We start from the raw sequence: 57,671 nt of genomic DNA on the forward strand, positions 1-57,671 counted from the left end.
TGATTCTAAATAATATTTAAATAAATGATAAAAGTCTGTTAAAGATATTTTGGCGGATGGATAATTTGTTTTATTGAAATGTGAAATATTATTTTTTGTTAAAATTTATTCATATTAGTAATTTATAAATCGTAATTGAATATAAATGCTTTAATTATCACTTGGTTAAAAACTTGTAAGTGTTAATATTTATTAACATATTTGCTCCCTTAAATATATTAAAATTTGTTAATATGAATGTGAAATTACGTGTATTAACAGCTGGTGTTTTGTTTTTTACAGGACAAGCTGTGATTGCTCAGACAACCAAAAAGGATACTGCAACAAAAGAACAAGAGATTGAAGAAGTTGTTATGGTAGGGTTTGGGCAGAAGAAGACAGTGAAGGAATTAACTGGAGCGGTAGGGACTATGAAGGGAGATGCAATAAAGGATGTTCCGGTTGCGTCGGTTGATAAAATGCTTCAAGGTAGAGTTTCCGGGGTTCAAACTGGTAATGCTTCAGGACAGCCTGGAGGTTTTGCATCAGTTCGTGTAAGAGGGATAGCTTCAGTTAATGGTGGGGTAAACCCAATTTATGTGGTTGACGGAGTTAGAGTGCAAAGTGGTGACCTTACCACGGGTGCTACTACGGCTAACATTTTGGCTAACTTGAACAGCGATGATATTGAAAGTGTAACGGTTCTTAAAGATGCTGCTTCAACAGCAGTATATGGTGCTGATGCTGGAGCTGGGGTTATCGTTATTACTACAAAATCTGGTAAAAAAGGAAGACCAAAAATTTCATTAAATTTTGAATCTGGAACCAACTCTCGTGCTATCGAGGGGATGAGAGGATTAAATACAGAGCAATACAGATACTTATTATCTCACGCATTTTCAAACTCTGATGGTGTATCACCTGAGCAGGTTATTAGTGATATGCAGGCAGGGTTATATGGAGCAGTTGGGAAAAACATATTTACAACTCCAAATAATACAAACTGGAGAGATGTAACTAGTAGAAGTGGTTATCAAAATGCAGTAAATGCATCTATTAGCGGTGGAAATGATAAAATAACTTATTATAATTCCGCAAACTATTTCCTTCAGGAAAGCGAGTTGAAAGGATCTGATTTCAAACGTATGGGCTTTACTTCAAAAGTGGATATTAAAGCTACGGAAAAATTTAAAATAGGAACTGATATTCAACTTTCATATAGTAGGATTAACACTTTACCAAATGGTGGTGGATTTGCGAATCCAATATTATTTGAATTATTTGCAAGACCTACTGATCCGGGTTATAACCCTGATGGTTCTTATTATCTTGGAACTAATGGTAGATTAAGTAATAACTTATTTAATTCTGGTTACACACAGGAAAATAATTACTTCAGAGCTTCTACAGCAAGAATTTTTGGAAATGTTAATGGAGAATATCAAATCTTGAAAAATTTAACATATAAAATAGTTCTTGGAGCTGAATTGAATAATGTAGAAAATGATATCTATAGAAATCCAATTCATGGTGATGGATACCAGGTAAATGGTAGAAAAGCAGAATCTACAACGAGATATTTTAACTGGAACTTACAGAATATTGTGAATTATAACTTTACAATAGGAGAGAAAAACAGATTCAACATCTCTGCTATTCAGGAAGCTTATCAAAGAAATATGAGATATGTTGCTGGAGAAGGAGTGAATGTAGGTTCTCCATTTCTGGAAACATTGAGTAACTTTATCAAACCAACATATGCTAGAGGAGATAGATCTATTAGTTCTAGAAATGGTTATGCGGCAGTATTCAATTATGATTATGATAAATTAATTTTAGTTGATGGGTCAGTTAGAAGAGATGCACTATCAAACTTTACCCCTGGTCAAAAATGGGGAACTTTTTATTCAGTAGGAGTTGGAGTTGACTTAGCTAGATTACAATTTGTTAAAGAGCTAGATGTTATTTCTCAATTTAAATTAAGAGGATCATATGGTAAAGTAGGTAATACAATTAGCAGTACTCCGTATTCTCTATATGATTACACTAGTAATTATAATGATGTACCTGCTGCATCAATGAAATATGTTTATAACCCGAACTTACAATGGGAAACTGTAAAACCTTTAAGTTTAGGTCTTGATATGGGATTCTTTAAGAATAGACTTACAGTTACTGCGGAATATTATAACAAGAAAACTGAAGATTTAGTATTTAGTGTTCCTTTGCAAATGTCTCAAGGGTTACCAATTCCTTCTGAAAGTACTTTAACATATCCATTTATGGACGTTAACGTTGGATCATTAGTAAACAAAGGTTTTGAATTTACAGTTAACTATGATGTTATTAGAAAAGAAGATTTCAGTTTAAGCATTGGTGGTAACTTAAGTACTTTAGAGAATAAAATTACTTCATTATATGGAGGACAGGATGTTATTACTGGTTCAACAATTCTTAGAGAAGGAGAGGGGATTGGAACTTTCTATCTTAGAAAATGGGCTGGTGTAGACCCGAAGAATGGAGATCCTCTATGGTATAAAAATGGTCAAGATGGAGAGACTACCAATAAATATGCTGAAGCTGCTCTTGCGGTACAAGGTAGATCATATTCAAATGTATTTGGTGGTGTAAATCTTAATGTAAACTACAAAAACTTTACATTATCTGCGTTGGGGACGTTTGGATTTGGAGGTAAAGTTTTAAATGACTGGGCCTCTTATTCGCAGTCTGATGGTCAGTATACTTACTCATACCCTGGATCTACAGATGCATTGGATTTTTGGACTCCTACAAATACTAATGCAGCTAATCCAAAACCGATATATGGTAATGCAACAAACTCCAATAGATCTTCAACCAGATTTTTGTCTAAAACAGATTATTTGAGATTAAGTAATATTCGAGTTGGTTACAAATTCGATGCTAAAATGTTAAGAGGTACAGGTCTTCAAGGGTTTGAAGTATATGTTCAAGGAAACAATATCTGGACATATAGATATGATAAGAGTTTACGATTCGATCCGGAAAACAACTTAAATTCAACTAATAACCTTAATTTACCAGTTCAAAAAACATATTCATTAGGGTTCAATATTCAATTTTAATTAGTAAGAAATGAAAAAGTATATTTTAAAATATGGAATGCTAACAGTTTTATCGACTGCAGCATTAACTTCATGTAGTGATGATTTCATCGAGACTGAGTTCTATCAGCAGGTTCAGCAAGGACCTTTAAACACTATCGAAGAATTAGATTCTTTTGTTAAGGGACAGTATGTTTCAATGAGAAATGCTTCTTATTATGGATGTGACTTCTTGATGATTGGAGAAGCTAGAAGTGATAATATGTATTCTGATTTTGCTAACGGAGCTGGTTATTATCAGACGGTAGCATCGTACTCAATGACTGCAGGTGATTCTTATTCTTCTGGAGCTTATCAGAATATGTATCAGGTTATATCAAAAGCAAATATTGTTATTAATAATGTGCCTTCAGGACAATTAACATGGAAATCATCTCAGGATCCGGTGGTAATTCAGGCCAGAGCTAATTATTTAAAGGGTCAGTCTTATGCTGCTAGAGCTTTAGCTTTATTTGATCTGTTGAGATTGTTTGGTCAGGAATATGCAGGAGGAACTACTGGTGTTGTTATTCCTACAGTTTATGATCCTACAGCTAAGCAAGCACGTTCTACAGTTGCAGAAACAAGAGCTCAAATTGAGGCAGACTTTGATAAAGCACTTTCTTTGATGGGAGCACCAACTTCATCTGTACATACAATCAGAACGGAGATTAACCAATATACAGTAAAGGCTTTAATGTCTAAATATTATTTATATAAAGGTGATTTTGCAAAGGTTAGAACTTTGGTAGCTGATATTGTTGCTGCAAACAAATATTCTGTTGTCCCTGCTGCAGATTTCTCTGGTAGTTTTTCAAAAGCAAACTCTGCTCCAAATTCAATTTTTGAAATTGCTGTAGGTTCAACTAATGACTTAGGAACGACATCTGTTGCTAATAAATTAAACCTTGCTCCTGCTGGTTATGGAAACATGAAAGTTTTACCAGCATTAAGAACTTCATATCTTCCAACTGATATTAGAGGGTCTGTTGTTACAACAGCAAATGTTCTTAATGGTAAGTATGTAAATAGTTTTGATAATATTCATGTTATTAGATATGAGGAGATATTATTAAACGGGGCTGAAGCTGAACTTAATGGAGGGTCTTCTACTGTTGCATTAACTTATTTTAATGCAATTCAGTCTAAGCGTGGTACAGCTGCTGTAGGTGGATCTTTACCAGATGCTACTACACTTACATTAAATGATGTATATACGGAAAGAAAGAAAGAGCTTGTTGGAGAAGGATTTGGATATTGGGATCTACTTAGAAGAAACCAACCTATTACTCAGAGAAGTGCAAGTGGTGCGGCTGGTACTGTTCGAAATGTAGGAAACCAATTGTTAACATTCCCTATTCCTAGAGCTGAAATCAATGTTCCTGGAACATTGGTAACACCTAATCCTGGATTTGGTAATTAATAATATATAATCAATAAATAAAAAGCCGCTGTAAAGCGGCTTTTTATTCTTACAACTAAATATTATGAAGAAAATATTTTTTATCATATTGGGATTATTGGGACAAAGTCTCTATTCCCAAGACAGTGACATTCTAAATGTAGTAACTACACCAAATGGATTTTATAGTAAACCTATAAAAGTGAATAAAGAAGATCATCGGACTGAGGGGTCACCATATGTAAACGGAGATCAATTTGATAAGGTAAATATACAAGATTATAGTAAGAATGTTCAAGACCTTCGATATAACGCTTATCAGGATGAAATGGAGTTTAAGATGGGAGAAGAATTATATTATGCAAATAAATCAAATGGCCTCAAAATTGAATTTCCTGGACTTAAAAAAACGTACCAATCACTTACTTACTTTTATGATGGTAAGACGAGATCAGGTTATCTGTTGCTTCTCGTTGATAATTCCAAATTTTCATTATATAAAAGAGAAAAAATGGAACTCTTAGCGGGGACAAAAAGTAATAATGGTTTTACTACAGATGCCAATGACTATTATGCCAAAGACAAAGATCTATACTTGATTTCAAAAGACAAAAAATATTTTAAGTTTCCTAAGAATGTTTCAGAAGCTGCGGAAGTTTTTGCTATAGATAAAAAAGAGCTGGAAACTTTTGCAAAATCAAACAAAATTAATTTTAATAAGGAGCAAGATCTTGTAAAGTTAGTTGAGTTTATAAATCAGCATTAATTTATTAAAAAAACGTGTACTTTTGTATTTCAAAATTAGCGAATGAAATACTTGTTTCTTATACTTATCTTCTTTGGTTTTCTTTCTAATGCACAGGTTGTTAATAAAACAGATTCTAACAAGCTTGAAAAAAAACTGGCGGATACACTGGTTATTGACTCTGGAAAGAAGGATTCCCTAAAAATATTTAAACCTACTATTAATGATTATTTGTATCAGACCCAATTTTCTGAAAAGAAGATATTTGATACGGTAATGACTTATGAAAAAACATACATCTTCTCACAATATAATAATAAAGATAATTTTGGAAGAGTTCAGTTTCCTAATGTAGGTTCTGGATTTAACCCTCTTTCTTATGAAGTGAATTCAGAACAGAATTTATCATTGTTACCATCCAATAAATCTTATGGGATCATTGGGATAAGTGATGTAAAATATTATGATGTAAAAACACCAACAGCGACTTTTGTATATCATAATTCCATAAAGAATGGGGCAGTTCTAAAATCTACGTATACCCAAAATATTGGGAAACGGTTTAACTTTGCGTTAGAGTATATGGGACTTCGGTCGCAGGGTCTTTATAGGAATTCACTGGCAGCGAATAATAATACTTTGTTTTCCGGACATTATATCAGTAAAAGTGGGAATTATGAATTGTTTGCCCATTATCTGCATCAGAATGTGAATAATCAGGAGAACGGCGGTATTGTAGCTGATGATCTTTTTCAAAGTGGAAACAGTGATTTCAGTAACAGACTGAATGCGGAAGTGAATCTCGCCACTTCAAGTTCACAGTTTGGATATAGGCGGTATTATTTAAGCCATCAATTTTCTCCTTTTAATTCCGAGAAGTTTCCTTTTAGGATCAGACATACCATTTTTAATCAGGGAAATAAATATTATTATACCCAAAACACTCCAGAAGGATATTGGTATAATTTACCTACAGAACTTGTTAATGGTTTTCCTCTTTCAACAAAGAAATATTCAAATAATTTAAGCAATACAGTTAGTTTGGTTTGGGATAACGAAAAATTCAAACTTGATGCTGGGGTACGTTATCAGATGTTGAAATTTGGGGCAACCGAAGCTACTTTGCCTAATCTGCAGATTCCGGCCGAGATGAAGGAAAGCAGAATTGGAGCAGTGGGAAATTTACAGGTTAAACTTTTAAATAAGATCCAACTTAATTCATTTTTGGAATTTTCAAATGGTAGTCAATTTGGAACGTATTTAAAAACGACGAACAATATTAAATTTGAACCTGTCAAAGATTATTTTGTTAATGCAAGAGTGAATTTTCAAAGTGTTTATCCTTCCTTTAATTATCTCTTGAATACCTCAGTGTATAATAATTTTAATTATGTTCTTCAGGATGTGAAAAATCAATCTATCACTGAGATTGGTGGGAATATTAATCTAAAATGGTTTAAAACAGAATTGTTTGTTAATTATTTCAGAATCGACAACTATACCTATTTCGATGCTACTTCTAAACCAAGACAAAGTCAAAGTCCATTGAATATCTCTCAAATAGGAGGAGACGCTACATTCAGTTTTGGTAAATATCATTTGAATACCAGAGTGCAATTTCAAAACGCATTGACGAATAAAGATTTATACCCAATGCCAGGCTTTATAGGAAGAGCTAATTTTTTCTATCAAACGAAAGCATTTAAAAATGCTGCAGAAATTCAGGCTGGTTTAAAAGTTTATTATTTTTCAAAGTTTGCTTCGAGAGAGTACTTTCCGATACTTAACGAATATATTTTGCCAAGAGCTGATTCATTTTCAATTGGAGGCCAACCCATCGCAGATATTTATATTAATATGAAAGTGAAAAAGATGTTCTTTTTTGTAGAGGGACAACAGATTGGTACTGTTATATCACCTAATAAAGCCTATGCATTTCCACATTATCCGGTTTATGACTTTAGATTAAACCTTGGAATTGTTTGGTATTTGTTCAACTAAAAGCTTAATCACAGTTGAAAACAATCAATAAAATATCATTTAATGATATAGAAAATATCCCTCAATTAATAAAAGATTTTTTAGATCAAAAAATTGAGGGTTTTGAAGAATCTACATTTTCCTTAGATCATTTTGGAAAACAGATCCATTTAAAACAGCAATCTTTTACCCAAGAACAGAGGAATGAGCTTTTTAATGAGCTTGAACGGCAACATTCGAATCTCCAACTTTCAACAAAACAGAAGGAGAATTTAGAAAACTTAAAGCTTTCTTACACTTTTACAATTACAACAGGACATCAGTTGAATTTGTTTTCAGGACCTGTTTTTTTTGTTTATAAAATTTTACAGACCATTAAAACGTGTTCTTATTTAAAGGTTAATTTTCCTGATTTTAATTTTGTTCCTGTATATTGGATGGCTTCAGAGGATCATGATTTTGCTGAAATCAATCATTTTAAAACAGAAAATAATTATTACGAAATTAATGAAAAGTCTGGTGGGCCAGTTGGAAGGATTCAGGTAAGCGATACATTTTTTATTTCTGAATTTGAAAAAGAATTTAAAGATTCTGTTTTTGGGACCGAACTTATTTTAATGCTTAAAGAAGCATACAAAGTTGGGAATACTCTTACAGAGGCTATTAAGATTTTAGTGAACAGACTTTTCTCTGATTTTGGACTACTGATCATTGATGGGGATTCCAAAGCATTGAAAAATCAGATAAAAGATATTTTTAAAGACGAGATCCTTAATTCCAGTTTGTACAATATCTCTAAAGAAAAAGTAAATTTTCTTACACAGAAATATGGAAAGGTTCAGGTAAATCCCAGGGAAATTAATTTGTTTTATCTTTCAGAGACAAGAGATCGAATAGATCTGGAAGGAGACGGATATAGAATTGTTGACACTCCTATTCATTTTACAAAAGAAGAGATTGTAAACGAATTGGAAAATACACCTGAGAACTTCAGTCCGAATGCTTTAATGCGTCCTGTTTATCAGGAAAAAGTATTGCCAAATCTGGCTTATATTGGGGGCAATGCTGAAATTATGTATTGGCTTGAATTAAAAGATTATTTTGAAAGAGTAAACATTCCGTTTCCTATTCTCATTCCAAGGAATTCAATGTTGTTCTTACAAGAGAAGATTATAAAGAAAATAGGCAGACTTGATCTTAAAATAGAAGATTTTTTCCAAAACTTTACTACCATCACAAACAGTAAAATTTTAGAGGATAATACTATTCTCAAATTACTTGAAGAAAAAGAAGATTTTTTGGTCAGCAGCTTCTCACAACTAAAAAACCGTGCAGAAACAACAGAGAAGTCTTTTGGGAATATGGTTAAGGCTGAAGAAGTGAGACAGCTTAAATCTTTTAAACGGTTGAAGAAAAGACTTCTTCATGCTGAGAAAATAAAACAAAGCGAATTGCTTGAAAGGCTGGAAAATTTATTTTTAGAGGTACACCCTTCTAAGACATGGCAGGAAAGGGTTTATAATTTTAGTGTCTTTTTTGCTGATTATGGATATTCATGGCTTGAAACTTGTTTAGAAGAAATGGTGGTTCAAGAATCAAAATTAATAATTGTTGCCATTTAATTTTAAAGAAGTATTTTTGTAAATTATAATTATCTACTATGATAAAAAGGTTTTTATTCTATCCAGTTTATGTATGGTTTTGAGTATTTCTGCTCAACAATCACATACCGTAGTTAAAGGAGATAATCCTTATAATATTGCCAAGAAATATGGTATGACTGTGGATGAACTGTTGAAACTAAATCCAAAATTTAAAGATGGTAAGCTGACAATTGGTGACGTTCTCACGGTTAAGACTGAGAAAGGAACTACAGCTTCTGTTAATAAGGCTGCTGTTATAGAAAAGGCTAAGCCATCTTCTCAAGCTACTTCTCAGGTTGGTAAAATTGTTTTACAGCCCAAACAGACTATTTATGGGATTACAAAGCAATACCGTATTTCTGAGACTGATTTGAGGAAGCTGAACCCTGAGTTAGATACCCATATGAAAATTGGTGATGAGATTACATTACCTTATGAAAGTATTAAAAAGTATGGAGGTAATCAACAGCCGGTAGTGGTTTCTAAGCCAGCAGAAACTGTTGTGAGTGTTCCTGCAGTAAATGCAGTAGCAGATGAAAATAGCTATACGATTCAATCAAAGGATAATTATTACAGAATTACAAAGCAGTTTGGAATCAGCCAGCAGGAACTATATGCTTTAAATCCTGGTTTGGAGGAAAAAGGATTGAAACCTGGTGAGGTGATTAAAGTTAAGAAATCAAATAGCAATGCTACGAATACGGTTGCAGAACCTGTTAATTCTAAAACTAAAATTGATTCCGGAAACGAAAAGTCTTCTACTGGTTCATCCAATACAAATACAGAACTAGCAGATGAATATGTGACTTACACTGTTCAGCAGGGTGACACTGTTTTCTCAATTGTGAATAAATATGGGGTTTCCATTGATGAATTGATCGCATTAAATCCCGATCTGTCTCATGGATTAAAAACCGGAATGGTTTTAAAAATCAAAAAATTAGATCCTGCATATATAAAGAAAAGTGGAGATGCGCTAAGTGTTGTGCTAATGCTTCCTTTTGGATATAGTACCAACGAAACCCAATATCGTACAATGGCAATGGATTTTCTGACTGGAGCGAAATTAGCGATCGAAAGAAATGCCAGAGGGGGTCAGAAATTAGATGTTAAAATTGTGGATTCAGGAAATGAAGCGTCATTTAGAAATTCATTAACTCAGATCAATCCTAATAATACTGATTTAATTATCGGTCCATTCTTTAAGTCTAACGTTATTGATGTTTTAGATTTTACTAAAACTCAGAAAATTCCTATTGTAGCACCATTTGCTAATTCTCCGGAATTATATAACTATAGTAATCTGGTGATCATTGAAACAAATGATCAGACCTATGCTGATAAAATTGTAGATGAAGTAAAGACAGTATATTCAGATCAGAAGATCTATATCGTTGCTGATGGTAAAAAAGAAAATGCAAATTATATTAAAGCTGGTCTTGAAAAAGCAGTTAAGAATCCGAATATAACAATTGTAAGTTCTCCTTCTGAAATTAAGGCAGATCAAAATATGATGACAGGGCAGTCTGCACCTGTGATTGCTATTTTAGCAAGTGATAACGACAGTACAGGTGATGCTTTTTCAAACAGAGTCATTGCTCTATCAAAAGAAGTACAGGGAATGAAGGCTTTCAGTATGTACTATGTTCCAAGTTTTGAGAAGAAGGTGGATGATTTAAGCCAGGCTAATCTTGTTTATTTAATGGACAGAAAGATTAATACAGACGGAAGTTTTGAAAAAGAAATTTTAGCTGCTTATAAAAGTAAATATTGCAAAACTCCTCCTCGATATGCAATCATTGGTTTTGATGTTGTAAATGATATGCTAACCAGAGAGAATAAAAAAGGAGAGATTTTTAAGCAAATGAATAAAGTTCAAACACAGCTTGCGACTAAATTTGAGTTTGTAAAGTCCAAAGCTAATGGAGCTTATGTGAATACAGGGTATCGTGTAATCCGATTAGTTCCTTAGAGAACTCGATTGAATGAAAGATAATCTTAACATTATGTTTATATTTGCATAATATTTTAAATTATTAGATGAAAGCACTTGTATTTCCTGGGCAGGGTTCTCAATTCGTTGGGATGGGAAAAGAATTATACGATTCTCGAAAAGACATAAAGGATTTGATGGAATCTGCCAATGAAATTTTAGGGTTCGATATTTTATCCCTGATGTTTAACGGGACAGACGAAGACCTCAAGAAAACTGAGGTTACTCAACCTTCTATTTTTATACATTCAGTAGCTGCTCTTAAAGCAGTAAATGGTCTGGGTGCCGAAATGGTAGCCGGGCATTCATTAGGTGAATTTTCTGCATTGGTTGCTAATGGCGTATTGTCTTTTGATGATGGTCTTAAATTGGTTTCTGAGCGTGCGAAAGCAATGCAGGAAGCTTGTGACATTAATCCAAGTTCAATGGCTGCAATTTTAGGTTTAGAAGATGCTAAAGTTGAAGAAATTTGTGCCCAGATCAATGGAATTGTTGTTCCGGCAAACTATAATTGTCCAGGACAATTGGTAATTTCAGGTGAAACTGCGGCAGTAGAAGAAGCTTGTGTGAAATTAAAAGAAGCAGGAGCTAAAAGAGCTTTATTGTTGCCTGTAAACGGAGCTTTCCATTCTCCACTGATGCAACCTGCACAGGAGAGACTAGCTGCCGCTATTGAGCAGACTAAATTCAGAAAAGCAACGATTCCTGTTTATCAGAATATTACAACAACAGCAGTTACCAATCCTGACGAAATAAAACAAAATTTAATTGCTCAGTTAACGGGTCCGGTAAAGTGGACACAATCTGTTCAAAACATGATTAAAGATGGGGCGTCTAACTTCGTAGAGGTTGGCCCTGGAAAAACGCTGCAAGGGTTGATCAAAAAAATTGACAATTCTGTAGACGTTGCCTCTGCAATTTAATTAAAATAAAATGGGCGAGATATTTTCACCAGGAAAGCTAATGCTTACTTCAGAATATTTCGCAATAGATGGAGCTCTTGTTCTGGCGGTACCAACCAAGCTAGGACAAGAGTTTTTCTTTGAGGAGATAAAAGATGGACAGTCATTTGTTTTTTGGGAGGCTTACCATCAAAATAAACTCTGGTTAAAAGTTACCATAGATTATAGTACATGGGAGATTGTAGAAACCAATATCCCTTCTAGTGCTGAATTTCTTGTAAAAACTTTAAAAAATGTTCAGCACCTTTCTGATAAGAAATTTCTGGGTGACAATTCTTATTTCTTAAAAACCAATCTTCAGTTCCCCCCTGACTTTGGATTAGGCAGCAGTTCTACATTAATGAATAATCTTTCAGTATGGGCTGATATAGATCCTTTTCAATTAAATACCCTCAGTTTGGGAGGAAGTGGTTATGATATTGCCGTTGCTAAAGAAAAGTCTGCAGTTTTATATCAGAACAAACCTCAAATACAATACAAAAAGGTAATTTTTGATCCTGTGTTTAAAAATGAATTGATTTTTATTCATTTAAATAAAAAACAGGACAGTAGAGAGGGAATCAATCTTTATAAATCTATGATGAAATCTCCGGAACTGGTTGAATATTTTTCATCCCTTACCAATCAGGTTTTGTTATGCTCCGAATTGGATATATTTTCACAGCTCATGCTTATACATGAAGAGAAGATTTCTCAATTTCTGAATATTCCCACGGTTAAAGAAAAGTACTTTGATGATTGTCCGGTTTTTGTAAAAAGTCTTGGCGCCTGGGGCGGAGATTTTGTAATGAGTACCAAATTTCGAGGCTTTAAGGACTATTTTCGGGGAAAAGGTTTTACTGCTATTTTTGAATGGGACGGCATAATTAGCTGATATATACGTGTTTGCCGTTCTGTATTTTTCTTTGTCATTCTGACTTATATCATTATATTTAACCACCTGTAACAATAAATTAATATTTAATTTTGTTGGACTAAAAAAAGAAATAGAAAATATAAGTAAAATGAAACACGCTAAAATCATCCAGGATTTGCAAAAATTAGGGATTAAAGGAGACTATGAATTAATATATAATCCTTCTTATGAGGAATTATATCAAGCAGAAGTTTCTCCTGAAAATCAGGGTTTTGAGAGAGCTGAACTTACGGAATCTGGTGCAGTATCAGTAAAAACAGGAATTTTTACTGGCCGTTCTCCTAAAGACAGATATATTGTTCAGGATGATGTTACAAGAGACACAATTTTCTGGGATGGTAAGGTAAATTTACCAACTACTGCAGAAATCTTCCAGTCTTGTAAAGGATTAGTGCTAGACCAACTTTCTTCTTCTAAGAAAATTTATGTAGTAGATGCATTTTGTGGAACAAATGCGGATACAAGACTTAAAGTAAGATTCATTGTAGAAGTTGCATGGCAGGCGCATTTCGTTACTAATATGTTCATCCGCCCATCTCATTATGAGTTGGAAAACTTTGGAGAGCCTGATTTCACTGTCGTGAACGGTTCTAAAACAACTAACCCAAATTGGGAAGCTCAGGGGTTACACTCCGAAAACTTTGTTATGTTTAATCTTACTGAGAAACTACAGATCATTGGTGGTACTTGGTACGGAGGAGAAATGAAAAAAGGAATGTTTGCGATGATGAACTATTACCTTCCATTGAAAGGTATGGCATCTATGCACTGTTCTGCAAACGTAGGTGAAGAAGGAGATGTTGCTTTATTCTTTGGCCTTTCAGGAACTGGTAAAACAACTTTATCTGCAGATCCAAAAAGATATCTTATTGGAGATGATGAGCATGGCTGGGATAATAACGGAGTATTCAATTATGAAGGGGGATGTTACGCTAAAGTAATTGATTTATCAGAAGAAAAAGAACCGGATATCTTCAGAGCGATCAAAAGAGATGCTTTACTTGAAAATGTTGTGGTAAACAATGGCGTTTCCGATTATACTGATAATTCTATCACTGAAAATACTAGAGTTTCTTATCCTATATATCATATTAATAAGATTGTTTTGCCTTCTAAAGCGGGACATGCTAAAAAGATCGTTTATCTTTCTGCTGATGCATTCGGGGTATTGCCTCCGGTTTCTATTTTGGATGAAAATCAGGCGCAGTATCACTTCCTGTGTGGGTATACTTCCAAATTAGCAGGTACTGAAAGAGGAATTACTTCTCCAGAACCATCTTTCTCGCCGGCTTTTGGTGAGGCATTCTTAACATTACACCCTACAATGTACTCTAAAACATTGATTGGTAAAATGAAAGAACATGGAGCAAAAGCGTATTTAGTAAATACAGGATGGAATGGTACAGGGAAGAGAATCTCTCTAAAAGATACAAGAGCCATTATTGATGCAATCATTGATGGATCTATAGAAAGTGCTCCTAAAACTCAGATCCCAATTATGAACTTGGAAATTCCAACAGCATTGCCTAATGTTTCTGAAGGTATTCTGGATCCGAGAAATACATATGATAATGCTTCTGAATGGGAGGAAAAAGCGAAAGATCTGGCTTCAAGATATATCAAAAACTTTGAACAGTATTGTAATACTGAGGAGGGAAAGAAGCTTATTGCTTCAGGACCTCAACTACAAGGACAGACGATATAAGCATAAAATTAAAAGCCTCATCACTGATGAGGCTTTTTTTTCTTTATATTTTTAATTTGAGTGAAATTAAAAACTCAATAATGCTAATCTGTATCCCTGTAAACCAAAGCCCGATAATATGGCATCGGTATAGGCTGCGGTTACAGATTTTTGACGAAATTCTTCTCTTTTATAAATATTGCTGATATGTACTTCAATTTTTGGCTTCTGGATATTTTTTAAACAATCAGCTATTGCATAAGAATAGTGGGTAAAAGCCCCTGGGTTAATTATTACAGCATCAAAATCGTCTTTCTGAAGTCTATTGATCAGCTCCCCTTCAATATTAGACTGGTAATAGCTTAATTTATAAGAAGGAAATTCCGACTTTAATTTTTCTAAATACTCCTCCATTGAAATGGTGCCATAAATTTCAGGCTCTCTTGTGCCTAACAAATTAAGATTTGGGCCGTTTACAATTAAAATTTTCATGACATAAAATTAAAAAGTTTTTTTGATTAGCTGTTAAATTTCTCCCTTTATTTAAACTGCGACTACTTCATTTCTTTCAATGATATTTCTCATGTTTTATGATCTAATGTTTTTTGTAAGGCTTTGTTTATATGCTTTTTATGTAAAAATTAAGTTAATTTTTCTAAAATTAAAACAAAAATTTCGAATAGTCTACTTGTTTTGTGGACTATTTGTTTTTAGATTTGCATCCATATTTCGATCGGCTTATAAAGAAAGATGGAGGGAACTGACCCTGTGAAGTCTTAACAACCTGCCTGGGGCAAGGTGTTACATTCAGCCTTTTTAGGAAAGATAAGCAATAGGTTGTCAAATGTATTGATGCCCTTTGCTGTATTTCAACGAAGGGTGATTTTTTTTAATATATTTGATAAACAAAATTGATTATGAATAGTAAAAAATTATTTAATGCAAAAGTTTTGATTCCACCAAGCGCTTTATTCTTCTTGGGAATAATAAGTATTAATGGGCAGGAATTAAAACAAAAAAAAGATACACTTCGCGAGAAAGATATTGACGAAGTTGTAGTAGTAGCTTACGGGAAGGCTAAAAGAACGAGTTACACAGGTTCTGTCGCGACGATCTCAAGTGAAAAAATCAATAACAGACCCGTCACTAACATTACAAAAGCATTAGAAGGCCAGGTCGCAGGTCTCCGGGCAGTAAGCGCTTCCGGACAACCCGGAGCTACGGCAACCATCCGTATCAGAGGGATTGGATCAATCAGTGCATCAAGTAATCCTTTATTTGTGGTAGATGGAATTCCTTTTGATGGAAATATTAATTCTATCAGTCCTAATGATATTGAATCTATCAGCGTTTTAAAAGATGCTACAGCCAGCTCTTTGTACGGATCAAGAGGAGCCAATGGGGTAATCATCGTTACTACAAAATCCGGAAAAAAAGGAGAACCGCGTGTGAATTTTAATATCAGTCAGGGGTTTTCAGGGCGGGCCGTAAAAGATTATGAGCAGGTAAATACAGATCAGTACTTTCAACTGTATTGGGAGGCTTTAAGGAATGGATATAGATCCAGTCAGATATCTTCTCAACAGGCTGCCCAGATGGCAACCAACAATTTGGTGAACGAGTTGGGAATTAATCCGTATGGACAAAATTATGTCAACCCTGTTGGAACTGACGGAAAGCTTTTACCGGGAGCAAAAGCTTTATGGAATGACGACTGGAGAGATATTCTTCAAAGGGTTGCTTCCAGAAACCAGGTAGATCTGGATTTTAGTGGAGGAAATGAGAAAGGAAATTACTTCTTTTCCCTGGGTTATCTGGATGATAAAGGAATTGCTATAGGTTCTGGTTTCAAAAAGTACAGTACCCGATTGAAAATTAATAATGAAGTCAAAAAATGGTTGACCATTGGTGCTAATTTAAGCTACACAAACAGTCTTCAGGAAGCTCCGCCTTCTTCGGACTCAAGAACAGATAATATTATTAATGCAGCGAGGGTAATTCCTTCTTTTTATCCTTATTATGAGCGAAACCCAGATGGAAGCTATCATCTTGATGCCAATGGGAACTATATTTATGATTTTGGAAAATACAGACCAACAGCTGCTTTGCAAAATCAAAATGCAGCTGCAACTTTACCGTTAGATAAGAACGAAAACAGGGAAGATAACTTTTCAGGGAAGGGATATTTGGATTTTACCTTCTTACCTGAACTGAAGTTTAAATCAAGTTTCTCCATAGACCTTGTAAACTATAATGGACATTATTATTCTAATGCTTTATTAGGAGAAGGGAGGGAAACAGGGGGCTCAGTGACAAAAACAAATTCAAGAACCTTATCATATACCACAAGTAATATTTTGACCTATGATAAAAAATTCAACCAGCATCATTTTAATATTTTAGGGGGACAGGAATTTTATCATTATGAGTATCAGACCATATCTGGAAACAGAAGTCAGTTTTCTTTGCCTTACTATTATGAGCCGGATGCCGCTGCTTTACTGGGGGGCTTTAGTGGAAATAGCGACAAACTAGGTTTATTGAGTTTTTTAGGTAAAGTAGAATATGATTTTAAAAATACCTATTTCATTTCCGGGTCTGTAAGGGCTGATGGGTCTTCAAGATTCTCACGTGAAAACAGATGGGGAACCTTTTGGTCTGTCGGAGGATCATGGAAAGTATCTAATGAAGCCTTTATTAAAGATTTAAATTTCTTTGATCAGCTTACTCTTCGGGCAAGTTACGGAGGGCAAGGGAATGATAAACTAAGTACTTATTATGCTTATCAAAGCTTGTATGGATTCTACAATAATCTTGGTGAAGGAGGTACGGTAGCAAGAAGACTTCCTACTCCAGATTTAAAATGGGAAACCAATCTCAACTCAAATATAGGGTTGGAATTTGCGATACTTAAAAATAGAATAAAAGGGAATGTAGAGTACTTCCAGCGTAAAAGCAAAGACCTTTTATTTGATAGACCTTTAGCTCCTTCACTTGGTTTCAGTGGTTATTCTGCAAATATAGGAGAGTTAAAAAATACAGGATTTGAATTTTCACTATTTACTACACCGGTTAAAACAAATGACTTCCAATGGGATGTTGACGTCAATTTAACTACTCTGAAAAATAAAATTACCAAGCTTCCAAAAGGCCCTATTGTTACAGGAACTAAATTATTGCAGGTAGGAGGTTCTGTGTATGATTTCTTTATTCCTGAATGGATGGGTGTAGATCCAAGCAATGGTGCTCCTTTGTGGAAATATATTTATCAGGATGCCAATGGAAACACTGTAGAAGGAACGACTTCTGAATATGCAAAAGCTACAAAAACTTTACAGGGATCTTCTTTACCGAAAGTTTCAGGTGGAGTTACGACAAGTATCACCTATAAGAACTTTGATTTCTCTGGGCTGGTAACATTCAGCATTGGGGGTAAGATCCTTGATACAGACTATACGATGTTGATGTCTAACGGAAGCAACGGGGGAAGAGCCTGGAGTGCTGAAATGCTTAACAGATGGACTCCGGAAAATCCAAATACTGATGTTCCTGCCCTAAGTACGAAAACAAATAACTGGACATCTACATCTTCAAGATTTCTATATTCGGGAACATATGCAAGGGTTAAAAGTGTGAGCCTTGGGTATACGCTGCCATCAGATTATTTTGGAAAGCTTGGATTGAAAAAATTCAGAATTTACCTACAGGCAGAAAATCTCCTGACCTTTTATAAGCATAAAGGAATGGATCCGGAACAGGCTATTGATGGAACCACGTATTACAGGTATCCTGCAATGAGAACAATTACTTTCGGCCTTCAGGCAACTCTTTAATCTTAAAATTAAAACAATGAAAAAAATAAAATATTTATCTCTTATCCTAATCGGTGCACTGTCTCTAAGCAGTTGTACAACTGATCTGGAAACAGCACCTACCGATCAGGCAAATGAAGCAGAAGTTTTTAAAACTGCTGAAAGTGCTGAAACTGTCGTTAATGGAACATGGGCGAAATTTAATGATGATGGACCAACCTACGCAAATATTGGCTATTCCACAGTGTTGAGAACAAGCGATGCGATGGGAAGTGATGTCGCGGTTTTGACTAATAAGTATGGATTTGGCTCTGCATATGCGTTTACAGATCTGGTAAATAATACAGGAAGTCGTTCTCTTTTTTTCTGGAGTACATTGTATTCGGCAATCAACAATATGAATAATGTGATCAGCCGAATTGATGGAGTGGAAGGGAGTCAGTCCAAAAAAGATCAGGTAAAAGGCCAGGCAAAAGCCTTGCGTGCTTTTTGTTATTTAAACCTGGCTAGTTTTTATCAGTTTAGTTATTTAAAAGATAAAAATGCTTTGGTTGCACCTATTTACACTGAACCTACTACAACCAACTCTGTGGGAAAAAAGAGAGCAAGTCTTGAAGAAATTTATGCTTTAATTAAAAATGACCTTTCTGAAGCAGGACTTTTGCTGGATAACTATACCCGAAATAACAAAGATAAAATTGACAAGTCTGTTGCTTATGGATTGCTGGCAAGGGCGTATTTAAATACAGGTGAATGGAGCAAAGCTGTTACTGCTGCACAGATTGCAAAAGCAGGTTTTCCTTTGATGGCTCCTGAAAAATATAAAGATGGATTCAATGATGTTACAAATGGAGAATGGATATGGGGACATGGTCAGACACAAGAGCAATCTGGAGCAAGCTATGCATTTCATTATTTAGATGTTTCATCTTCGGGAAGTTTTTATTATAGTTTTATGGCTGATCCATATTTTAAAGATCTGTTTGATACCAATGACATCAGATATCAATTATTCCAATGGGATGGGCTTCCGGGAAGGGAAGGACTTCTGAGATATGCTAAGTTTAAATTTAAAGCGAATCTTATTGCAGATATTGTGTACATGAGATCGGCTGAAATGTATTTAATCGAAGCAGAGGCAGCAGCTAGAAATGGCAATGTTACCAATGCCATAACAGTTTTAAATCAATTAAAATCGGCGAGGCACGCCAATGTTTATAATGGCCCATTAGCACAAAATGATGTGATAAAAGAAGTTCTGATTGAAAGAAGAAAAGAATTATTTGGGGAAGGATTTTCATTATCAGATATCATAAGAACTCAAAGTACTGTCGTAAGAAAACCTTACACAGATGCTAACGGACAACCAATAAAGGTTCAAATTACAACTCCGGATGGCACCGTAAAAATGGTAAATGGAAGGGGACATTCTGTTTTCTCTTTCCCTGACCAATCTGCTTTTGCTCCGAACAGCAGATACTATTTGTTCACGATTCCACAGAAGGAGGCGGAGAATAATCCGAATTTATAGGATTTTAAAAGGGAGTTGCTTTAAGTAACTCCCTTTTAAATTTTTGGCTTAATATTTTTTTTACTCTCCTTGTATTATAACAAGAATTTATAGCAGAAAAAGATGATGAGTATAACATCTTTACTGTCTTATGTTATTTTTTTATTTGTTTGATCCTGTATCCTTTTTCAGACCGGGTTATATTTATTATAAATAGAGAATAAATAAAAAACTGCCTCAAAAATGAGGCAGTATAAGTAATTGTTACCTAAATAAACAATTAATGAGAAATTGTTTTAGTTGCATTAATGCTTGTTTTTAGTAGCCATTTATTTTTTCCTTTTTGTAGAAGATAAATTGTTAAATTTTCTTCGAGGCCACATACTTTGTCTAATCCAACTATAGCCATTGCTCCGTCTTCAGATATTAATGGTTTAGATAATTTTGTTATGCAAAAAGACTTTGAGTCTTTAAACTTATTTTTTATTGCCGATGTATCTATTTTGTATTTTTCATTTCTTTTAATATTAAAATGTAAATCTTTAAATTCTTCTTCCTTAAAATAGTTTAAAGATTTCTCTAAATAGAATGGTTCGGTAGATAGATTTTTTAGTTTAATATTATTGGAATGCAAAAAATCATTAATAATTACATATTCATCTTTGTTATCAGAACATGCAATACAGGATAGTACTAAAAGTGTTGTAATAATTGACTTCATACTATTTAAAATTTATATTTATTTTAAAGTCAGTATTTTTTAATGCATTATAAATACTTTGATTGTACATTTTAAAGTTAGCACTATTGAAAATATTTGATGGAATTGCAGATTTTAAATTCCAGCCATTATTTTCTAAGAAACTAGTTCCATATTGTTGAATATGATAATGTCCCGCATTATCTAATAAACTTGAATAATCTAAGGCTGAGCCACTCAATTGTATTTCCTTTTTTGCTGCTTTTCTTAGATCTTCTCCTCCATTATATATCCTTACATGTCCCAGTTCATGTTGCATTACATAGGCTAATTGCTCTCTACTAGCAAATGCCTTATGGGATAAATATATTTTATGGACATTTACCTTTCCCTTAAGGAATCCTCTGTCAACAGTAGTGCTTTCAGTAACGCCTAGAGCTCTTTTTACAACTTTTTCTCCGCTTTCTTTAACTTCAGTATATTTGATTACACCCTCACTACAATCACACGTCATTTCTCCACCAGGTATTGCTCTATTATAAATATCATTTTTGTCAAGACCAGATTGTGTTCCAAATTGTTTTTCATACAAATCCCTTGCATAAGATCTGTCACCAACAGGAGTTTTTCCATCAACTGTATTTTCGGCCGTATCTTCTATGGCGCTGGTTTTTGTACCGGTAGAAGTTGTGTAATATCTTACAGTATAGCTGACAGCAGCAATTGCTCCTCCCATTGCAGCTCCTTTTACAATTCCTTGAAGAACATTGGTGTTATTTACGGCAGCATCAATAGCCCCACCAGCAGCACCTAGTGCAGCACCCTGAGCTACTGTTCCCCAGAATCCGTTACCGAATACATTGAGAGCACCAACACCAGCAGATAAGCCTCCCATTACAAAAGAAGTTAGGACACTTTTCAAAAAGCCTGCCTTGCTTGCGTTTCCTGTAAGAGCAGCCATTCCGGTATAGATTAATGCTCCAATCATAACAGCTTTTAGTGCTCCGATAATTAAAATAGGTATACTGATAGCAATAAAAAACTCACCATTTGGATCATTAAACATCAAAGGATTATTCATTACGTAACCATACTTATTATAATTTTGAGTATTGGTAGGATCTTGAATATTTTCATCTGCATTAAGGAATCTACGTAATAAAGGGTCGTAAAGCCTACCGTTCATGTGGATGATTCCCACTTCTGCAAAATGTTCATGACTAGTGTAGCCCCTGTCCAGTAATAACGAAGCATTATCAATAATATTTTTATCGGTAACAACAGCACCATTTCCTATTTTAAGATGAGTGAAATTACCCCATGCGTCATAATGTCTTTGTTCTAGTTTATTTCCATCTTCGTCACTAATAGCTAGTATACTTCCGATATAATCTTTGTGTAAAAATTTGTATGAACCACTGGCCTCATCGTAATTTTTGAGAAAAATAATATTGCTTTCATATGGAGTGCCTCCAATGTAGAGAATGTGTTTTTCTTTGCCGGTAGCATTCTCTCTTACTACTTCAAAGCTTCCGTCTTCACTGTAATATTTAGTGAATTTACCTTCTCCATTACTACCAAAGTTACCACCGTAAGTAACTTGTTGTCTCATGCTTGTTAATCCATATTGGAATGCAACGTCCCCTTTTTCACCGTCAATAAATACGGGGTCATTATTTTCATTATAAACAATACTTTGAATGAGATCATTATTATAATTCTGTACGCCAGTATTATTAAGGGTCATTCCTGTCGGTTGATAAACCTTCGAAGTATTTTCATACTTCATGGTTCCTATCTGGTCATTTTCTAAGATTCTACCTTTTGCATCATAAATGTTTTGTGAAAGCTGTCCTGTTCTTGGATTAGTCCATTTAATTAGACGATTATTATCATCATAAGTAAATGTCTCAGAGATGCTGAAATCACCTAATGTATTTCTAGTTTTTAGCTCATTTTTTACTCCGTCAAAAGTATAATTAACAAATAAAATACTAGGAATTCCGGCTTGCTGAGTCCAATGTTGATGATCAATATTAGTTAGATAACCACTTTCATCGTAGGTATTAAAAATTTTTGATTTTCCTAAATTTGCCTTTAATGTTTGTCCTTTAAGATTGGTTTCTAATAATGTCCAAAGAATTTTCCCTGAGTTTTTATCTTTTATCTGATACAACTCACCATTCCATGTATTGTAAACATTTTCGACATTTACTTTGGTAAGCAATCCTGAAGAATTTATGCTTTTTTCATATGAGATTACTCTTGCCTTGTCGTCGTAAGTAATTCCCTTCTGAGTAAAATATTTACCATTACTATTTTCTGATGTAGACAAAACTCTTCCTTGAGGATCATATACCACATTTGAGCTAAATCCTTTTCCTTTAGATGTTCCTGATCTTAAAGTTAATCTTCCTTTATCATCATATGTATATGTGATGGTCTTGTTAGTTGCTTGCCCATTATCTGCTGTAGAAATTTCCGTTTGAGAAATAAGTTGACTCAAATTATTATAGCTGTATTCTTTAGTTCCCTTAGGGCTGATAAGTTTTACAGGTTGGCTAAATCCGTTATATTCATATTTATATAAGCCATTAGACGGATCATTAAGTTCTATTTTTCTACCCCATGCATCATATTTCGTTGTTACAATGTTGTCACCATATTTTGCTTGTATCTGCTGTCCATCTGCATTATAAAGGAAATTAATAATTCCTCCCGGATCTGTACTTGAGATGATGTTTCCAAGAGCATCTGCTGTCTTTGAGGATGTTCTGTTGTAGCCATTTATCTCTCTAACTGTTGTAGTTAGACCGGATACTGAAGTTTCTACCTTTTTACCTATAAAAGTAGAAACCTGCCATTGGCTATCAAGCTTTGCCAAAGCCGTTGCCGTTATTTTAGAAGGAAAGACTGTGTCGTCATAATTAATTACATTCCATCGTAAAGTTACTGGGAATTGAGGTTCTTCAGTAGCCATGTCAACGAAAGGTTCAGATTCACGTATTTTCCTTCCTATAGCATCATAAAATGTGTAAGTTGCAATGAATGTACCGGCATTAAATCCTTTAGTATGAGTTTTATATTCCTGTCCCAGAGCATTGGTGAATTTTCTTGAAATATTTCCATCGGCATCATATTGAACAACTGTAATGTTTCCATTAGTATCTCTGATATGCTGATAAGAAGTGGAGCCACTTAGGTTTGATTTCACTTTCATCAATGTGCCCCACTCATTATAAGTACTTACAATACTGTTTCCTGATGGATCGGTTTTACTTATTACTTGCCCCCAATTATTATAAGTAATATCAGTAACAAGGCCTAAGTTATCAATTTGCTTGATAAGAAATTTACCTTTAGGATCATACACATTCTTTTGGATACGAGTCGTTGTATTATAACCGGTTCGTGTTAATTTTTCAGTAAGATTTCCGAATCCATCGTAAGTAAATTCATCTACAATAGCATTGTCAAAATCAGTTCCGGCAATGGTCGTATTTGTTTTTAAAAGATTATTTTCATAAGTATAGTATTCCGCCATCAGGTGGGTGCTTGAATAAGCTTTTTTCTCTTCTATCTTGGCGGATAGGCGACCTATATAATAATCTTTTCCTTGCCCTGTAGGATTATTGAAATAGCCAAATTTTTTAGTTGATGTAGAGAAGTTGCCATTAACTGTAGTTGTTATAACAGATGGTAAATAAAGATTTCCGTAAGTGACAGACGTATTTGTTGTAGTGTTGTTTAGAAAGTCCTTCGAAAGATTGGAAGAAGGTACAATTGCTGTTACTGCTCTGGATCTATCAATATCTGGAACAGTGGATACAACCTGCCCGTCTAATAATTTATCTATTTTATAATCCGTTGACTTGAATGATAAAAGTTGGGTGTTATTGATTGATAAATCTGTAGGGAAAATCTTATTTTCATCGTTTGTTCTTATTGACCATTCTTTAACAGGAAGTGCTTCCTTCAAAGGATCTATTTCTGTTCCACTCCAGATCTTTGTATTTTCAAATCCATCAGCGTACCACGATGAACGGGCTACCTGACGAAAACCGACTACTCCTCTTCCTTGTAAGTGGGCAATATGACCCCTATATCTGAAATCCTGCTTTCGATTGAATAATCTTATCTGTGTGACTGCAAAAGTTTGCGAGAGTCTATCCATTTCAACATAAGGATATTGCTCCTTTTTGATAGGGGCATACATATTAGGGTTGATAACTGGATCAAGCTCTTTGTAATCAATATTGTAAATGAGATTTGCCTGAGATATTGTAGAGATGTTCTTATCATTATTTAGATTGAAATGCTGATAGCTGATCAATTTTCTTTCACCGCTGTCAATTCCTTTTAACAAGAATAGAACTTTTGAAGTTGAATTATTAATTTTGAAATCTCCAAATAAAGGTGACACAACATATTTAGGTCTTTCAGAATAATATAATCTTTGAGCATTAAATTTCCATCTAAATTCAGGGTCGCCAATATTATATTGAGCTTCCCCGTAACTATCTATTCTCCATGTAGATAATTGAAGAGCTGGAGCATGGGTAACAATCGAGTTGACGATATCACTTTTCCCATCTCCATCTAGGTCAATTAGGCTCGTATTCGAATAATTTACAAGGCCTGTAGAAGCAGAAGTAGAAGATCTGTAATACATCAGGCCTTGAAGGCTTTCATTTAAGCCTAGGCCATCATTTAAATAAATTGCCCATCCTGTTTGATAATCATCATTGGTTGCATTTTCATGTAATGGAATAAGAACTTCCATATTTCTATCTCCATTAAGATCTCCATATTGAATACCATCGAGAAGCCCTTTAACAGTATGGGTCTTTTTTAAACTGATATAATAAGAATTGCCTCCTTTTACCAGCTCATATTGACGCAGATTGTTAAGAGGAGTAGAAATATTTCTAACAATAGGTGGGTAATAATCAAAGACATAATTTTTTGTAGAAAAAGAGACATTGGTATTTTGACTGGCTGATTCTGCAAAAATAATATCAGTTTTTCCATTATTGTCAAAATCCATAATCCCTGATTTACTCAATATACTTTTATTGACCTGAGTATTGGCATTACTAATAATATGGATGTCACCCGATGCTATGTCAGCGTCATCAACAACAGCATATCGATAACCTAAATGATTACAAGACCAGGTTAAAGTTGTCTGGCTACGGAAACATCTAGAATCCTTAATGGCAAAAATAAGTTCAGACATTCCATCTAAATTAATATCCACCTCTTTAGGGTCTTCCAGTTGGGAAAAATCAGAAATGCCATAATTAGCAGGAATATTATTCAAGGGATAAAAATTCGTAGGATAGACATACGCTGTTGGATTTACCGTTTTAGAATATTCCGTAATTAAAGGATTATTTAATGTATTTAAAACTGATCCATCAGTTTTAATTGAATAGTATTTTAAATCTATATTTCCTGTGGTATGGTCATCTACAGGAAGTGCTTTAATAAATAATAATCCTTGCTTGGTTTTTACAATATTATCGGATGGTTTAATATTAAAGTTTAATAGCTTACCAGCCTGATATGTTGCACTGCTTCCCAAATATACATAGTTCGGACTTGTGTTATTGAAAACATCAAAATAAATATAGTATCCTTCAGGTCTGCCACTTTGAGCTGGCTGTTTTACTACAAAATCTACTAAACTATCTCCATTATAATCGCCGGTAGTAATAACATCGCTATAATCTCCAAAACCATATTCATCCACTTTGGTTTTAAGTGGTTTTGCTGCGAAAAGGACGGGGTTTGCAGGATCATTGATGCTATTTCCTTCCGTAACACTTTTTACAAATTGATAGTTGACAAGTCTATTGCTGTCATCATTAATTTTTTCTGAAGTAGAATAATTAATAGTATAGCTTTTAAAAATAGTTGACTCCGTATATACAGTAATAGTACTTAGTATAGAGTACTGTATAAATCCAATACCTTTTAAATATGATGATTCAGGAATATTTCTGGAAGAATAATGAAAGTCAACTCTATTGAAATGAGGCTTTCCTACATCTTCATTTCCTCCCCATTGAATATTATTAATCAATGCAATACTACTACTTTGAGTATAATTGTAAGAAATATAATTTCCTTTTTTATCTCTCCATTTAACAATGTTATATTCTATAGGTGTTCTTGCGGTACTATTGCCGGTAGTGGTAGCTCCGTACCATGCTTGAGATCCATCTTCAAAAGTAATTTCCCAGTATTCAGGACCTTGCCAGGGCTGGGCATATACAGACCCTAGAGATTTTATTTTAACATTAGAATATTTTTCTGTTACGTACTCAGCTCCATCTTTGCCATACTGTCCTGATTTTAGAATTAGTCTTTGTCCATTAAAACTATAGTAATCTGAATAATCTAACTGCATAGCCTTTGATTCGCCGTCTTTTTCAATTGATTTTCCAGCTCTAGTTATAGTCGTTATCCCGGAAATACTCCATCCATATCCTGCGATCCCATTTCCTGATCCACTTAGATAAGATAAATTTAAACTTGGGGCAACGTCTTTTATTCCTGGTGGCAAGGCAATGGGTAGATTGAATTGTAGTTGTCCAGATGCGGTAACGTCAATATTTCCTTTTGTATTATAAAAGCTTTCATTTTGAGGCGCAAAAGTTCCAGATGGGTTATTGGCTCCAGCCCCAGAGTCGGAAGGTCCTCCGCCGGGATCTTCTGTTACTGAACCAGTCTTTGCTAGAACGGAACTTTGTTGGTGCTGAGCTGTTCTCGATATACTTTCTTTCTGTTCACGGGTCTGAGAATAGCCCCATACCGAACTCAGCGAAAGTATTATTGCTGAAAGAATTTTCATATTCTTTTTCTTATTATGGTTAATAGTTTATCGTTTGGTAATATTTCTGCTGAAGACTCGTCCATCTTTTAAGGTGAAGTTTAAAACATATACACCCCAATCATATTCGGACATATTGATTTTTAGACTTTTATTAAGTGTTGGAAGGTTCTGTTGTTGAAATTTCCAGTGAATTGTACTGTGTTGGTACAATGAAACAGATTCGATTAATCCATCTACTTCATCTGTCCAATCAATAGTGAGAACATCATTAACAGGAACTGGGTATAATCGAATCTGTTTCCAAAATGTTTTTTCATCGATAACCACATCTTGTTTTGTAGTGGCGGTTTTTATTTCCTGAATTTTTGGTAGCTCTTTTTTTGGCTCATCAGGACTTTTTTTGCCATTCACGTTTGTTCCTCTATACCTTTGGTTTCCAGCTTCGTCATACTTGAAGTAGACTTCGGTTTGAGAAAAACCAAACACTCCTACCAGTAAAGATAGTAGAGAAAGTAATTTTCTTGTCATATTGTTTTATTTAGGGTGAGTAGATGAAATGCTGCTGAGTTTGTATTTAATAGCAATTTTATCTTCTCGGATTATTATTTCAAATTTTATATGTAAGGGATTTAATTTTTTAAGTTTTAACCTCTGTTTTTCGCGTTATTTTTTATCATCATTATAAGATTGTGGCAAAATTGTATTATATCCTTTATTTGAATTCGAAAAAAAAGAGTAGTAAAAAGTTAGTACTTGTGCTCTCATGATAAATTAAGTTTTTAATTGAGCGAAAATAAATAAAAATCCCATTAAAATGAATTAAAAATATATGATTTTTATTATTAAATTTATTTAATTGTTAAATTTCTATGCTTTTTAATGTTTTTATTATTGTTTATTTGATTTTTTTAAGGTGATATTTGCAAGTGTGTAAAAATTTAATTAGAAAAATTAAAAATTATTTTTATTGGTTTATTTTTAAAATTTCTTTGTTTTAATATTCATTTTGCTTATAATTATACCTGTATGAAAAGCACTTCCTGCTAATCCGGATTTAATTGAATGCCTGTTTATTTAAAAAAAATTCTAATGTTTTCGATTTAATATTTTTTTAATAAAAAAATCTACCTTTGTCAAAGTGAACTTCTTAAGATTGATTTTAGCATTTTATTTTGTGGTGTTGTCTGTAATGCCATGTGAAGATGTGCATAAACAATCGGGTTCCTCTAAAACAGACTTTTCATTAAGTGTTGGAGAGTCTCATTCAAAGGATCAGGGTGATATCTGTTCTCCATTATGTGTTTGCAATTGTTGTCAGATGACAGTTGCTGCTTTTAAAATGGAACCTCAGATCAATATTCCCAAACAAATACCATCTTACTTCTCAAAGAAGATCCTTTTTCATAAAAACGACTTTGCCTATCAGGTATATGAAAATATCTGGCAACCTCCTAAAATTTAATTTTATTGACTCTTAGAAAGTAATGCTTTCTAACCTTACGTGAAACTTTGCAATTACATTGCAAGGATCTTCATGATATTTTTGCACTTGACATATTACAATGCCAGCGTGCATATATTTTCAATAAAATAAATCTTATTCGTGTTAGATAAAATAATAAAATTCAGCATCAATAACAAGTTTATCATCGGTATCATGACCTTGTTATTGATTATCTGGGGAGTCTGGAGTGCTACCAGATTACCCATAGATGCCGTACCTGATATTACCAATAATCAGGTGCAGATTATTACCGTGTGTCCTACACTGGCAGGGCAGGAAGTGGAGCAGTTGGTGACTTTTCCCATTGAGCAGAGTATAGCCAACGTTCCTGGTATTCAGGATACGAGAAGTATCTCAAGATTTGGACTTTCTGTGATTACCGTCGTTTTCAAAGAAGATGTTGACGTCTATTTTGCCCGGCAGCTTATTAGTGAAAAATTAAAACAGGCTGTGGAAGAAATTCCGAAAGGAGTGGGGACTCCAGATTTGGCTCCCGTAAGTACCGGTTTAGGAGAAGTGTATCAATATATTCTTCACCCTAAAAAAGGGAGTGAGAAAAAATACAATGCCAAAGAACTTCGTACCATGCAGGATTGGATTGTACGAAGACAGCTTAATGGAACTCCGGGAGTTGCCGAAGTAAATAGCTTTGGTGGTGAATTGAAACAGTATGAAGTTGCGATCAATCCCAACCGTCTTAAGGCAATGGGAGTAAGTATTACAGATATTTTTACAGCTTTAGAAAAAAATAACCAGAATACGGGTGGTGCTTATATAGATAAGAAGCCTAATGCCTATTTTATTCGTGGAATAGGAATGGTGAAATCTTTAGAGGATGTTAAAAATGTTGCTGTAAAAAATGAAACCGGAAGTGTTCCCATTTTTATAAAAGATGTTGCTGATGTACGTTTTGGAAGCGCTGTTCGATATGGGGCAATGACTTTCAATGGAAAAGTAGATGCTGTAGGGGGTGTGGTAATGATGTTGAAAGGGGCAAACAGTAATGAAGTAGTAGCGAATATTAAAGCTAAAATACCGACTATTCAAAAATCTCTTCCCAATGACGTAGTGATTGAGCCTTTTCTGGACAGGACTGATCTGGTAGGAAGAGCAATGAAAACAGTAGAGAAGAACTTAGTAGAAGGTGCATTGATTGTCATCTTTGTACTTGTTGTTTTTCTTGGAAATCTTAGAGCAGGGCTTATCGTAGCATCGGCTATTCCATTATCATTACTATTTGCTTTAGGAATGATGAATGTCTTTGGCGTGAGCGCCAACTTAATGAGCCTTGGAGCTATTGACTTCGGATTAATTGTAGATGGGGCGGTAATTATTGTTGAGTCAACGTTGCATTTACTCAATCACAAAAGCAAAGGAAGGCTTACTCAGATCCAGATGGATAAAGAAGTGGGAACCGCTGCATCAAAAATGATGAACAGTGCCATATTCGGACAGGTCATTATTCTGATTGTCTATATTCCAATTCTGACACTGGCAGGAGTAGAAGGGAAAATGTTTACACCAATGGCAAAAACCGTAGGATTCGCAATCATAGGAGCAACTATTTTGTCTGTGACCTATATTCCAATGGTGAGTGCATTGTTCCTTTCAAAAAATATTAAAAATAAAAAAACGATCAGTGATAAAATAATGGATTTTCTACAACGCATCTATCAGCCGTTGTTACAAAAAGCCATTAAAGTAAAATACATGGTTGTCTCTATAACGGTTTTCATTTTTGTAATTGCGGCCCTTATATTTAAGGGGATGGGAGGTGAATTTATCCCACAATTACAGGAAGGTGATTATGCCTTTCATTGTATCTTACCGCAGGGAAGCTCTTTAAGTCAAAGTCTTGAAACTTCTATGCAAGCCTCCAGAATTATCAAGCAATTTGATGAGGTAAAAATGGTGGTCGGAAAAACGGGTTCAGCAGAAGTGCCAACTGATCCAATGCCGCCGGAAGCTACAGATATGATTGTTGTTTTAAAACCTCAAAATGAATGGAAAACAAAGAAATCGTATACGGAACTTGCCGATGAGATCAGTGAAAAATTAGAAGCAATTCCAGGAGTGTTCTTTGAAAAGAATCAACCAATACAAATGCGTTTTAATGAATTGATGACCGGGATCAGACAGGATGTGGCAGTGAAGATTTTTGGCGAGAACCTGGATTCACTTTCGATTTATGCAGATAAAGTTGGAAAAGCCATACAGTCTGTTAACGGAGCAACGGCCCCACAAATTGAAAAGGTGAGTGGTCTTCCACAAATCAATGTAGAATACGACAGGACAAGAATTGCCAATTATGGACTTAATATTGAAGACGTTAATAATGCTTTAAGTACAGCTTTTGCAGGAAAGAGCACAGGTCAGGTTTTCGAAAATGAAAGACGTTTTGATTTAGTTGTTCGTTTGGACAGTCTTAACCGGACAAACATAGATGACGTTAATAATCTGATGATCACAACCAATACCGGAGCCCAGATTCCTTTATCACAGGTAGCCAATGTAAGCTATAAGCTTGGTCCTGCACAGATAAGCCGTGAAATGGGGAAACGAAGAATTGTGATAGGATTTAATGTAAAAGGACGTGATGTGGAAAGTGTGGTAAAAGATATTCAGGTGAAGCTTGATAAACAGATAAAATTACCATCGGGATATTACTTTACTTATGGAGGTCAGTTTGAAAATCTGCAGGAAGCAAGTAAGCGGTTAACGATTGCTGTACCGATTTCATTATTCCTCATATTTATGTTGCTGTACTTCACTTTTCACTCTTTTAAACAGGCAGGTCTCATCTTTACGGCTATTCCAATGAGTGCTATCGGGGGATATTTGCCTTGTTGTTAAGAGGAATGCCATTTAGTATCAGTGCTGGAATAGGATTCATTGCCTTATTTGGAGTTGCGGTACTTAACGGAATCGTTTTGATAGGAACTTTTAATGAACTCGAAAAGGAAGGAGAAAAAGACATTTTAAAAAGGGTAATCGAAGGAACGAAAACAAGATTACGTCCTGTATTGATGACCGCTACCGTAGCGTCACTAGGATTTTTACCAATGGCGATATCAACGGGTGCCGGAGCTGAAGTTCAAAAACCTTTGGCAACAGTCGTGATCGGTGGATTGATTTCAGCAACCTTCCTGACATTATTCGTATTACCGATGTTGTATATCATTTTTAATACAAAAATTCCATTTAAGAAAATAAAGATGAAACCATTAACTCCGGTAATTATTCTTGGGTTTTTAATGATGGGACAAATAACAAGCGCTCAATCTAAAACACTTTCTGTAGAACAGGCTGTGGAAACGGCAGTTGAGAATAATTTATCCCTAAAATCTAAAGACTTGAGTATTCAGTCTGCGGAAGCATTGAAGCCCACGGCGAAAGAATTACCCAAACTGGATTTTAGTGCTCAGCTCGGACAATACAACAGTCCACGGTTTGATCAGTCTTTTACGATCTCACAAAGTATTCCTTTTCCTACTCTATTTAAAGCAAGGAAAGAATTAATTTCTGAAACCGTAAAAAGTAAACAGGTTGATAAGGAAATTTCAGTTAATGAATTGGTAAAACAGGTTCGTTCTTACTATTTTCAAATTGAATATTTACAATATAATCAGACACAATTAAAGAGTCTGGACAGCCTATACCGGGATTTTATCCGTATTGCAACCGTAAGGTTCAAGGCCGGTGATATCAAAAAGATTGAAATAAGTACCGCTGAGACACAGCAGGGTGAAATTAGTCTTTTATTAAATCAAAATCAGGTGTATCTGAATAATGCATATAAAAATTTGAAGGTTCTTCTCAATACATCTGAAGATTTTGAAATTCCCTATAGCAGAAATTATGAACCTTTAAAGGCAGAAAATGTTCTGGATACTAATGCTGTAGATAATAATCCTTCAATAAAAGCTCTGTATCAGGAAATGGAAATTGCTGAAAGAAATAAAAATGTAGAGAAAGCACAGGGATTACCAGATTTCAGCATTGGATATACCAATCTTTCATTGATGGGGCTATATCCTGAAAATGGACAGGAAGTATTTTATAATTCAGGAAGACGTTTTAGTGCTGTGACTTTGGGGATTGCAATTCCATTGACTTTTGGAGCTACAAAGGCCAGAATTAAATCATTGGACTATCAGAAACAGGTTGCAGAAGCCAACGCAAAATATCAGAAAAACCAACTTTCTATACAATTAGAAAATGCTTTTACACAATATCAACAGGATACGCAGCAGTATAATTACTATGTCGGACAGGCTATACCTAACGCTGATAAAATTGTAAAAGCGGCCCAATTAGGATACAAAACAGGGGAAATTACTTATGTAGAGTATCTTTTTGCCTTACAAACTGCTACCAATATTCAATTAAAATACTTAGAATCTATTCAACGGGTTAATCAATCTGTAGTTACTATTAATTCAATAATTAATAAATAAAATGAGAAAAAAACACATCATCATATATTTTGCATTCCTTTCTTTATTGGTCATAAGTTGTGGGAAAAAGAAAGATGAAGCTGAGACTGCTGCGGGGAAAACAGAACAAAAAACTGAGAAGCCCGCAGAAGTCCCTCAAACTATTGCTTCATTAACAGAAGAACAAATGAAGGCAGTCGGAATCACTTTGGGAACAATTGAAATGAAGGAACTTACTTCAACAATTAAAGCAAATGGTCTGCTGCGCGTACCCAATAATAACAAAGCAACGGTAACGTCCTTGTACGGAGGAATTATTAAAACCCTGAATGTACAGGTTGGAAGCTTTGTCAGTAAAGGACAGGTTATTGCCACCATTGCCAATCCTGAATTTATCAGACTGCAAGAAGATTATCTTACTACGAATAGCAGAATCACTTTTGCAGAGCAGGAATACAGAAGACAGCGGGAACTTTTTGATAATGATGCCGGAGCGAAGAAAAATCTTCAAAGCTCAGATTCAGAGTTAAGAACATTAAGAACCAGAAAAGCTTCCTTATTAAGACAGCTTCAAATGATGGGAATAAGCCCGGGTAATGTGAGTAATGCTAATATGAGATCAGGGCTTGTTATTACGGCGCCTATCAGTGGGACGATCAGTAGTATTGCTGCACAGATTGGAAGTTATGTAGATGTTTCCTCTCCGGTGGCTGAAATTATTGATAATCAATCGATTCATTTGGATTTACAGGTTTTTGAAAAAGATCTTCCGAAAATGAGGGTGGGTCAGATTGTTCATTTTAAATTAACCAATAATCCTGAGACAGAATACGATGCAAAAGTCTATAGTATAGGTTCTTCTTTTGAGAATGACAGTAAAACGATCTCAGTGCATTGTAATGTTACCGGAAATAAAACGGGATTGATTGATGGAATGAATATTACAGGAATTGTAAGTCTCGACTACAGTACAACTCCCGCCATTCCTAATGAAGCTATTGTAGAGGCAGATGGTAAGTTTTATGTCTTTATTCAAACAGATAAAAAACCTGAAGAGGATCATAGCGAAGAAGAGCCCAAAGTAGAAAAGCCCAAGAAAGAGACGAAATCCATCAACTTTGAAAAGATAGAAGTGGTGAAAGGCTCTTCTGATATGGGGTATACAGCGATAACTCCGGTTTCTGAAATCTCTCCTGAGACTAAGATTGTTGTTAAAAGTGCATTCTTTGTTAATGCTAAACTTACCAACGGCGGTGAGCATGAGGAATAAGTCACCACAAAAAAACAAACAGGAAAATCTAAGATGGCTCTAAAGGAAGAACTTGAAAAACAAGGAAACTGGTTGTTTAAATATAGAAGTACTTTACCGATAGGTATTTTGTTTATCGGTTTAGTAGTTTCTATTCAAAACAATTTAAAGGAAGAAACGACCAGCTGTGTCATTCTCTACGAATTTGCTTGCTTATTAGTAAGTGTTATAGGCCTAGGGATCAGGGTATATACGGTGGGATATACTCCTAGGAATACATCAGGGAGAAATACTGCCGAAGGGCAGGTGGCTGATACACTCAACACAACGGGAATTTACAGTATGGTGAGGAATCCATTATACTTGGGCAACTTCTTGATGTGGCTTGGACTTGCTATGTTCACCGAGAATTTATGGTTTATCATTTCATTTGTTCTTTTTTATTGGATCTACTATGAAAGGATAATTTATGCAGAAGAACAGTTTTTGGAAAGAAAGTTCGGTGAAAAATATAGAAGATGGGCATCTAAAGTACCGGTTTTTATCCCTAACTTAGGATTGTTTACGAAGAATGAGATCTCCTTCAGTATGAAAAAGGTTTTGAAGAAGGAAAAGAATGGTCTTTTTGCAATGTTTCTGGTTTTCATGGTGTTTGATTTAATCCAGGAGTCAGTAAAAAATCATTCTGATCATAATTTATTTTTTATTTCAGGTACTATTCTTACAATGATTATTTACATTGTTCTGAAAGTATTAAAAATGAAAACTAGATTTTTAGAGAATAACAGGTAATAAAGGATTAGAACTTAATTAAAAAAAAATAATTATGTTATTAAACAAAAGATTATCCATTTGGTATTTCATCAATGAAATCAAATCCCAAATCCTTTTTATTTTCATATTTGCAGTGTGCATAGGGCTTTTAGATTTGCTCCCGGGATTTCGTAAAATATCACTTCCACTGAATGTTCCTGCGCTTGTGGGAACTGCGGTGTCCCTGTTATTGGCTTTCCGGACATCACAATCTTATGAAAGATGGTGGGAGGCAAGGATTGTTTGGGGAGCTATTGTTAATGATTCCCGCACGCTAACCAGATTGGTGATGCAGTTTTTGCCAGAGAAGGAAACAAGAGAATTTGCTGAGCGGCAGATTATTTGGACGTATGCTTTGGGGGAATCTTTAAGAAAATTACCTTTTTCCAATCGGGTACAGGAATATATAGATACTCATCAAATTCGGGCCTTAAATATTCCTAATGCCCTTCTGGATGAACATTCCCGGCAGGTGAGGGAAGCGGCTTCTGTAAAATCTATTTCAGAATTTCAACAATTACAGCTTAATGATGCTATTACTAAGCTTTGTGACAGTATGGGAAAATGTGAAAGACTGAAAAATACCGTTTTCCCCAGATCATATAGTATTCTTGTTCATATTTTAATCTATGTATTTGCTGCCATACTACCCTTTGGTCTTGATGATAACCAATTAATAGTTGAGATTGCAATTACGATCTTGGTTCCTACCATGTTCATTGCAATAGAAAGGACCTCGATTATTATGCAGGATCCATTTGAAAATACACCTGTAGATACACCAATGACTTCGTTGGCGCAGACGATTGAGATTAATATAAGACAAATGATTGGGGAGAAGAATGTTCCAATGAAGAAAGAAAATCCTTTATACTACGAAATGTAATCAAACCTTTTCTGAAATGATGGACGAAAAAAATACACAGACCGTTTCAGCGGCGAGTAAACATAAGAAAAATCTTCTGATCGTATTATCTTTGAGTGGAACATATCTTATTGCTGAGGTAATCGGAGGAGTTATTACTAATAGCCTTGCCCTACTTGCCGATGCAGCACATATGCTTACGGATGTTGTTGGGTTGCTTTTAGCATTTATCGCTATAAAAATAGGTGAGCGGAAGGCTGATTCTAAAAAGACCTTTGGGTATTATCGGACGGAGATCTTAGCAGCGGTAATTAATGCTGTAGTATTACTTGGGATCTCTCTGTATGTTTTATATGAAGCATATCAAAGATTCCAGAATCCACCGGAAGTGCAGAGTAAATCAATGCTGATTGTGGCAGGGATCGGTCTCATTGTAAATATTGTAGGGATGATGATTCTTAGAAAAGATTCTGAAGCAAGTCTCAATATGAAAGGAGCCTATTTTGAAGTGCTTTCTGACATGCTGACCTCCATAGGAGTCATGATCGCAGGTGTTATTATGCTGACTACGAATTGGTACTATGCAGATCCGATAATCTCAGCAGCAATTGGACTGCTGATCTTTCCAAGAACATGGCGACTTCTCAAAGAGGCTGTAAATGTTTTATTGGAGAGTACTCCAAAAGATGTGGATATAGATCAGCTGCGGACATCATTAGAACAGATTCCGGGAGTCAAAAACCTGCATGATCTTCATGTGTGGTCACTTACCTCTGGGGTTAATGCCATGAGCGCTCATGTTGTTAAAGATGATACAATGGCCCAAAATCAGCTGTTAGAAAAGCTTACAGAAGATACAATGACTAACTTTAAAATCAGTCACACTACTTTTCAGATTGAAGAGGAGGGGTATAAAGAAGGGGTGACCCATTCTTAATTTTAAAAATAATGAAAATGAAAAAACACATCGAAGATAAGCTCATAGATAAAAATACCAAGCCCACAAGTATGAGGATTCTGGTCTATGATTTTTTAAGCTCTCAGGAAGTGGCTTTGTCATTATCTGAGATCGAAGATTATTTTGAAAATGCGGACCGGACTACAATTTACAGGACCTTAAAAACCTTTGAAGAAAAAGGGATCGTTCACAGTATACAGGAAAATACGACCACCAAGTATAAACTTTGTGATGATGACTGTGATGAAAAAACACATAAAGACTGGCATCTGCATTTCTATTGTAAAATATGTAAACAGACGACATGCAGAGAGGATATATCTTTTCCTCAAGATGTTCAGGCTAATTTCAGGATCGATGAAATAAGACTTTTTGCAAAAGGCATTTGTGAAAGCTGTCTTGAAAGTTTGCAATAGTATTGCACATGTTTAAAAATTAATTTTGTTGAAAATTATAAGTTATGGAAGAATGCTGTAATACAAAACCTCAAAAAAAAGAACACAATCACTTTGAAGGAGATGGTCACGATCACGGACACTCTCATGATACCTCAGACAAAACGACTTTTCAGCTGTTTTTGCCTGCCGTAATTTCTTTTGTTCTATTAATGATAGGAGTCGCTTTAGATAATTATATAAAAACAGAATGGTTTACCGGCTGGGTTCGCATTGTTTGGTATTCAGCTGCGTATATTCCTGTGGGACTTCCCGTATTGAGGGAAGCTTATGAAAGCATCATCAAAGGAGATGTGTTTTCGGAGTTTTTCCTGATGGGAATTGCTACGATTGGAGCATTTGTTATTGCTCAGTATCCGGAAGGGGTGGCAGTGATGTTGTTTTATGCCGTTGGAGAAGTATTTCAAACGTTAGCGGTTACAAGAGCAAAAAGTAACATCAAATCATTGCTGGACCAACGTCCCGATGAGGTAACTGTTTTAAAAAACGGTCAGCCACAAACTGTAAAGGCGGAAACGGTAGGTATCGGTGAAATTATACAATTGAAGTCTGGTGAAAAATTAGGTCTGGATGGAGAGTTACTATCAGATTCTGCATCATTCAATACAGCTGCACTTACGGGTGAAAGTAAACCTGATACAAAATCAAAAGGCGATACCGTTCTTGCAGGAATGATTAATCTGAATACGGTGAGCCAGGTTAAGGTGACTACAGCTTACCAAGATAGTAAGCTGAGCAAAATATTAGAACTTGTTCAAAACGCAACTGCACAAAAAGCTCCAACTGAATTATTCATCAGGAAATTTGCAAAAGTATATACTCCGATTGTTGTACTTCTTGCTATATGTATCACATTATTGCCTTACTTTTTTGTAGCAGATTATCAATTTAAAGATTGGTTGTACAGGGCTTTGGTATTTCTTGTGATCTCTTGTCCGTGTGCTTTGGTAATTTCTATCCCATTAGGTTATTTTGGAGGAATTGGCGCAGGGAGCAGAAATGGGATTTTATTTAAAGGAAGTAATTTCTTAGATGCTCTTGCCAATATTCAGAATGTAGTGATGGATAAAACCGGAACTATGACGGAAGGGGTTTTCAAAGTACAAGAAGTAGATTTTAAATCTGAATTTGATAAAAATGAAATCCTGAAACTGGTCAACCTTTTAGAAAGTCAGAGTACTCACCCGGTAGCAACTGCCATCCACGAATATGTTGGAGAAATAGATCATTCCATTCCAATGGAAAATGTAGAAGAGATCGCGGGACATGGTTTGAAAGCAACAATTAATGGAAAGGACTTACTGGTTGGAAACTTTAAGTTAATGGATAAGTTCAGTATCCAATATGATATCAATCCGGATAACATTGTCTATACATTAATCGCAGTTGCTTATGACAAAAGATTTGTAGGTTATCTTACTATTGCGGACAGCATTAAGGAAGATGCACAATTGACTATAAACAAACTGAAAGCATTAAATATAAAGACAACGATGCTAAGTGGTGATAAAAGCTCCGTCGTAAAATATGTGGCAGACGCTTTAGGAATCCAGAATGCTTATAGTGATTTGCTTCCTGAGGATAAAGTGAATAAGGTAAAAGAGATCAAAGCAAAAAATCAGACAGTTGCTTTTGTGGGCGACGGAGTAAATGATGCGCCGGTCGTTGCTTTAAGTGATGTAGGAATTGCTATGGGAGGACTGGGAAGTGATGCTACGATTGAAACTGCCGATGTTGTTATACAAGATGATATGCCGAGTAAAATTCCAATGGCAATTAATATTGGAAGAAAGACAAAACAGATTGTTTGGCAAAATATCGTTTTAGCATTTGTTGTAAAAGGAATTGTTTTAATTCTGGGTGCAGGAGGGTTAGCCACCATGTGGGAAGCTGTATTTGCAGATGTGGGAGTTTCTTTGATTGCCATCCTGAATGCAGTAAGAATCCAACGGATGAAATTTTAAACATCAACATAATTAACTAAATAAAAAGCTCCACTGACATTCAGTGGAGCTTTTGCCTTAAAAAAAATATCAATGACTTTCATCATAAATTAGGCATAAGAAAATTTTGAGTAGTATATTTGCGGGATAGAATTGATCATTGAAGTTTTTCATATCCATATTCATTATTTTTACCATAGCAATACGTCCTGTTTTGCCATTAGTGAATTATGCGGTTAACTATGATTATATTGTTAAGAATCTTTGTGAAAACAGAAACAAGCCAGAGTCTACCTGTAAAGGTAAATGTTATGTAGCAAAAGAATTGGCTAAAACTGAAAAACAATCCAGCCCCCAAGTGATAAAGATTTCTGTGATAGATGTATTTCTTTCCAATGAAATCCTCTCTTTCTCACATAAAATAGGAGCTGATCATCTGCAAAAAGAAGCCAGTTCAGGCTCTATCAATTTTTGCACTTCAGAATATTTTTCCAGAATATTTCATCCTCCTTTAGGATAGTATAGTTATCATTAAACTAATTTATTCGTTGAAATGTTAGGCGTATGGTCGTTTTAAAAACCATTCACGATGTAATTGGTATATAATTTATTTCTAAACTATTTTATTCATTATTAATTTCATTTCAATCTAATGAAACATATATTCATTTTGACAGTATTGCTGTCGGTGTCCTTATTTTCCTGTGCCCAGGAAACTCCTAAGGTAAAACATAGTAAAAGTATGAGTACTCCTACAGAAAACCTTAAAAATGTAAAAGTGGTCAATGCTGAAGATCCGGTGTGCCATATGAAAACGGCAGACTATTTAAAGTTTACGTCAACTTATAAAAATAAGGTGTACGGTTTTTGCAGTGCTTCATGCAAGGACGAATTCAATAAAAACCCTGAAAAATATGTCCAAAAATAAAAAAACAACCCAAAGTTCAAAAAGTAAGATCATCATTCCTATTGCGGTTATTGCTATTATTTTTCTTGGAGTAGGTTTCGGAATGAGCTATTTTAAAAAAAGCTTTTATACAGTCATGAAAGTTCCCGATTTTGAACTTACTGATCAGAATAATAAAAAGATTACCAATAAGGATATGCTGGGGAAAGTATATCTCGTAGAGTTCTTTTTCAGTAAATGTCCCACCATTTGTCCGGTGATGAATAGCAATATGAAAGTGATCGAGGAAGAAATCAACGATCCTGAATTCGGGATTATTTCCATCAGTATCGACCCATTAAATGATACCCCCGAAACTCTGAAAAAGCACGCTGACAGAATTGGAGTAAAGTCTCCGAACTGGCATTTTTTAACGGGTGACAGGACATATATTGGAAATCTTGCCGATCAGTTCAACATTTATGTAGGCGATAAAGAAGATGAAGGTGAAAGCCTCAATCACAGTGGGATGATTGCCCTGGTGGATCAGGAAGGAAATATCCGATGCAGATATAATAAAGACAACATGCCGATTTTATATTATTCCGGATTAAACTATAAAGATCCTGAAGGAAAGGAAACGGAGCTTACCGGAAAATATCATCCGGATAGGGAAAGACTGATTGAGGATATTAAAAAGCTTTTAAAGTAGTTGAAAGTTGAAAGTTGGAAATTGAAATTGGAATGTTTCGGGAGTTATCTATTTGGCAGGCTTTATTAACTTCCTTCTTCCAGCATCGTGCTTCCTACTATAAAAAAATATTGTTAAACCATAAATACAAAACATTATGAAGATTATGAAAATCGCTGCCTTAAGTGCAGTTTTCGCGGCGCAATTTGCTTTTGCACAATTCAAGCAAACCCCTTTATCGTACGCATACAATGCGTTGGAAGGTTCAATTGATGCGCAGACAATGGAAATTCATTATACAAAACATGCTGCCGGGTATGTAAGTAACCTGAATAAAGCTATTGCAGGAACACCTCAGGAGAAAGAAACTTTATTCCAGATCCTTTCTAAAGTTTCTACTTTAAGCCCTACCATCAGAAATAATGCAGGGGGGCACTTTAATCATGAGCTTTTCTGGACGATGCTTACTCCTGTGAAAAATACTCAGCCATCTGCTAAACTATTAAAAGCGATTACTGAAACTTTTGGAAGTTTAGATGCATTTAAAGAGAAAATGGGTAAAGCCGGAGCGGAGCGTTTTGGTTCCGGATGGGCTTGGCTGTCAGTTGATAAAAACGGAAAGTTATTTGTGTCTTCAACTCCTAACCAGGACAATCCTTTAATGGATGTGGTAGAAGAGAAAGGAACTCCGATCTTGGGGATTGATGTTTGGGAGCATGCGTATTATTTAAAATATCAAAATAAGAGAGCTGATTATCTTACCGCTATCTGGAATGTATTAAACTGGAAAGAGGTAAGCAACAGATATGAAAATGCGATAAGCAAAAAATAAAGTATGAATTATATTTGCAGCATATTCCTAACCTTCTATATGGTGTTCAGACCTCTGATCCCCATCATGGAATATGCTGTAAATTATGATTATATCGTTGAAACTCTTTGTATCAATAAAGACAAGCCAGAACTTAATTGTAATGGTAAATGTTATTTGAGTAAAGAGCTTGCTAAAACCAACGATACAGAATCAACACCCCTATCCAAAGGGAAAAATTCCGGACAGAAAATTCTTGATATTTACATTCTTCCGGATATCGCAGAGATAAAAAACACATGTCAACAATATAGCTCTAACTTTAATTTTATTTACCAAAAGAATTATTCTTTTCTTTTTCTAAAACCTATTTTCCGGCCTCCGGTTTTTTAAGTTGTTTATCCATTTTAGCCACTCAGTTTTTAAAGTTCACATGAAGTGAAAATCTCAGATTTTCAAAAAACTTAAGTGTTCTTCATAATCGTTTCATTATTCACTTTAAAGATTCTAAAGTGTTTAAAACTTTTGTGTCTTTTGTGGTTAAAAAAATGAGTGTCTCCACATTCAAAGATATTTTTATTCAAACAAATACAACTTAAAAAATCAACAATGAAAATTTATAAATTTTTATCATTATTCTTTATTGCCTTTACTTTATTAGCTGTTTCTTCTTGTCAAAACAATGACGATGATGATAATCCACAGGATACCACACCCGGAAATCTTCAGATCAAATTTGAAAACGGATTCAATAATCTGGGCGGAATTGTTCTTAATCAAACGACTCAAACCTCTTCCAGTGGGCAAAAGCACCAATTTTCCACTTTAAAATATGTGGTGAGTAACATCAGCCTGATCGATGAGAATGGAAAAGAGTTCAAATACAATGAAAACAATCCTGATAAAGGGGCTTTTATCATAGATCAGGCAGATGCGGTAGCTGGAATTGTTTATGTAAATCTTACCGGGATTCCTAAAAACAATTATAAAAAAGTAAAATTCGGATTGGGGATCAGCCAGAATGCTTATCTCCTGGGAATGGATGGACAAGCAGAATTCTGGAATAAAGCAAAAGCAAAAGGGATGTCATGGTCATGGGCTGCCGGGTATGTTTTTGTGAAGCTGGAAGGGAAATACGGCACAGCCGCTGCGGATAAAGAATTCATGAATCATACCGGGAATATGGGAAATGTTACTGCTAACAATACTCCAAATCTATACCGGGAAATTACTTTAGATCTTCCAACAACAGCCAGGGTGACTGGCAAAATAAGACCGTCGATTCATATTCTGGCAGATCTTAATCAGTATCTAAGCGGTGATACAGCACTTACATTAGATACAAATAATGATATGATGATGGGATCAAGCCAACATTTAGTGAATGTAACGAATAACCTTACCAAAATGTTTTCTGTAAATCATGTTCATAATGATGAAGATTAGAAGTATACTGAAAATTGGGTTAATTATTGTCGGCCTTTTTAATACAATTTCATGCTCTGATGAGGTTATTGAACCCTTGGAAAAAGACGAAGCTTATAACCTGCAATTTCCATCTTATTTTCCTGAAATGACTTTTGATAAAGCGGGAAATCCGGTCACCAAAAATGGAGTAGAACTAGGTCGGAAATTGTTCTATGAAGGAAGGCTTTCACGTAATAATACCATTTCATGTGGTTTCTGTCATATCCAGGAGAATGCTTTTACCCACCATGGGCATAATGTAAGTCATGGTGTGGATGACAGGATTGGAATACGGAATGCTCCGCCTATACAGAATATGGCATTCTTAAAAAGATATATGTGGGACGGGGTAATTCATAACCTGAATGAACAACCTATTATTCCAATTACTGATGCTAATGAAATGGATAGCTCGATGCCGGAAGTAATTTCTAAACTGAATATGGATGATAAGTATAAAAAACTTTTCAAATCAGCTTACGGTGACGAAAATATTACGGGAGAAAGAGTTTTAAAAGCGTTATCCCAATTTATGGTGACAATGATCTCAGCGGATTCAAAATATGATCAGTACAAGCAGGGAAAAGCCACTCTTACATCAGTTGAAGCGCAGGGAATGGCATTGTTTCAGCAGAAATGCTCGACCTGTCATAGTGGAGAATTATTTACAGATGAAAGCTTTCGAAATACCGGGATGTATTATAATACGCAATTTAAAGATGCAGGTCGTTACCGGGTAACCCTGGATCAAATGGATTGGATGAAATTCAGGGTTCCCAGTTTGAGAAATGTTGAATATACGGCTCCTTATATGCATGACGGAAGGTTCTACACATTAGATGCTGTTCTTAATTTCTATTCGGATAATGTGGAAGATAATGCTAATCTTGATCCGCAGCTTAAACAAAATGGACATGTCGGAATTGCAATGACTACTGTTGAAAAACAATCAATTATTGCTTTCCTGAAAACATTATCTGATAAGAGTTTTATTACCAATCCTAAATTCTCTGAATAAATTTTAATCAAACATGAAAAATATATTTTTAATACTCTTGGGTCTGGTTATGTCACCAATAGCTAAGGCGGAACCAGTAAAGGATAGTCTTTATATCCCTGAAAATAACTTTAATTCTATCAGATTGCTGGAGGATGATTGTGATGCGTGTGGCTGCGCTGCAGGAAATGGTTCATCAGGATTTGAATCTTTACTTAACCCTCAGTTTATAGGAATAAAATATTTTGCACAACACTATAAGGCGAAAGAGAATCTTTTCGTGAAAGACCTGACTCAGGATCAGTATTTTAATACAATTCAGTTGTGGGGAAAAGTTCCCATTACAAAAAAGTTGAGTGTTTATGGAAGCTTACCGTTTCAGTTTCATGAAAAAAGAACCTTGCAGGGGGATATCAGGATTAATGGAATTGGAGATCTCAATCTGATGGGAATCTATCAGCTGATCAATTCGAAAGATACTTCCCATCAGTTAAATGGAGGATTGGGAGTGAAGGTTCCTTTAGGGAAATTTGATGAAAAAGGAATTACAGGAGTGAATCCCAGTTTTCAATTGGGGACAGGAAGCTGGGATTACCAGATGGTTTTGAATTATAAATATCAGAAGAACAAAGTAGCGGTCATTGTGAATACTGATTATACTGTTAAAGGTGAAAATAAAAAATATTATCAATTCGGAAACCAGTGGAACTATGCAGCGACAGGATTTTATCAGATTCATGCCGATAAAAAAGTAATCTTTTCCGGGAAAGCCGGATTGCAGGGTGAGGTATATGACCGGAATAAGCAGTTTAATGAGGATTTACCGGATACTGCAGGAAGCGCTTTATACGGGAAGGTCGGTTTTGAACTGTCGTACAGTAAATGGAGCCTGGGAAGTGAGCTGATGCTTCCGGCTTATTCGAATCTTGCTGGCGGAAACATTGAAGCCAAATCCAGATTCAGTGTTTTTATCAACTTTGGAATTTAGGAAATCAAATAAACATTCCGTTGCAATTGTAACGGAATGTTTGTTTTTATATGGTTGATTATCATTTTATTAAGGCCGGTATTGTTTCTGGGCAGAATTTTCTATCTTTGCCGCAATCTGGTGAGCCGTAAAAGGCTCTTAAAAGGGAATCCGGTGTAAATCCGGAACAGACCCGCTGCTGTAAGCTCTAAACCAAAATTTTTGAAGCATATATCCACTGTTTTTATGGGAAGGATTTCAAAAATGGAGTAAGTCAGAAGACCTGCCGGAAAGATTAAAGTTTGATGCTTTCGTGGAATAAAGCTTAGGACAACAATGATTCTGTGCAGTACTGCTGTATGTTGTCATTGCTGCTTTCTTATATCCATTAGCATCAAAATTATTCTCAAAGAGCTAATGGAATTAAAATTTACTTTTCATAAAACTACTAAAACGATTATCACAGTTCTTGTGTTATTCGCTCAGCTTTACTTTTCCCAGTCAAAAGATAGCATAAAAGAGAAAGGGATCTTACCCGTTACTATTTACAAAAAGGATTTTAAAGAGATCCTGCCGGCTCAGACACTTTCGGGTGAGCAGTTGGAAAGGCTTAACAGCCAGTCTGTAGCAGATGCATTACGATATTTTTCAGGAGTTCAGATCAAAGATTATGGAGGTATTGGTGGATTAAAAACAGTGAATATCCGAAGTATGGGCAGCCAGCATGTTGGTGTTTTTTATGATGGAATTCAATTGGGAAATGCACAAAATGGAGTTGTTGATCTGGGGAAGTTTTCGCTGGATGATATTGAAGAGATATCATTGTATAATGGGCAGAAAAGCGAGATTTTTCAACCGGCAAAAGATTTTGGTTCTTCCGGGTCTATTTACTTACAGCCAAAGACACCCATTTTTTACGGAAAGAAAAAAACAAATCTTATTCTTAGAACGAAGAACAGTTCCATAGATCTGTTCAACCCCTCTTTTCGTCTGGAGCAAAAGATTTCAAATAGGATTTCAGCAAGTTTCAGTTCAGAATTTATACAAAGTGACGGGCGATATAAATATAAATATCAAAAAAAGAATCCGGATGGTTCTGTTGCCAATGATACGGTTGCCACAAGATATGACTCCTATATTAACGCCAAACGATTTGAAACCAGCCTGAACGGAACTTTAAATAACGGAAGCTGGAACATTAGAGGGTATGGATATGTATCGGATCGCGGGATCCCTTCAGCTATTGTTAATAATGGATTCGAACCCAAGGGGCAAAAACTATTAGATAAGAACTATTTTGTACAGGGTAATTTTAGAAAGAAAATATTTCCAAAATTTGAGACCCAGCTTAAAGCCAAGTTTGCATACGATTATACCAGGTATATTGATACTGTAAATGTCGCTGAAACAGCTTTAAAGACGGATAATAAATATATTCAGAGGGAAGTTTATTTGTCATCTTCAAATATATATTCAATTACTCCGAATTGGGATGTTAGTGCCAATGTAGATTTTCAATATAATAATCTGGATTCAAACCTGAGGTTGTTTTCTTTTCCTACCCGCTATACATCATTAGTCGCTTTTGCAACGACCTACCAATGGAACCGGTTTAAATTTTTAGGGAGTGTCTTAGGTACTTTTATTCGGGAAGATGTAGAACTTAATTCGAAGTCACCGGATAAAAGGGAATGGACACCCTCTGCATTTTTAAGCTATCAGCCTTTTGTAGCAAAGGATCTTACCATCAGAGCTTTTTATAAAAGAATTTTCAGGATGCCAACTTTCAATGATTTGTATTATACAATGATAGGAAACGTTTTCCTGAAACCTGAATTTACCAATCAGTATGATCTTGGATTTACTTATCAAAAACAGTATGACAATAAGGTCTTGAAAAGAATTTATCTAAAAGCAGATGGGTACTATAACAAGGTTGAAAATAAAATTATAGCAGTTCCTACGACCAATCTTTTCAGGTGGATGATGACCAATCTTGGGGATGTGCAGATTATTGGCGCTGATGTTAATGTGCAGGCGGAATTGGCCTTAGGGAAGGTAACATTAAAGCCATTGCTGAGCTATACTTATCAGAGTGCCCGGGATTTTACCGAGAAAGGAGAATCCTACTATGGAGACCAGATTCCTTATGTTCCATGGCATTCCGGAACTTTTACCATGATGGCTGATTATAAAGACTGGAGCTTTAATTACAGTTTTATGTATACCGGAAAACGGTATGATGCACAACAGAACAATATTGAATATAACGCTATTACGCCCTGGTATACCCACGACTTATCCATTCAGAAAAAATTCAACTGGTATTCACAGCAATTTAAGGTAAGCTTTGAAGTAAATAATACTTTGAATCAGCACTATGATGTGGTAAGAAATTATCCAATGCCCGGCAGAAATTTTAAACTTATTGTAAGCTATACATTATGAGAAAAATAAACTATTATCTACTTGTATTGAGTATGTTTTCATTGTTTTCATGCAGAACAGACGAATACACTCCAAAAGAAGAGAAAGTGGAAGGTCTTGCGCCACCAGAAAATACAGCGATTAAAGGTTTTTATGTTTTGAATGAGGGGAACATGGGAAGTAATAAATGTACCCTGGACTTCTTTGATTATACAACGGGAAGCTATCGCAGAAATATCTATGCGGAAATAAATCCAAGTGTTGTCAAAGAATTGGGGGATGTAGGTAATGATATCCAGATCTATGGAAGTAAACTTTATGTAGTTGTAAATGTCTCTAATAAAATTGAAGTATTGGATGCCAAGACCGCAAAACGGATTAAAACAATTCAACTGCAAAACTGCCGGTATGTGAAATTTAAAGACGGGAAAGCTTATGCAAGCAGCTATGCGGGGCCTGTTGATATCAATCCCAATTCCCCTAAAGGAAAAGTTGTGGAAATTGACACCGTTTCGCTTTCTATTCAAAGACAAGTCACGGTTGGTTACCAGCCGGAAGAAATTGAAATCGTAGGGAATCAGCTTTTTGTTGCCAATTCCGGAGGATATATGGTTCCAAATTATGATAAAACAGTTTCTGTAGTAGATCTGAATACGTTTACAGAAACAAAAAAATTAAACGTTGCAATCAATCTTCATCGCCTTAAGAAAGACAATTATGGAGATTTATATGTAAGCTCAAGAGGGGATTATTACAATGTTCCATCGAGTTTATATCAGGTAGATGCTATTACAGGAGTTGTAAAAAAAGATTTTCATGTTGCTGTAAGCGAAATGACCATTGTGAATGATAAGCTTTATTATTATGGAAATGAGTTTAATTATAATACCCATTCCTACACAAAGAATTTTGGAATTATTGATGTGAAAACAGAGCAGATCATTTCCAATAAAATTATCGATCAGGAATATGTGGATGCCATTAAAGCTCCTTATGGAATTGCTGTAAACCCTATTACAGAAGATATTTACATTACTGATGCCCGAAACTATGTGTCTACCGGATTTGTCTATTGCTTTAACAAAAGCGGGCATTTCAAATGGAAGACCGAAGGTGGGAATATTCCTGCCCATTTTGCTTTTCTATATAAATAATCAGAACCCAAAATATGGATAATACTATTTTTAAAATTATAAAGACAATGCTTGTCATATTTCTTTTAATAGAAGTGACTGCGTGTAAGAGTGACAGGGATGAAGAATCACCATTTAAAGGTTTAGATGCATCTTATTCAGTTAATCGTTTTAAGGTTCTTAATATCGCGGCGAATGTATCAGGTAAAATGACGTGGAGCATTAAGGATTCTATTATTTCTGAAGGCTCTGAACTGGATTTCATCAGCCCTTATGCTAAAACCTATCCACTCACATTAAAAATTGAGAACAATGGGAGTGTAAAAACATATCAATCTACTATTATTGTTAATAAGGAAACCGGTTCTTACAGTAAATACATTGCTAATGTATTAGATTTCCGCCCGGCGGTAGGGCAATTTACAAATGAAATTCCGGAATATATTACCGGAAATAACGCAGCGAGCATGCTTCAGAAAGCCAGGGAATCTTTAGTAGGGTCTAATTCTACTATGGTAAGTCTCGGTGGTTTTGGAGGATATGTTGTTTTTGGTTTTGATCATACCATTCCGAATATGAATGGGAGGGATTTTAAAATCCTTGGAAATGCTTTTTGGGGAAACAATGCTAATGATCCCCGTTCCGGTTCTTGTGAACCAGGAATTATTATGGTGGCTTATGACAAGAATAAAAACGGAAAGCCTGATGACGGTGAGTGGTATGAGATTGCAGGAAGTGAGTATTTTAAAAATACAACAATAAAGAATTATAGCATTACTTATTTTAAACCTAATGAAACTAAGCCACCTGTCCCGGGAAGTGAGCCATGGCAAACCGATATAGAATATATTAAATGGCAGGATAATCTTGGGAATAATGGATTTAAAACTAAAAATGCGTTTCACGATCACAGTTTTTTTCCATTATGGATTTCTGATGCTTCTTACAGTTTATCGGGAACAAAAATGCAGAATAATTTCTACGATCAAAGCGGAAACGGATCTTATTGGGTAGGTAAGTCCTTTGATTTTGGGTACGCAGATAATGCTCCGAATAATGATGAAGCCTCCAATATCGATATCTCCTGGGCTGTGGATAAGACTGGGAAATACGTAAAGCTTCCCGGGATTGATTTTGTAAAAGTATATACCGGAATCAATCAGGAGGCTGGCTGGCTTGGAGAAGTTTCTACAGAAGTGGCCGGAGCTTATGATTTATACATAAAATAAAAATTCAACAATAAATTTATTTAAAAATGAAAAAGATCTATCTTTTAACGTTACTGTTATTTTTTGCATTTTTCACGAATGCACAGGTAACGGTTCAGGGCGTGCCCCGTAATGATATTAAGCAACATTCGATACAAAGGAATGAGCTTAAAACGATAACGAATGTTACTGACTTTTCTGATATCCAGTATTGGGTAGGAACCGGTTCTAAAAAAGCTGCTTTTGTTGTACAATGGAATGATGGAAAAAATCCTGATGCTTTAGTTTGGGGATTTAAATGGGATGGAAATGCAACAGGAGAGGATATGCTAAAAGCTATTGCAAAAGCTGACCATCGTTTTTACTCTTTGCTTTATCAGGGAACAACTTTTGGAACTGCAATAGGGGGACTTGGTTTTGATCTGAACGGACAAGGAACCAATGGGCTTTATAAGAGCGGTAACACAACATATCCGCTGTATCCACTCAATGGAATTGTCAATACGACAGCATATGATTTTGATGATTATGCTGCTATAGATGCAGCCAACGACCACTGGAAATCAGGTTGGACCACTGGATATTGGTCTTACTGGGTGAAAAATCCTGCGGATGCTGCTTTTGGATATTCAAGTTTAGGTGCTAGCAGTCGTGTTTTAGAAAATAATTCATGGGATTTGTGGAATTTCTATCCTGGAATGATTGATCAACCTATTTCAACAACTTTGACACCAGTATCAGCGTATTCTTCACCAACTGCATTTACAGATGGTTATTTTATGGTCAATGAAGAGTGGTTCGGACATACTAACGGATCGGTAAATTTTATCGGAAACAATGGGCAAATTAATTATCGGGCTTACAGCAATGTAAACAATAATCAGGCATTTGGAGCTACAACCCAATATGGAACGATCTATGGAGATAAGTTTTATTTTGTTTCAAAACAGGCATCAGATGGTGGAGATACTCAGTATACTCCTGGAGGAAGGCTCGTTGTTGCAAATGCTTCGACCATGCAAAAGATAGCAGGATTTAATACAATTGGAGGAGGAGATGGAAGATCTTTTCTTGGAGTTAATGAACATAAAGGGTATATAGGAACTACTACAGGAATTTTTTTATTTGATATTGATAACCTGCAGGTTGGAAGTTTAGTGACTGGAACGAGTGGAAAGGGGCAGATTGGGAATATGATCCGTACCTCACAGTATGTGTTTGCGGTAACACAAAATGGCGGAATATTGGTTATTAATCCTAATACCAATGCTGTAGTACAAACCATTGCAGGAGCATTCTATTCAATCGTGCAAGCAAAAGATGGAAGTGTTTGGGCTGTTCAGCAGCAGAAACTAACCAATATTAATGCTACTACTTTTGCAACAACAGATTATAACATTCCTACTACTAAGTATATTGGTGACTGGGGTGCATGGTATGCGGGAAGACTTGCGTACAGTAATCAGCAAAATGCACTTTACTGGATCAACTCTATCAGCGCTTTTGCTTCTGGAACTCAGATTGTGAGATTTGATGTTACTAATAAAACTTTCAACGAAAATTTTGCGGCTATTCCAGGGCAGACGGGAACATATAAGCAGATTCCTTATGGGGCAGCATTACGTGTTAATCCTGTTACAGATGAATTGATTTTGAATACCACAGAAAGTGGATATGGAGCACATTATCAGAAAAACTGGGTGCACACATTTAATAATTCAGGAGTTCTTACCAATACTAAAATATTAAATGATTATTACTGGTTTCCTGCAATTACTGTATTCCCGGATAATAATGCTCCAGTCATAAAAAGTACATTCCCATCTCAAACAACTGTAAACAGCACAACTACAATTGACCTGAAAACAGTGGTTTCTGATACAGATAACTTATCATTGGCTATCGTAAAAACTGTAAAATCAAATACGAATTCAGCTGTTGTTACAGCGGTAATCAATACAAACGATGAGCTTGTTTTGACGCCGCAGAGTACGGGTACGGCTACTGTTGTATTAAGTTTCAATTCTAATGGAAAGGTGGTTGAAAAATCTCTTACCGTAAATGCAAGTGTTTCTACGTTGGGAACAGCTGAGGTTAAAAAACTTGAATTGGGTATCTATCCTAATCCTGCTACAGATATTCTTAATATCAAAACTCAGGATAAAGTAATGAGTACTGTGGTTTATGATGGATCAGGGAAGGTGGTTAATACCCGCTTTAGCAATGGACAGATTAATGTGAGTACACTTACTAATGGTGTATATATTCTAAAGGTGGTTACTGATAAAGCAGTTTACCAGCAGAAGTTTATTAAGAACTAATCTGTAAAGGATACTTTAAATATATAAGCTCCTACCACACACTGGTAGGGGCTTTTTTAATCTGGATAGTCCTTCGATGTAAGAATATTGGAGAATAAGAAATAGATATCTACGCTATAATATATTCTTATTGACTTCGATTAGGTATGAATGATGGATTGTGATAAAGAGAGTAGATGTATGAGATGATATGGTGTTGATCCATATGCAGGGAATTGTAAAATAAAATCCGGCAGGCTTTTAGCCTGCCGGATTCATTATATATGTATATCTTTTTACTTAATCATAATTTTACGAGAGTAGGCTTTTCCTTCCTTCGTCGTAAGGGTCATGATGTAAACTCCTTGAGGCAATGTAGACTCAAATGTTTTTGATTTTAGTTTGGTACGATAAACTTCTTTTCCTGATGTATTGATTAAAGCAACTTCAGATCCTTCTACAGGTACGTTTCCGTCAAGGGTAACTTGTCCGTCCTTGCTGTAAGCCATTAAGCTGATGTGTGGATCTTTATATTGGTATGCGTAATAAATACGGAAACCACCGTTAAGGTTAAGAAGACCTGAATTAAGACTTATTTTAACACGGTCAAAAGGCTTGTTCATTGTAAGTTCAAGCGCTCCTCTGCTTGCATCTGTGCCTCCAAGCTTAAGAACGTCATCGTTAATGTTCATGTAATCATTGTTTGAAACATCTCCAAGAAATGTCTCTACAGATACTCCACCGATTAACTGAGCAGTTAGAATAGATTGATCTGTACCAATTCCAATAACAAGTTTGTTGGTGTCTGCAATTATGTTGGTTGTAGAGAAAATAAGGGTTTGCTCTGTTCTTCCTAGTAGTCCAATGGGAACGAGTAAGGTAGAATAATCAGTCTCATTACTTCCCACAGCATTTTCGGGGTTTTGTACAAAACAAGCTACACAAATACCGTAAGCTCTGTTTGTTTGGCTGCTGGCATACACTTTATTAAGTTGTGCAAAAGACATGGCGTTCATAAGGAACAGTAGAGAAGCCAGTACTACTTTTTTGGTCATACTTTGGCCTGCGAATAGATTTGTTTTCATGGGTAAAAATTTAATTTTTAGTTTTTATAAAGTTACACATAAAATGATTATGTTGTTGAATTTATTTCATTTTTATGTGATTTAGAGTCGCTTTATTTTTTTTAAACACCGGGAAATCAGCTTTAAATTTGAAAATTGGTTATTTATAACCATAAAAAAGGGTTATTAATTTAATAATTAATTAATACTAAAGGCTAATTAATCCTAATTTGCGATATCTCCATTCTTTGAAAAAATAAAACTCCTTACCACTTGAGTAAAGAGTTTTGTAATAGATATGATGAAGGGTATTCCCCTTAGCTTTTCTTTGATCCTTTAATATTAGGTAAGAATGCCGTTATTATTCCCATGAGAGGTAAAAAGGCACAGATTTTAAAGACATATTCAATACTGGTGTCATCTGCTACAGCACCTAATACTGCAGAACCGATTCCCCCCATTCCAAACATGAAACCAAAAAATAAGCCTGCAACCAATCCAATTTTGTCTGGCATAAGATCGGTAGCATATACCAGAATAGCTGAAAATGCTGAAGCGATGATCAATCCAATTAAAACAGCAAATACAATAGTCCATGCCAATGGAAGGTAGGGAAGGCACAGTGTGAATGGTGCAGCTCCTAAAATGGAGATCCAGATAATCTTTTTTCTACCATATTTATCTCCTAATTTTCCGCCCAAAATAGTTCCTACAGCGACTGCGGCAAGAAACATAAATAAGTAAAGTTGGGAATCCTTTACTGAAATATGAAATTTATCGATCAGGAAAAATGTGAAGTAATTCGTCATGGATGCCAGATAAATATATTTTGAAAATACCAGCGCCAAAAGAATGGTAATGGAAAAAATGACTTTTTTTCTTGACAAATCAATTCGTACCACCATGTCTGAATGTTTGGCCGCTTTTCTTATGGAAAGTCTTTCAGCATACCAGTTTCCTATTCTCCATAATACGATAATACCAATAAATGCTGCAATTGCAAACAATCCTACATATCCCTGGCCTAGAGGAAGCACAATAAGAGCTACTAATAAAGGTCCAATAGCACTCCCGGAATTGCCGCCCACCTGAAAAATAGATTGTGCCAATCCTTTTTGTCCTCCTGATGCCAGCTGGGCTACTCTTGAAGCTTCAGGATGGAAAACTGATGAACCCATTCCTATTAATGCTACCGCGATCAGGATGACGTAATATTCGTGTGCTGCAGCTAAAAGTAATAATCCTGCCATTGATAAGGCCATTCCTATAGCCAGAGATCTTGGATTCGGCTTTTTATCGGTATAGATCCCGACAAAGGGCTGCAAAATAGATGCAGTAAGCTGAAATACAAGGGTAATAATGCCAATTTGGGCAAATGATAGTTTGAATTCACCTTTCAAAATGGGATATAGTGAAGGAATTGTAGATTGGATCAGGTCATTGAGAAAATGTGAAAAACTGATCATAAATAAAATAGGATAAACAATTTTACTGGTGTCAATTGCTTTTGTCTGTACATTGTCCATAATTAATAATTTATATTCATCTTATCATCTGATGAATTTTATGTTTGAATTATCTTTTTATATTTTTAAAGTAATTTTAAAATGATTTTTTCTGCAGCCAGAGAAGCTTTTTCAGCATCTCTGTTTTTTATATGGGTATAGAGTTCATTATGTAATTTTTGTGAAATCCTAAAAGCATCTGTATTATTATTGTGACTGCTTTCAAAAATTCGAAGAACCTGTCGGCTTGCAATTTTATATATTTCTTTTAATAGTTTATTACCACAGGCCTCAGCAATAGCTAAATGGAAATTGACATCTGCCTGGTAACATTCCTGTGCAAGTTCTTCTTCTGCAAATTTTCCCCTTAAATCTAAATATTCTTTGATGGTCTTAAGTTCATCTGCCGTATGATTAACCGCTGCTCTTGCCGCAACTTTAGATTCCAGTAAAGATCTTACTTCTTCAACTTCTTCTATTTCTGCTTTGCTCATTTGTAGTTCCAAAGATTCCTGAACATTTTTTGAAACAATAAATGTCCCTACACCTTGTTGTACACTTAAAACCCCTTTAATTGATAGTATTTTAATTGCTTCACGAATACTGGAACGTCCCACACCATATATTTTCATCAGTTCGGGTTCAGTAGGCAGCTGATTTCCAATGGCGTAAGTGTCATTGAGAATTCCTTCAATAAGTCTTTCTGCAACCTCCTGGGCTAAACTTCTTTTTTGTATCTGTGCCATAAACATCATATCATCTGATGAATGCAAAGGTACAATTTCTATAAGATATTCTACAACCAAATCCTTAAAAAATAAGAGAAAGTAGGATTGAGAAGTAAAAGAGCACTGAATAGTCGTGCTCTTTATTAGTCATTTATTCACATAATAGATTTAGGAAATACCCTTATATGATCTGTTAGACAGTTGCTGTCTCTATCTGGAATTGCCGTATCCTTATTTGAAATTTTTTTCTAGAAATGCGAATATTGTATCAAAATGTTTGGTAGGCTCAGCATGAGAACCTTCATAAATCTGATGCTCATAGGTATACTTAAATTGATGCTTTTTAAGTCGCTCAATAATTTTATTGCCCATTGGTACCGCTGGTATTATTTCATCTTTTGTGCCGGAAAGAAGAAGGATAGGACCTTGTATTAATTCTACTTTGATGGCTGCCTTTTGTTCAGCAAGGGTATCTTTCAGCATGGCACTAAACGCACTTCTAAGATCATGCTTTATTAAAAATGGAACGGATTCCTCGTTTACAGGAACGAAGGGTAGTTCTTTGTTGTCGAATGTCCAGCAGGAAGTGGTAAATTCCTGAGTATGGCCGGGAAAAACAACATGACTTGTAGACATCCCGATAACACAGGAGATATCTGGATAATAACTTCCTAACAATAAAGCCAGATCTGCTCCCCTGGAACCTCCAATAACTGCAATTTTCTTCTTGTTGATTTTTTTATTTTTAGAAGCCACTACGATTGCATTATGAACATCATTAATGGATATCCGGTCTAATAAAGCAGGTGTATTTTTACACCCGAAATACCCAATTGCAAGAAAGCTATATCCCTTATCAAGAAATTCCTGCCTGGTCTTTTTCCAATGATCTGTTGTCCATGGATTTCCACCCTCTGAACCTCCTAATCCCACGATCAGGGGTTGGTTCTCGTTATTTCCGACGTATAGGACTGCTTCTACATTAGCTGCTTTTAAAGTATCCTGTGAAAATATAGAAATGCTACAAAAATGTAATAGTAAAATTAGAAATGTCCAGGTTGTTTTATTAAAGTCCATGTTATTTTTTTTTCAAAGATGGGATTTAATAATCCGTAAACTTTTGACCTATATCAAAAAGTTATTTTTGGGTTCTGATCCTGCTTAGTGTTTCCTGTGTAATTCCTAAATAAGATGCTATCATTCCCAGAGGGATACGGTGATAGATCCCCTTATAGGTTTGGGTAAAATGATCATATTTTTCCTTAGCGGACGAAAAGCGCATGGAGGTGATCCGTTCCATAAGATGACCGACAACGGTTCCCATTGAAAGTCTTGAATATCTTTCCATTTCAGGAAAGTGGTCAAATAAATAAACCAGGTCGTTTACATGGATGCAGAAAGCTTCAGTGGCTTCTATAGCATCGATATAGTAAATGTCTTTTTGTCTTGTAAATAAACTTTTTGGAGAGTTGCACCATTCCCCTTCAACTGGGAAATATTCACTGATCTCTTTTCCGTCTTTTAGAAAGTAAGTTCTTAATAAGCCTTTCTGGATAAAATAAGATTGGGTACATACTTTGTCTGCATCATGGACGATGTCTCCTTTTTTAAAGGTAACAAAATACATTCTTTTGTCTAAGGCGGATCTTAGTTCATCACTGATCTTGATATAGCTCTCAAAGTGATCAAACAATAAATCCTTTTGTATAGAATTCTGATTTTCTGGATCAAGATGTTCCATAATTTATTGGGTTTTTAGAAAATAATTGATGCAACATGTAAATGTAAACTTATTAAGTGAGCTTTGCTTTACCGCTGTCCGATTTTTTACATAGATGATGATACGATGTTATGATTGCTCGTCGAATCCATAATTTTTGAGATAGTTAAAATAAATAAACAAGCAGACTTGTCTATCTGTTTTTTATATACCTTTGATCCCCGCACTAAAAGATTATAGAGCAATTACTAACTT

Annotated in this window: 39 protein-coding genes, 1 pseudogene and 2 riboswitches; of the genes and pseudogenes, 31 read left to right on the forward strand and 9 right to left on the reverse strand. The window is 35.2% G+C overall.

The window, feature by feature from the left end; genetic code table 11:
• Positions 1 to 233 precede the first annotated feature (233 nt).
• The 9 genes from CEY12_RS16205 to pckA all read left to right on the forward strand — a co-directional run bounded on the left by CEY12_RS16205 (position 234) and on the right by pckA (position 14,447).
• Positions 234 to 3,083 (forward strand): SusC/RagA family TonB-linked outer membrane protein, encoded by a 2,850-nt coding sequence (locus CEY12_RS16205; protein ID WP_089028681.1) that lies wholly within the window; start codon positions 234 to 236, stop codon positions 3,081 to 3,083.
• A 10-nt stretch (positions 3,084 to 3,093) separates the two neighbouring features.
• Positions 3,094 to 4,524: a RagB/SusD family nutrient uptake outer membrane protein gene (locus CEY12_RS16210; RefSeq protein ID WP_089028682.1), complete on the forward strand. Its 1,431-nt coding sequence runs from the start codon at positions 3,094 to 3,096 to the stop codon at positions 4,522 to 4,524.
• A 64-nt stretch (positions 4,525 to 4,588) separates the two neighbouring features.
• Positions 4,589 to 5,269 carry a hypothetical protein gene (locus CEY12_RS16215; RefSeq protein WP_089028683.1) on the forward strand — a complete coding sequence of 227 codons (681 nt, stop codon included), beginning with the start codon at positions 4,589 to 4,591 and terminating at the stop codon, positions 5,267 to 5,269.
• Positions 5,270 to 5,311: 42 nt separating this feature from the next.
• Positions 5,312 to 7,249: a putative porin gene (locus CEY12_RS16220; protein ID WP_089028684.1), complete on the forward strand. Its 1,938-nt coding sequence runs from the start codon at positions 5,312 to 5,314 to the stop codon at positions 7,247 to 7,249.
• A gap of 14 nt (positions 7,250 to 7,263) precedes the next feature.
• Positions 7,264 to 8,850: a bacillithiol biosynthesis cysteine-adding enzyme BshC gene (gene bshC / locus CEY12_RS16225; protein WP_089028685.1), complete on the forward strand. Its 1,587-nt coding sequence runs from the start codon at positions 7,264 to 7,266 to the stop codon at positions 8,848 to 8,850.
• Between the two features lie 73 nt (positions 8,851 to 8,923).
• The gene (locus CEY12_RS16230) at positions 8,924 to 10,843 is read left to right on the forward strand and encodes a LysM peptidoglycan-binding domain-containing protein (RefSeq protein WP_089028686.1); all 1,920 of its coding nucleotides are present in this window, start codon (positions 8,924 to 8,926) and stop codon (positions 10,841 to 10,843) included.
• Between the two features lie 68 nt (positions 10,844 to 10,911).
• Positions 10,912 to 11,787, forward strand: a complete 876-nt coding sequence (gene fabD, locus CEY12_RS16235; RefSeq protein WP_089028687.1) for an ACP S-malonyltransferase — start codon at positions 10,912 to 10,914, stop codon at positions 11,785 to 11,787.
• Between the two features lie 10 nt (positions 11,788 to 11,797).
• A complete protein-coding gene (locus CEY12_RS16240) occupies positions 11,798 to 12,700 on the forward strand; it encodes a GYDIA family GHMP kinase (RefSeq protein WP_089028688.1) in 903 nt (300 codons plus the stop codon).
• Positions 12,701 to 12,830: 130 nt separating this feature from the next.
• A complete protein-coding gene (pckA, locus tag CEY12_RS16245; RefSeq protein WP_089028689.1) occupies positions 12,831 to 14,447 on the forward strand; it encodes a phosphoenolpyruvate carboxykinase (ATP) in 1,617 nt (538 codons plus the stop codon).
• 66 nt (positions 14,448 to 14,513) lie between these two features.
• Here pckA and CEY12_RS16250 read toward each other — a convergent pair whose 3' ends face one another.
• Entirely contained in the window at positions 14,514 to 14,918 is a 405-nt protein-coding gene (locus CEY12_RS16250) for a type II 3-dehydroquinate dehydratase (protein ID WP_089028690.1), read from the reverse strand.
• A gap of 243 nt (positions 14,919 to 15,161) precedes the next feature.
• A riboswitch (SAM riboswitch) is annotated at positions 15,162 to 15,258 on the forward strand.
• Positions 15,259 to 15,343: 85 nt separating this feature from the next.
• Here CEY12_RS16250 and CEY12_RS16255 point away from each other — a divergent pair.
• Positions 15,344 to 18,259 carry a SusC/RagA family TonB-linked outer membrane protein gene (locus CEY12_RS16255; RefSeq protein ID WP_089028691.1) on the forward strand — a complete coding sequence of 972 codons (2,916 nt, stop codon included), beginning with the start codon at positions 15,344 to 15,346 and terminating at the stop codon, positions 18,257 to 18,259.
• Between the two features lie 16 nt (positions 18,260 to 18,275).
• A complete protein-coding gene (locus CEY12_RS16260) occupies positions 18,276 to 19,769 on the forward strand; it encodes a RagB/SusD family nutrient uptake outer membrane protein (protein WP_089028692.1) in 1,494 nt (497 codons plus the stop codon).
• Positions 19,770 to 20,028: 259 nt separating this feature from the next.
• Here CEY12_RS16260 and CEY12_RS16265 read toward each other — a convergent pair whose 3' ends face one another.
• Genes CEY12_RS16265 through CEY12_RS16275 form a run of 3 tightly spaced genes read right to left on the reverse strand, consistent with a single transcriptional unit; the run spans position 20,029 to position 27,817 of the window.
• The gene (locus CEY12_RS16265) at positions 20,029 to 20,469 is read right to left on the reverse strand and encodes a hypothetical protein (RefSeq protein ID WP_089028693.1); all 441 of its coding nucleotides are present in this window, start codon (positions 20,467 to 20,469) and stop codon (positions 20,029 to 20,031) included.
• Between the two features lies 1 nt (position 20,470).
• Entirely contained in the window at positions 20,471 to 27,307 is a 6,837-nt protein-coding gene (locus CEY12_RS16270) for an RHS repeat domain-containing protein (RefSeq protein ID WP_089028694.1), read from the reverse strand.
• A 27-nt stretch (positions 27,308 to 27,334) separates the two neighbouring features.
• Positions 27,335 to 27,817 (reverse strand): hypothetical protein, encoded by a 483-nt coding sequence (locus CEY12_RS16275; protein ID WP_089028695.1) that lies wholly within the window; start codon positions 27,815 to 27,817, stop codon positions 27,335 to 27,337.
• A gap of 610 nt (positions 27,818 to 28,427) precedes the next feature.
• On the opposite strand from CEY12_RS16275, the gene CEY12_RS16280 reads away from it, so the two are divergent.
• The 20 genes and pseudogenes from CEY12_RS16280 to CEY12_RS16375 all read left to right on the forward strand — a co-directional run bounded on the left by CEY12_RS16280 (position 28,428) and on the right by CEY12_RS16375 (position 52,420).
• Positions 28,428 to 28,751, forward strand: coding sequence for a DUF6660 family protein (locus CEY12_RS16280; protein WP_089028696.1), 324 nt, complete (start codon positions 28,428 to 28,430; stop codon positions 28,749 to 28,751).
• 141 nt (positions 28,752 to 28,892) lie between these two features.
• Positions 28,893 to 33,250: pseudogene (locus tag CEY12_RS16285) on the forward strand (CusA/CzcA family heavy metal efflux RND transporter).
• A 1-nt stretch (position 33,251) separates the two neighbouring features.
• Positions 33,252 to 34,499, forward strand: coding sequence for an efflux RND transporter periplasmic adaptor subunit (locus CEY12_RS16290; protein ID WP_089028697.1), 1,248 nt, complete (start codon positions 33,252 to 33,254; stop codon positions 34,497 to 34,499).
• 33 nt (positions 34,500 to 34,532) lie between these two features.
• On the forward strand, positions 34,533 to 35,270 hold the full coding sequence (locus CEY12_RS16295; protein ID WP_089028698.1) for a methyltransferase family protein: 738 nt from the start codon (positions 34,533 to 34,535) through the stop codon (positions 35,268 to 35,270).
• A gap of 34 nt (positions 35,271 to 35,304) precedes the next feature.
• Positions 35,305 to 36,177, forward strand: coding sequence for a bestrophin family protein (locus CEY12_RS16300; protein WP_089028699.1), 873 nt, complete (start codon positions 35,305 to 35,307; stop codon positions 36,175 to 36,177).
• A 19-nt stretch (positions 36,178 to 36,196) separates the two neighbouring features.
• The gene (locus CEY12_RS16305; protein WP_089028700.1) at positions 36,197 to 37,093 is read left to right on the forward strand and encodes a cation diffusion facilitator family transporter; all 897 of its coding nucleotides are present in this window, start codon (positions 36,197 to 36,199) and stop codon (positions 37,091 to 37,093) included.
• Positions 37,094 to 37,110: 17 nt separating this feature from the next.
• Positions 37,111 to 37,530: a Fur family transcriptional regulator gene (locus CEY12_RS16310; protein WP_089029903.1), complete on the forward strand. Its 420-nt coding sequence runs from the start codon at positions 37,111 to 37,113 to the stop codon at positions 37,528 to 37,530.
• Positions 37,531 to 37,883: 353 nt separating this feature from the next.
• Positions 37,884 to 39,533: a heavy metal translocating P-type ATPase gene (locus CEY12_RS16315; protein WP_410493970.1), complete on the forward strand. Its 1,650-nt coding sequence runs from the start codon at positions 37,884 to 37,886 to the stop codon at positions 39,531 to 39,533.
• 139 nt (positions 39,534 to 39,672) lie between these two features.
• Positions 39,673 to 40,032, forward strand: coding sequence for a hypothetical protein (locus tag CEY12_RS16320; RefSeq protein WP_089028702.1), 360 nt, complete (start codon positions 39,673 to 39,675; stop codon positions 40,030 to 40,032).
• A gap of 132 nt (positions 40,033 to 40,164) precedes the next feature.
• On the forward strand, positions 40,165 to 40,440 hold the full coding sequence (locus tag CEY12_RS16325; RefSeq protein ID WP_089028703.1) for a YHS domain-containing protein: 276 nt from the start codon (positions 40,165 to 40,167) through the stop codon (positions 40,438 to 40,440).
• Positions 40,427 to 41,110, forward strand: coding sequence for an SCO family protein (locus CEY12_RS16330; protein WP_172821041.1), 684 nt, complete (start codon positions 40,427 to 40,429; stop codon positions 41,108 to 41,110). The genes CEY12_RS16325 and CEY12_RS16330 overlap by 14 nt, the downstream gene beginning before the upstream one ends.
• A gap of 136 nt (positions 41,111 to 41,246) precedes the next feature.
• Entirely contained in the window at positions 41,247 to 41,921 is a 675-nt protein-coding gene (locus CEY12_RS16335) for a superoxide dismutase (protein ID WP_089028704.1), read from the forward strand.
• 3 nt (positions 41,922 to 41,924) lie between these two features.
• A complete protein-coding gene (locus CEY12_RS16340; protein WP_089028705.1) occupies positions 41,925 to 42,293 on the forward strand; it encodes a hypothetical protein in 369 nt (122 codons plus the stop codon).
• A 216-nt stretch (positions 42,294 to 42,509) separates the two neighbouring features.
• Positions 42,510 to 43,346, forward strand: coding sequence for an MbnP family protein (locus CEY12_RS16345; RefSeq protein ID WP_089028706.1), 837 nt, complete (start codon positions 42,510 to 42,512; stop codon positions 43,344 to 43,346).
• Positions 43,333 to 44,385 carry a cytochrome-c peroxidase gene (locus tag CEY12_RS16350; protein WP_089028707.1) on the forward strand — a complete coding sequence of 351 codons (1,053 nt, stop codon included), beginning with the start codon at positions 43,333 to 43,335 and terminating at the stop codon, positions 44,383 to 44,385. Before CEY12_RS16345 ends, CEY12_RS16350 begins: the two co-directional genes overlap by 14 nt.
• 13 nt (positions 44,386 to 44,398) lie before the next feature.
• Positions 44,399 to 45,352 (forward strand): transporter, encoded by a 954-nt coding sequence (locus CEY12_RS16355; protein WP_089028708.1) that lies wholly within the window; start codon positions 44,399 to 44,401, stop codon positions 45,350 to 45,352.
• Positions 45,353 to 45,453: 101 nt separating this feature from the next.
• Positions 45,454 to 45,637, forward strand: a riboswitch (cobalamin riboswitch).
• Positions 45,638 to 45,748: 111 nt separating this feature from the next.
• Positions 45,749 to 47,779: a TonB-dependent receptor plug domain-containing protein gene (locus CEY12_RS16360; RefSeq protein WP_089028709.1), complete on the forward strand. Its 2,031-nt coding sequence runs from the start codon at positions 45,749 to 45,751 to the stop codon at positions 47,777 to 47,779.
• Positions 47,776 to 48,912: a YncE family protein gene (locus tag CEY12_RS16365; RefSeq protein ID WP_089028710.1), complete on the forward strand. Its 1,137-nt coding sequence runs from the start codon at positions 47,776 to 47,778 to the stop codon at positions 48,910 to 48,912. Before CEY12_RS16360 ends, CEY12_RS16365 begins: the two co-directional genes overlap by 4 nt.
• A 14-nt stretch (positions 48,913 to 48,926) precedes the next feature.
• Positions 48,927 to 50,120, forward strand: a complete 1,194-nt coding sequence (locus CEY12_RS16370; RefSeq protein WP_089028711.1) for a cell surface protein — start codon at positions 48,927 to 48,929, stop codon at positions 50,118 to 50,120.
• Positions 50,121 to 50,146: 26 nt separating this feature from the next.
• On the forward strand, positions 50,147 to 52,420 hold the full coding sequence (locus tag CEY12_RS16375; protein ID WP_089028712.1) for a DUF5074 domain-containing protein: 2,274 nt from the start codon (positions 50,147 to 50,149) through the stop codon (positions 52,418 to 52,420).
• A gap of 275 nt (positions 52,421 to 52,695) precedes the next feature.
• Here the strand turns inward: CEY12_RS16375 and CEY12_RS16380 are convergent, their stop codons facing one another.
• The 5 genes from CEY12_RS16380 to CEY12_RS16400 form a co-directional block, all read right to left on the reverse strand.
• Positions 52,696 to 53,484, reverse strand: a complete 789-nt coding sequence (locus CEY12_RS16380) for a T9SS type A sorting domain-containing protein (RefSeq protein WP_089028713.1) — start codon at positions 53,482 to 53,484, stop codon at positions 52,696 to 52,698.
• A gap of 296 nt (positions 53,485 to 53,780) precedes the next feature.
• Positions 53,781 to 54,989: an MFS transporter gene (locus CEY12_RS16385; protein ID WP_089028714.1), complete on the reverse strand. Its 1,209-nt coding sequence runs from the start codon at positions 54,987 to 54,989 to the stop codon at positions 53,781 to 53,783.
• Between the two features lie 65 nt (positions 54,990 to 55,054).
• Entirely contained in the window at positions 55,055 to 55,714 is a 660-nt protein-coding gene (locus CEY12_RS16390; protein WP_172821042.1) for a FadR/GntR family transcriptional regulator, read from the reverse strand.
• Positions 55,715 to 55,927: 213 nt separating this feature from the next.
• Complete coding sequence (locus CEY12_RS16395) at positions 55,928 to 56,773, reverse strand: acyl-CoA thioester hydrolase/BAAT C-terminal domain-containing protein (RefSeq protein WP_089028716.1); 846 nt, start codon at positions 56,771 to 56,773, stop codon at positions 55,928 to 55,930.
• Between the two features lie 61 nt (positions 56,774 to 56,834).
• Positions 56,835 to 57,437, reverse strand: a complete 603-nt coding sequence (locus tag CEY12_RS16400; RefSeq protein ID WP_089028717.1) for a Crp/Fnr family transcriptional regulator — start codon at positions 57,435 to 57,437, stop codon at positions 56,835 to 56,837.
• Between the last annotated feature and the right edge of the window lie 234 nt (positions 57,438 to 57,671).

Origin of the sequence: Chryseobacterium sp. T16E-39, assembly GCF_002216065.1 — a bacterium.
In the GTDB taxonomy this organism is placed as follows: Bacteria; Bacteroidota; Bacteroidia; order Flavobacteriales; family Weeksellaceae; genus Chryseobacterium.

Excerpts from the sequence above, each read along its gene's own strand:
- CEY12_RS16205 (WP_089028681.1), top strand. The coding sequence starts at position 234 with ATGAATGTGAAATTACGTGTATTAACAGCTGGTGTTTTGTTTTTTACA.
- CEY12_RS16210 (WP_089028682.1), top strand. The coding sequence starts at position 3,094 with ATGAAAAAGTATATTTTAAAATATGGAATGCTAACAGTTTTATCGACT.
- CEY12_RS16215 (WP_089028683.1), top strand. The coding sequence starts at position 4,589 with ATGAAGAAAATATTTTTTATCATATTGGGATTATTGGGACAAAGTCTC.
- CEY12_RS16220 (WP_089028684.1), top strand. The coding sequence starts at position 5,312 with ATGAAATACTTGTTTCTTATACTTATCTTCTTTGGTTTTCTTTCTAAT.
- CEY12_RS16230 (WP_089028686.1), top strand. The coding sequence starts at position 8,924 with ATGGTTTTGAGTATTTCTGCTCAACAATCACATACCGTAGTTAAAGGA.
- fabD (WP_089028687.1), top strand. The coding sequence starts at position 10,912 with ATGAAAGCACTTGTATTTCCTGGGCAGGGTTCTCAATTCGTTGGGATG.
- CEY12_RS16240 (WP_089028688.1), top strand. The coding sequence starts at position 11,798 with ATGGGCGAGATATTTTCACCAGGAAAGCTAATGCTTACTTCAGAATAT.
- pckA (WP_089028689.1), top strand. The coding sequence starts at position 12,831 with ATGAAACACGCTAAAATCATCCAGGATTTGCAAAAATTAGGGATTAAA.
- CEY12_RS16250 (WP_089028690.1), bottom strand. The coding sequence starts at position 14,918 with ATGAAAATTTTAATTGTAAACGGCCCAAATCTTAATTTGTTAGGCACA.
- CEY12_RS16255 (WP_089028691.1), top strand. The coding sequence starts at position 15,344 with ATGAATAGTAAAAAATTATTTAATGCAAAAGTTTTGATTCCACCAAGC.
- CEY12_RS16260 (WP_089028692.1), top strand. The coding sequence starts at position 18,276 with ATGAAAAAAATAAAATATTTATCTCTTATCCTAATCGGTGCACTGTCT.
- CEY12_RS16265 (WP_089028693.1), bottom strand. The coding sequence starts at position 20,469 with ATGAAGTCAATTATTACAACACTTTTAGTACTATCCTGTATTGCATGT.
- CEY12_RS16270 (WP_089028694.1), bottom strand. The coding sequence starts at position 27,307 with ATGAAAATTCTTTCAGCAATAATACTTTCGCTGAGTTCGGTATGGGGC.
- CEY12_RS16275 (WP_089028695.1), bottom strand. The coding sequence starts at position 27,817 with ATGACAAGAAAATTACTTTCTCTACTATCTTTACTGGTAGGAGTGTTT.
- CEY12_RS16290 (WP_089028697.1), top strand. The coding sequence starts at position 33,252 with ATGAGAAAAAAACACATCATCATATATTTTGCATTCCTTTCTTTATTG.
- CEY12_RS16295 (WP_089028698.1), top strand. The coding sequence starts at position 34,533 with ATGGCTCTAAAGGAAGAACTTGAAAAACAAGGAAACTGGTTGTTTAAA.
- CEY12_RS16300 (WP_089028699.1), top strand. The coding sequence starts at position 35,305 with ATGTTATTAAACAAAAGATTATCCATTTGGTATTTCATCAATGAAATC.
- CEY12_RS16305 (WP_089028700.1), top strand. The coding sequence starts at position 36,197 with ATGGACGAAAAAAATACACAGACCGTTTCAGCGGCGAGTAAACATAAG.
- CEY12_RS16310 (WP_089029903.1), top strand. The coding sequence starts at position 37,111 with ATGAAAAAACACATCGAAGATAAGCTCATAGATAAAAATACCAAGCCC.
- CEY12_RS16315 (WP_410493970.1), top strand. The coding sequence starts at position 37,884 with ATGGGAATTGCTACGATTGGAGCATTTGTTATTGCTCAGTATCCGGAA.
- CEY12_RS16325 (WP_089028703.1), top strand. The coding sequence starts at position 40,165 with ATGAAACATATATTCATTTTGACAGTATTGCTGTCGGTGTCCTTATTT.
- CEY12_RS16330 (WP_172821041.1), top strand. The coding sequence starts at position 40,427 with ATGTCCAAAAATAAAAAAACAACCCAAAGTTCAAAAAGTAAGATCATC.
- CEY12_RS16335 (WP_089028704.1), top strand. The coding sequence starts at position 41,247 with ATGAAGATTATGAAAATCGCTGCCTTAAGTGCAGTTTTCGCGGCGCAA.
- CEY12_RS16340 (WP_089028705.1), top strand. The coding sequence starts at position 41,925 with ATGAATTATATTTGCAGCATATTCCTAACCTTCTATATGGTGTTCAGA.
- CEY12_RS16345 (WP_089028706.1), top strand. The coding sequence starts at position 42,510 with ATGAAAATTTATAAATTTTTATCATTATTCTTTATTGCCTTTACTTTA.
- CEY12_RS16350 (WP_089028707.1), top strand. The coding sequence starts at position 43,333 with ATGATGAAGATTAGAAGTATACTGAAAATTGGGTTAATTATTGTCGGC.
- CEY12_RS16355 (WP_089028708.1), top strand. The coding sequence starts at position 44,399 with ATGAAAAATATATTTTTAATACTCTTGGGTCTGGTTATGTCACCAATA.
- CEY12_RS16360 (WP_089028709.1), top strand. The coding sequence starts at position 45,749 with ATGGAATTAAAATTTACTTTTCATAAAACTACTAAAACGATTATCACA.
- CEY12_RS16365 (WP_089028710.1), top strand. The coding sequence starts at position 47,776 with ATGAGAAAAATAAACTATTATCTACTTGTATTGAGTATGTTTTCATTG.
- CEY12_RS16370 (WP_089028711.1), top strand. The coding sequence starts at position 48,927 with ATGGATAATACTATTTTTAAAATTATAAAGACAATGCTTGTCATATTT.
- CEY12_RS16375 (WP_089028712.1), top strand. The coding sequence starts at position 50,147 with ATGAAAAAGATCTATCTTTTAACGTTACTGTTATTTTTTGCATTTTTC.
- CEY12_RS16380 (WP_089028713.1), bottom strand. The coding sequence starts at position 53,484 with ATGAAAACAAATCTATTCGCAGGCCAAAGTATGACCAAAAAAGTAGTA.
- CEY12_RS16385 (WP_089028714.1), bottom strand. The coding sequence starts at position 54,989 with ATGGACAATGTACAGACAAAAGCAATTGACACCAGTAAAATTGTTTAT.
- CEY12_RS16390 (WP_172821042.1), bottom strand. The coding sequence starts at position 55,714 with ATGGCACAGATACAAAAAAGAAGTTTAGCCCAGGAGGTTGCAGAAAGA.
- CEY12_RS16395 (WP_089028716.1), bottom strand. The coding sequence starts at position 56,773 with ATGGACTTTAATAAAACAACCTGGACATTTCTAATTTTACTATTACAT.
- CEY12_RS16400 (WP_089028717.1), bottom strand. The coding sequence starts at position 57,437 with ATGGAACATCTTGATCCAGAAAATCAGAATTCTATACAAAAGGATTTA.